52 protein-coding genes (1 of these 52 cut by a window edge) are annotated in these 56,266 nt (G+C 68.5%); 39 read left to right on the top strand and 13 right to left on the bottom strand.

What is annotated here, in order from left to right:
• Together HMPREF3113_RS00260 and cydB are read left to right on the top strand one after the other, a co-directional pair.
• Nucleotides 1-1,187: the 3' portion of a cytochrome ubiquinol oxidase subunit I gene (locus HMPREF3113_RS00260; protein WP_070470011.1), read on the top strand. It extends 211 nt beyond the left edge of the window; 1,187 of the gene's 1,398 nt are visible here — the last part of the coding sequence; its start codon lies beyond the left edge, outside the window; it ends in the stop codon at nt 1,185-1,187.
• Between the two features lies 1 nt (nt 1,188).
• Nucleotides 1,189-2,202 carry a cytochrome d ubiquinol oxidase subunit II gene (gene cydB / locus HMPREF3113_RS00255; protein WP_019185501.1) on the top strand — a complete coding sequence of 338 codons (1,014 nt, stop codon included), beginning with the start codon at nt 1,189-1,191 and terminating at the stop codon, nt 2,200-2,202.
• A 192-nt stretch (nt 2,203-2,394) separates the two neighbouring features.
• On the opposite strand, the gene HMPREF3113_RS00250 is transcribed toward cydB, so the two are convergent.
• A complete protein-coding gene (locus HMPREF3113_RS00250; protein ID WP_070470009.1) occupies nt 2,395-3,417 on the bottom strand; it encodes a chorismate transformation FkbO/Hyg5 family protein in 1,023 nt (340 codons plus the stop codon).
• Between the two features lie 126 nt (nt 3,418-3,543).
• Between HMPREF3113_RS00250 and HMPREF3113_RS00245 the strand changes: the two genes are divergently transcribed.
• The 21 genes from HMPREF3113_RS00245 to HMPREF3113_RS00145 all read left to right on the top strand — a co-directional run bounded on the left by HMPREF3113_RS00245 (nt 3,544) and on the right by HMPREF3113_RS00145 (nt 24,286).
• Nucleotides 3,544-4,278, top strand: a complete 735-nt coding sequence (locus tag HMPREF3113_RS00245) for a beta-ketoacyl synthase chain length factor (RefSeq protein WP_070426212.1) — start codon at nt 3,544-3,546, stop codon at nt 4,276-4,278.
• On the top strand, nt 4,271-5,074 hold the full coding sequence (locus tag HMPREF3113_RS00240; protein ID WP_019185498.1) for a lysophospholipid acyltransferase family protein: 804 nt from the start codon (nt 4,271-4,273) through the stop codon (nt 5,072-5,074). The genes HMPREF3113_RS00245 and HMPREF3113_RS00240 overlap by 8 nt, the downstream gene beginning before the upstream one ends.
• Nucleotides 5,061-5,321: a phosphopantetheine-binding protein gene (locus HMPREF3113_RS00235; protein WP_019185497.1), complete on the top strand. Its 261-nt coding sequence runs from the start codon at nt 5,061-5,063 to the stop codon at nt 5,319-5,321. Before HMPREF3113_RS00240 ends, HMPREF3113_RS00235 begins: the two co-directional genes overlap by 14 nt.
• Before the next feature lie 20 nt (nt 5,322-5,341).
• Complete coding sequence (locus HMPREF3113_RS00230; RefSeq protein ID WP_019185496.1) at nt 5,342-5,599, top strand: acyl carrier protein; 258 nt, start codon at nt 5,342-5,344, stop codon at nt 5,597-5,599.
• Nucleotides 5,600-5,621: 22 nt separating this feature from the next.
• Nucleotides 5,622-6,173, top strand: coding sequence for a COG4648 family protein (locus HMPREF3113_RS00225; RefSeq protein WP_019185495.1), 552 nt, complete (start codon nt 5,622-5,624; stop codon nt 6,171-6,173).
• On the top strand, nt 6,166-7,851 hold the full coding sequence (locus HMPREF3113_RS00220) for an ApeI family dehydratase (RefSeq protein ID WP_070470107.1): 1,686 nt from the start codon (nt 6,166-6,168) through the stop codon (nt 7,849-7,851). Before HMPREF3113_RS00225 ends, HMPREF3113_RS00220 begins: the two co-directional genes overlap by 8 nt.
• Nucleotides 7,844-8,629, top strand: a complete 786-nt coding sequence (locus HMPREF3113_RS00215) for a glycosyltransferase family 2 protein (protein ID WP_070470007.1) — start codon at nt 7,844-7,846, stop codon at nt 8,627-8,629. Before HMPREF3113_RS00220 ends, HMPREF3113_RS00215 begins: the two co-directional genes overlap by 8 nt.
• Nucleotides 8,626-9,573, top strand: a complete 948-nt coding sequence (locus tag HMPREF3113_RS00210) for an LpxL/LpxP family acyltransferase (RefSeq protein ID WP_019185492.1) — start codon at nt 8,626-8,628, stop codon at nt 9,571-9,573. Before HMPREF3113_RS00215 ends, HMPREF3113_RS00210 begins: the two co-directional genes overlap by 4 nt.
• Nucleotides 9,563-11,119: an HAL/PAL/TAL family ammonia-lyase gene (locus HMPREF3113_RS00205; protein ID WP_070470005.1), complete on the top strand. Its 1,557-nt coding sequence runs from the start codon at nt 9,563-9,565 to the stop codon at nt 11,117-11,119. Before HMPREF3113_RS00210 ends, HMPREF3113_RS00205 begins: the two co-directional genes overlap by 11 nt.
• Nucleotides 11,106-11,528 carry an acyl-CoA thioesterase gene (locus HMPREF3113_RS00200; RefSeq protein WP_070470003.1) on the top strand — a complete coding sequence of 141 codons (423 nt, stop codon included), beginning with the start codon at nt 11,106-11,108 and terminating at the stop codon, nt 11,526-11,528. The genes HMPREF3113_RS00205 and HMPREF3113_RS00200 overlap by 14 nt, the downstream gene beginning before the upstream one ends.
• Nucleotides 11,525-12,145, top strand: coding sequence for a LolA family protein (locus HMPREF3113_RS00195; RefSeq protein ID WP_070470001.1), 621 nt, complete (start codon nt 11,525-11,527; stop codon nt 12,143-12,145). Before HMPREF3113_RS00200 ends, HMPREF3113_RS00195 begins: the two co-directional genes overlap by 4 nt.
• Complete coding sequence (locus tag HMPREF3113_RS00190; RefSeq protein ID WP_070469999.1) at nt 12,138-14,483, top strand: MMPL family transporter; 2,346 nt, start codon at nt 12,138-12,140, stop codon at nt 14,481-14,483. The genes HMPREF3113_RS00195 and HMPREF3113_RS00190 overlap by 8 nt, the downstream gene beginning before the upstream one ends.
• 42 nt (nt 14,484-14,525) lie before the next feature.
• On the top strand, nt 14,526-15,767 hold the full coding sequence (locus HMPREF3113_RS00185) for an NAD(P)/FAD-dependent oxidoreductase (RefSeq protein WP_070469998.1): 1,242 nt from the start codon (nt 14,526-14,528) through the stop codon (nt 15,765-15,767).
• A complete protein-coding gene (locus HMPREF3113_RS00180) occupies nt 15,755-16,306 on the top strand; it encodes a DUF3261 domain-containing protein (protein WP_070469997.1) in 552 nt (183 codons plus the stop codon). Before HMPREF3113_RS00185 ends, HMPREF3113_RS00180 begins: the two co-directional genes overlap by 13 nt.
• On the top strand, nt 16,303-17,490 hold the full coding sequence (locus HMPREF3113_RS00175; RefSeq protein WP_070469995.1) for a beta-ketoacyl-[acyl-carrier-protein] synthase family protein: 1,188 nt from the start codon (nt 16,303-16,305) through the stop codon (nt 17,488-17,490). The genes HMPREF3113_RS00180 and HMPREF3113_RS00175 overlap by 4 nt, the downstream gene beginning before the upstream one ends.
• On the top strand, nt 17,487-17,948 hold the full coding sequence (locus tag HMPREF3113_RS00170) for a hotdog family protein (protein ID WP_019185484.1): 462 nt from the start codon (nt 17,487-17,489) through the stop codon (nt 17,946-17,948). Before HMPREF3113_RS00175 ends, HMPREF3113_RS00170 begins: the two co-directional genes overlap by 4 nt.
• The gene (fabG, locus tag HMPREF3113_RS00165; RefSeq protein WP_070469993.1) at nt 17,945-18,676 is read left to right on the top strand and encodes a 3-oxoacyl-ACP reductase FabG; all 732 of its coding nucleotides are present in this window, start codon (nt 17,945-17,947) and stop codon (nt 18,674-18,676) included. Before HMPREF3113_RS00170 ends, fabG begins: the two co-directional genes overlap by 4 nt.
• Nucleotides 18,676-19,917: a beta-ketoacyl-ACP synthase gene (locus HMPREF3113_RS00160; RefSeq protein ID WP_070469991.1), complete on the top strand. Its 1,242-nt coding sequence runs from the start codon at nt 18,676-18,678 to the stop codon at nt 19,915-19,917. Before fabG ends, HMPREF3113_RS00160 begins: the two co-directional genes overlap by 1 nt.
• 75 nt (nt 19,918-19,992) lie before the next feature.
• Nucleotides 19,993-20,430 carry an excinuclease ATPase subunit gene (locus tag HMPREF3113_RS00155; RefSeq protein WP_070469990.1) on the top strand — a complete coding sequence of 146 codons (438 nt, stop codon included), beginning with the start codon at nt 19,993-19,995 and terminating at the stop codon, nt 20,428-20,430.
• Between the two features lie 261 nt (nt 20,431-20,691).
• On the top strand, nt 20,692-20,958 hold the full coding sequence (locus HMPREF3113_RS18210; protein ID WP_019185480.1) for a YcgL domain-containing protein: 267 nt from the start codon (nt 20,692-20,694) through the stop codon (nt 20,956-20,958).
• A complete protein-coding gene (locus tag HMPREF3113_RS00145; RefSeq protein WP_070469989.1) occupies nt 20,951-24,286 on the top strand; it encodes an ankyrin repeat domain-containing protein in 3,336 nt (1,111 codons plus the stop codon). Before HMPREF3113_RS18210 ends, HMPREF3113_RS00145 begins: the two co-directional genes overlap by 8 nt.
• Nucleotides 24,287-24,360: 74 nt before the next feature.
• Here HMPREF3113_RS00145 and HMPREF3113_RS00140 read toward each other — a convergent pair whose 3' ends face one another.
• Complete coding sequence (locus HMPREF3113_RS00140) at nt 24,361-26,166, bottom strand: monovalent cation:proton antiporter-2 (CPA2) family protein (protein ID WP_070426201.1); 1,806 nt, start codon at nt 26,164-26,166, stop codon at nt 24,361-24,363.
• Between the two features lie 345 nt (nt 26,167-26,511).
• On the opposite strand from HMPREF3113_RS00140, the gene mgtE reads away from it, so the two are divergent.
• Genes mgtE through HMPREF3113_RS00125 form a run of 3 tightly spaced genes read left to right on the top strand, consistent with a single transcriptional unit; the run spans nt 26,512 to nt 31,407 of the window.
• Nucleotides 26,512-27,882 carry a magnesium transporter gene (mgtE, locus tag HMPREF3113_RS00135; RefSeq protein ID WP_070469987.1) on the top strand — a complete coding sequence of 457 codons (1,371 nt, stop codon included), beginning with the start codon at nt 26,512-26,514 and terminating at the stop codon, nt 27,880-27,882.
• A gap of 52 nt (nt 27,883-27,934) precedes the next feature.
• Complete coding sequence (locus HMPREF3113_RS00130) at nt 27,935-30,664, top strand: bifunctional acetate--CoA ligase family protein/GNAT family N-acetyltransferase (RefSeq protein ID WP_070469985.1); 2,730 nt, start codon at nt 27,935-27,937, stop codon at nt 30,662-30,664.
• A 47-nt stretch (nt 30,665-30,711) separates the two neighbouring features.
• Complete coding sequence (locus tag HMPREF3113_RS00125; protein ID WP_070469979.1) at nt 30,712-31,407, top strand: alpha/beta fold hydrolase; 696 nt, start codon at nt 30,712-30,714, stop codon at nt 31,405-31,407.
• Nucleotides 31,408-31,534: 127 nt separating this feature from the next.
• Here HMPREF3113_RS00125 and dkgB read toward each other — a convergent pair whose 3' ends face one another.
• Together dkgB and HMPREF3113_RS00115 are read right to left on the bottom strand one after the other, a co-directional pair.
• Nucleotides 31,535-32,338, bottom strand: a complete 804-nt coding sequence (gene dkgB, locus HMPREF3113_RS00120; protein WP_070469978.1) for a 2,5-didehydrogluconate reductase DkgB — start codon at nt 32,336-32,338, stop codon at nt 31,535-31,537.
• A 192-nt stretch (nt 32,339-32,530) separates the two neighbouring features.
• A complete protein-coding gene (locus tag HMPREF3113_RS00115) occupies nt 32,531-33,745 on the bottom strand; it encodes an MFS transporter (RefSeq protein ID WP_070469977.1) in 1,215 nt (404 codons plus the stop codon).
• Nucleotides 33,746-33,872: 127 nt separating this feature from the next.
• Here HMPREF3113_RS00115 and HMPREF3113_RS00110 point away from each other — a divergent pair, with 127 nt between their 5' ends.
• Nucleotides 33,873-34,775 carry a LysR family transcriptional regulator gene (locus HMPREF3113_RS00110; protein ID WP_019185472.1) on the top strand — a complete coding sequence of 301 codons (903 nt, stop codon included), beginning with the start codon at nt 33,873-33,875 and terminating at the stop codon, nt 34,773-34,775.
• A gap of 75 nt (nt 34,776-34,850) precedes the next feature.
• On the opposite strand, the gene HMPREF3113_RS00105 is transcribed toward HMPREF3113_RS00110, so the two are convergent.
• The gene (locus tag HMPREF3113_RS00105; RefSeq protein ID WP_070469976.1) at nt 34,851-36,983 is read right to left on the bottom strand and encodes a methyl-accepting chemotaxis protein; all 2,133 of its coding nucleotides are present in this window, start codon (nt 36,981-36,983) and stop codon (nt 34,851-34,853) included.
• A gap of 181 nt (nt 36,984-37,164) precedes the next feature.
• Here HMPREF3113_RS00105 and HMPREF3113_RS00100 point away from each other — a divergent pair, with 181 nt between their 5' ends.
• A complete protein-coding gene (locus tag HMPREF3113_RS00100) occupies nt 37,165-37,617 on the top strand; it encodes an Rrf2 family transcriptional regulator (protein WP_070469975.1) in 453 nt (150 codons plus the stop codon).
• The gene (locus HMPREF3113_RS00095) at nt 37,607-38,515 is read left to right on the top strand and encodes an NAD(P)/FAD-dependent oxidoreductase (RefSeq protein WP_070469974.1); all 909 of its coding nucleotides are present in this window, start codon (nt 37,607-37,609) and stop codon (nt 38,513-38,515) included. Before HMPREF3113_RS00100 ends, HMPREF3113_RS00095 begins: the two co-directional genes overlap by 11 nt.
• Before the next feature lie 93 nt (nt 38,516-38,608).
• Here the strand turns inward: HMPREF3113_RS00095 and HMPREF3113_RS00090 are convergent, their stop codons facing one another.
• On the bottom strand, nt 38,609-39,568 hold the full coding sequence (locus HMPREF3113_RS00090; RefSeq protein WP_070469973.1) for an aldo/keto reductase: 960 nt from the start codon (nt 39,566-39,568) through the stop codon (nt 38,609-38,611).
• 225 nt (nt 39,569-39,793) lie between these two features.
• Here HMPREF3113_RS00090 and HMPREF3113_RS00085 point away from each other — a divergent pair, with 225 nt between their 5' ends.
• The 3 genes from HMPREF3113_RS00085 to HMPREF3113_RS00075 all read left to right on the top strand — a co-directional run bounded on the left by HMPREF3113_RS00085 (nt 39,794) and on the right by HMPREF3113_RS00075 (nt 41,533).
• The gene (locus tag HMPREF3113_RS00085; protein WP_083298664.1) at nt 39,794-40,603 is read left to right on the top strand and encodes a class I SAM-dependent methyltransferase; all 810 of its coding nucleotides are present in this window, start codon (nt 39,794-39,796) and stop codon (nt 40,601-40,603) included.
• Between the two features lie 56 nt (nt 40,604-40,659).
• Nucleotides 40,660-40,920, top strand: coding sequence for a hypothetical protein (locus tag HMPREF3113_RS00080; protein ID WP_070469969.1), 261 nt, complete (start codon nt 40,660-40,662; stop codon nt 40,918-40,920).
• Nucleotides 40,921-40,990: 70 nt separating this feature from the next.
• Entirely contained in the window at nt 40,991-41,533 is a 543-nt protein-coding gene (locus HMPREF3113_RS00075; RefSeq protein WP_070469968.1) for a pseudouridine synthase, read from the top strand.
• Nucleotides 41,534-41,589: 56 nt separating this feature from the next.
• On the opposite strand, the gene HMPREF3113_RS00070 is transcribed toward HMPREF3113_RS00075, so the two are convergent.
• Together HMPREF3113_RS00070 and hrpB are read right to left on the bottom strand one after the other, a co-directional pair.
• Nucleotides 41,590-41,979 (bottom strand): hypothetical protein, encoded by a 390-nt coding sequence (locus tag HMPREF3113_RS00070; protein WP_019185464.1) that lies wholly within the window; start codon nt 41,977-41,979, stop codon nt 41,590-41,592.
• Nucleotides 41,980-42,159: 180 nt separating this feature from the next.
• Nucleotides 42,160-44,679 (bottom strand): ATP-dependent helicase HrpB, encoded by a 2,520-nt coding sequence (gene hrpB / locus HMPREF3113_RS00065; RefSeq protein ID WP_070469967.1) that lies wholly within the window; start codon nt 44,677-44,679, stop codon nt 42,160-42,162.
• A gap of 103 nt (nt 44,680-44,782) precedes the next feature.
• Between hrpB and HMPREF3113_RS00060 the strand changes: the two genes are divergently transcribed.
• The gene (locus tag HMPREF3113_RS00060) at nt 44,783-45,580 is read left to right on the top strand and encodes a TatD family hydrolase (RefSeq protein WP_070469963.1); all 798 of its coding nucleotides are present in this window, start codon (nt 44,783-44,785) and stop codon (nt 45,578-45,580) included.
• 80 nt (nt 45,581-45,660) lie between these two features.
• Here the strand turns inward: HMPREF3113_RS00060 and HMPREF3113_RS00055 are convergent, their stop codons facing one another.
• The 4 genes from HMPREF3113_RS00055 to HMPREF3113_RS00040 are packed head-to-tail and all read right to left on the bottom strand — an operon-like array spanning nt 45,661 to nt 49,257.
• Entirely contained in the window at nt 45,661-46,557 is an 897-nt protein-coding gene (locus HMPREF3113_RS00055) for a Rossmann-fold NAD(P)-binding domain-containing protein (RefSeq protein WP_070469962.1), read from the bottom strand.
• Between the two features lie 5 nt (nt 46,558-46,562).
• Nucleotides 46,563-47,501, bottom strand: a complete 939-nt coding sequence (gene panE / locus HMPREF3113_RS00050) for a 2-dehydropantoate 2-reductase (RefSeq protein WP_019185460.1) — start codon at nt 47,499-47,501, stop codon at nt 46,563-46,565.
• Entirely contained in the window at nt 47,501-48,301 is an 801-nt protein-coding gene (locus HMPREF3113_RS00045) for an ABC transporter permease (protein WP_070469961.1), read from the bottom strand. Before HMPREF3113_RS00045 ends, panE begins: the two co-directional genes overlap by 1 nt.
• Nucleotides 48,298-49,257 carry an ABC transporter ATP-binding protein gene (locus tag HMPREF3113_RS00040; protein WP_070469959.1) on the bottom strand — a complete coding sequence of 320 codons (960 nt, stop codon included), beginning with the start codon at nt 49,255-49,257 and terminating at the stop codon, nt 48,298-48,300. The genes HMPREF3113_RS00045 and HMPREF3113_RS00040 overlap by 4 nt, the downstream gene beginning before the upstream one ends.
• Nucleotides 49,258-49,361: 104 nt before the next feature.
• On the opposite strand from HMPREF3113_RS00040, the gene HMPREF3113_RS00035 reads away from it, so the two are divergent.
• The 6 genes from HMPREF3113_RS00035 (at nt 49,362) to HMPREF3113_RS00010 (ending at nt 55,887) form a co-directional block, all read left to right on the top strand.
• Nucleotides 49,362-50,111, top strand: a complete 750-nt coding sequence (locus HMPREF3113_RS00035) for a ferredoxin--NADP reductase (RefSeq protein ID WP_083298660.1) — start codon at nt 49,362-49,364, stop codon at nt 50,109-50,111.
• Nucleotides 50,112-50,240: 129 nt separating this feature from the next.
• Nucleotides 50,241-51,410: a GGDEF domain-containing protein gene (locus HMPREF3113_RS00030; RefSeq protein ID WP_070469957.1), complete on the top strand. Its 1,170-nt coding sequence runs from the start codon at nt 50,241-50,243 to the stop codon at nt 51,408-51,410.
• A 116-nt stretch (nt 51,411-51,526) separates the two neighbouring features.
• Nucleotides 51,527-53,044 carry an alpha/beta hydrolase gene (locus HMPREF3113_RS00025; RefSeq protein WP_070469956.1) on the top strand — a complete coding sequence of 506 codons (1,518 nt, stop codon included), beginning with the start codon at nt 51,527-51,529 and terminating at the stop codon, nt 53,042-53,044.
• 34 nt (nt 53,045-53,078) lie between these two features.
• On the top strand, nt 53,079-53,825 hold the full coding sequence (locus HMPREF3113_RS00020; protein WP_070469954.1) for an ABC transporter ATP-binding protein: 747 nt from the start codon (nt 53,079-53,081) through the stop codon (nt 53,823-53,825).
• Nucleotides 53,822-55,006, top strand: a complete 1,185-nt coding sequence (locus HMPREF3113_RS00015) for an ABC transporter permease (protein WP_070469953.1) — start codon at nt 53,822-53,824, stop codon at nt 55,004-55,006. Before HMPREF3113_RS00020 ends, HMPREF3113_RS00015 begins: the two co-directional genes overlap by 4 nt.
• Nucleotides 55,007-55,221: 215 nt before the next feature.
• Entirely contained in the window at nt 55,222-55,887 is a 666-nt protein-coding gene (locus HMPREF3113_RS00010) for a LysE family translocator (protein WP_070469951.1), read from the top strand.
• 82 nt (nt 55,888-55,969) lie between these two features.
• Here HMPREF3113_RS00010 and HMPREF3113_RS00005 read toward each other — a convergent pair.
• On the bottom strand, nt 55,970-56,266 hold a 297-nt coding region (locus HMPREF3113_RS00005), incomplete at its 5' end, for an energy transducer TonB (RefSeq protein WP_139146264.1).

Below are 56,266 nucleotides of genomic sequence, written 5' to 3'. Positions count from 1 at the left end.
TCATGGCCTTCCAGTTCGGGACCAACTGGCCGCGGCTGAGCGAGGTCGCCGGTACCGTGATCGGGCCGCTGCTCACCTATGAAGTGCTCACCGCGTTCTTCCTGGAGGCCAGCTTCCTGGGCGTGATGATGTTCGGCTGGGGCAAGGTCTCGCCGCGGCTGCATTTCTTCTCCACCTGCATGGTGGCGCTGGGCACGCTGGTCTCCACGTTCTGGATCCTGTCCTCCAACAGTTGGCTGCAGACGCCGGCCGGCTACGACATCATCGACGGCATCGTGCACCCGCAGAACTGGTGGCAAGTGGTGTTCAATCCGTCCTTCCCCTACCGCTTGGCGCACATGGCGCTGGGCTCGTTCATCACCACCTGCTTCGTGATCGGCGGCGTGGGGGCGTGGTACCTGCGCAAGGACGTGCACCGCGAGGCCGGTCGCAAGATGCTGCTGGCCGCGGTGGGCTTCGCCGCGCTGACGGTGCCGGTACAGATCTTCGTCGGCGACATGCATGGCCTGAACACGTTGAAGCACCAGCCGATGAAGATCGCGGCGGTGGAAGCGCACTGGCATTCCGAAGGCGAGGGCAAGGGCGTGCCGCTGGTGGTGTTCGCCGTGCCCAACGAGAAGGCCGAGCGCAATGACTACGAGATCGCGATTCCGCGCCTGGGCAGCCTGATCCTCACCCATTCGCTGGACGGCACCTTCGATCCGCTGACCTCGGTGCCTGCCAGCGATCGGCCGCCGGTGGTGCCGGTGTTCTTCGCGTTCCGGGTGATGGTCGGGCTGGGCACGTTGATGCTGCTGCTGGCCTGGGTCTCGGCGTTCCAGTGGTGGCGCGGCAAACTGTTGCAGTCGCGCTGGTTGATCCGCGGCTGGAACTGGATGCTGCCCAGCGGCTTCATCGCGCTGATCTCCGGCTGGTTCGTGACCGAGATGGGCCGGCAACCGTGGGTGGTCTATGGCGTGCTGCGCACGGCCGATGCAGTCGGCCCGCAGAGTGCGTGGATGACGGCGTTGTCGCTCGGTGTGTACATCGTGGGCTATGCGTTCGTGTTCGGCTGGGGCATCTGGTACCTGGTGAAGATCATCCGCACCGGTCCCAAGCCGCATGAGCCGGCACCGAAGCTGGATGCCGGCAGCCACACCCCGGCGCGGCCGCTGTCCGGTGCCGATGAACCGCTGGAGGAGCGCTGAGATGGAGATGACCACCTGGTTGCCCGTGGCATGGTTCGCGGTGATCGGCTTCGGCGTGCTGATGTACGTGGTGCTGGATGGCTTCGTGCTCGGCATCGGCATCCTGGCGCCGATGGCCGAGGATGAAGAACAGCTCGACATCATGATGAACACCGCCGCGCCGATCTGGGACGGCAACGAAACCTGGCTGGTGCTGGGCGGGGCCGGGTTGATGGCGGCCTTCCCGAAGGCGTACGCCGCGCTGCTGTCCGCGCTGTACCTGCCGGTGCTGCTGCTGGTGGTGGCGCTGGTGTTCCGCGGCGTGGCCTTCGAATTCCGCTTCAAGGCACACCGCTCGCGCAAGCTGTGGAGCGTGGCGTTCGGCCTGGGTTCGCTGCTGGCCGCGTTCGCGCAGGGCGTGATCCTTGGCGCGCTCGTGCAGGGCCTTCAGGTCGTGGATGGTCGTTACGTGGGCGGCGCCTTCAGCTGGTTCAGCCCGTTCTCGATGCTGACCGGCGCTGCCGTGGTGTTCGGTTACGCGCTGCTGGGCAGCACCTGGCTGATCCTCAAGACCGAGGGCCGCGAGCAGACCTTCGCGCGCACCTTGACCCGCCCGCTGGTGGTCGCCGTGATCGTGTTCATGGGCCTGGTCAGCGCGTGGCTGCCGTTCCTGGATTCGCGCCTGATGGCGCGCTGGTTCAGCGATGGCAACTTCTGGTGGCTCTCGCCGGTGCCGTTGCTGACCTTGGCGGTCGCCACGGCGCTGTGGCGCAGCGCGATGCACCCCAAGCGCGATCTGCCGCCGTTCCTGTTGACGCTGGGCCTGTTCGTGCTGGGCTTCATCGGCCTGGTACTGGGCATGTGGCCGTACCTGCTGCCCCCCAGCATGACGTTGTGGCAGGCGGCCGCGCCGGCCTCGTCGCTGAGCTTCAGCCTGGTCGGGCTGGTGATCCTGCTGCCGGTGATCCTGGGCTATACGGCGTGGTCGTACCGGGTGTTCCGCGGCAAGGTGCGGGCGGATGTGGGGTATCACTAAGCGGCTGGCGCTTCCCTGCTGCGCGTGGGCGAGGGCGGTCAGACCCTGCCCGGACGCGACGTAAACCCATCCATGGGGGCTCGACGGGTGCGAGCGATGGCGAAGAGCAGCCGACCGACGGTCGGCTCTACGGGCAGCACGCCACCCACGCCGACCCCGATCAGGCACGACCGGCACATCACGGCGTTCGGCTCAGCCGTGCAGTCCCTCGATCTCCACCAGCAGCTCCGCGCGGCATACCTCCGCATGCAGCACCACGAACGGCGGTGCCGTCGGCAGCGCCGCCATCTGCACCGCCACCGGGCCCATATCCTCCGCCCGGCGCACATACACCTTGAGCACCGAGCCCGAACCCAGTACCGGTGACAACGACGGCCGCTGGCCGCGCGCCGTATCCACCAGGCTCTGCAGATTCGTCAGCGTCTCGCGCAACTGCTCATCCACCGCCCCCGTGTGCTGCGACACATGGCCCACGATCGCCGCCGTCCCCGACTGCAGCAGCGGCAGGCCCGTCGCCAGCGGCGGCAGCAGCGCACGCGAAAAACTGGGCGACTGCGGCCCGTACTGGCGCGGATACCGGAACGCGCTCACCTGGCGCGGATTCTCCAGCGGCTGGCCCGGTTCACGCGCGGCCAGCCAATACACCTGCAGACGGCGCTCGCCATCGAAACGGCCGATGCAGGTCGCCGCCGGCAGCGCGGCCTCGTCCAGCTCGCGCAGGCCACGGACGCGTCCCACGCAGAAGCGCCGATAACGTTCCTGGTCACCGTCGCCCTCGGTCACGGCATCAAGATAGTTCCAGGTCCGCAGCAGGTGCGGATAGCCGCACCGCGACAGGAACGCGCTCATCCGCGCGTAGGCCTCGGCCGCAGCCGATTCGATATCGCTGTCGGTCTCCTCGATCTCCAGCACCCCGAACAGCAGGCTGTCGTTGTGCGACCAGCGCACCCCGTCGGTGACCCCGTGTTCGACCGGCGTGCCGCTGCGCCAGACCTCGATCTGCGCCGGGCCCTGTTCGGCCAGCGGCACCTGCAGCCAGCGCGGGTCGTCCAGCGTGGCGCGGGGAAGGCCGAAGCCGAACACGGCCAGTGTGCGCGGGTCGGCCAGTGCCGCCTCGCGCTGCGTGGCCGGGACGTACGCGACACGGAACAACGCGGGTCCGGAGGAAGGGGAAGCGACTGCCGGGGCCGTTGCGTTGTCGATCGTGTTGCTCATTTCAGAATGTGAATGCAGCCAGTGCCGAGAGTGTCATGATAGCGTGCGCTCCTTTCCCGGCGCCGCCACCGGTGCCAGGCGATGTCGACGGCCTTCTCCTGGTACCCATCCATCATGTTGGCGGGAATGATTGAGTTTTCTGTAATCGATTGGGCGGCGTGGGCGCCGGGCATCACCACCCACGCGCAGTGGCAGGCGTGGGCGAAGGCCCCCTGGCTGCCCACCGGTGAGGACACCCCCGCGTTGTCCGAAGTGCCCGCCATGCAGCGACGTCGCATCGAGCGGCTCGGACGCATGGCGATCCAGACCGCCTGCTGGTGCGAGCAGCCCGACGACGGTGGCCGGGTGCCGCTGGTGTTCGCCTCGCGGCACGGCGACGTGGCCCGTTCGATGGAGCTGCTCAACACCCTGAGTGCGGACCAGCCGATGTCGCCGACCGGCTTCGGCCTGTCGGTGCACAACGCGATCGCCGCGCTGTACTCGATCGCCCGCGGCCAGCGGGGCAACTATCTGGCCCTCGCGGCCGGCCGGGCCACGGTGGAAACGGCCTGCGTGGAGGCCTTCGGGCTGCTCGCCGATGGTGCGCCGGAGGTGCGGCTGGTGGTGTACGAATCGCCGCTGCCGCCGATCTATGCCGGCTTCGCCGACGAGCCCGACCCTTTCTTCGCGTGGTGCTGGCGGCTCGGGCCGGCCAGCGGCCCGGGCACCCGACTGTCGCTGGGCTGGGGTGCCGGCGGCGGGGATCGTCCCTCCGACGGTCTGCCGCATGGCCTTGAAGCGCTGCGCTTCCTGCTGGCGGGGTCGCCTTCGCTGGGCCTGGAGGCCGACGGCCAGCACTGGAGCTGGCAACGCCATGGCTGAGCGCTGGCCGGCCCGGATCAACCGTGCTTGGCGGGTGCTGGGCACGGGGCTGAGCTTTGCCGCCTTCGGGATCGGCGGGCTGGTCCTGGGCGGGATGCTGTTCCTGTCCCTGTTGCTGGTCCGCGACCCGGTCCGCCGGCGCGTGCTGGCGCGGCGCCTGGTCCAAGCCGGTTTCGCCACCCACGTCGGCCTGATGCGCCGGCTGGGGCTGATGACCTACGAGATCCGCGGGGGCGAGCGCCTGCAGCGCAACGGCCTGCTGATCCTGGCCAACCATCCGACCCTGATCGATGTGGTGCTGCTGATCGCCCAGCTGCCCAATGCCGACTGCGTGGTCAAGCAGGCCGTGGCCCGCAACCCGTTCATGCGCGGCCCGGTGCGTGCCGCCGGTTATGTCTCCAATGATGATGGGGCCGGGCTGGTGGACGACTGCATCGCCGCGGTCCAGGCCGGCGGCAACCTGGTGATCTTCCCGGAAGGGACCCGCACCGTGCCCGGGCAGCCGCTGCGCCTGCAGCGTGGCGCGGCCAACATCGCGGTGCGGGGCCGGCTGGACATCACCCCGGTGCGGATCACCTGCACCCCGCCGACCCTGACCAAGGGCCAGAAATGGTATCGTGTGCCATCACGGCGATTTCACGTTCAGCTGGAAGTCGGGGAGGATCTCCCGATCGCCCCGTTTCTGAACGAGACCGGCGATGCGCCCAGGGGGGATGCCTTGGCGGCCAGGCGTGTGACCGATCATCTTGCCCATTACTTCGACTTCGCTGGAGACCCGACCCGTGCAGGCACTTGAGCACGAGATCAAGGAATTGATCATTTCATCGCTTTCACTGGAAGACATCACTCCCGAAGACATCGATTCCGCCGCCCCCCTGTTTGTCGAGGGGCTGGGCCTGGATTCGATCGACGCGCTGGAACTTGGATTGGCCCTGCAGAAAAAGTACGGTGTCAGCCTGTCAGCCGATTCGGAAGAGACCCGTCGCCATTTCTCCAGCGTGCGTGCCCTGAGCGAGTTTGTCGCCGCACGCCAGCCGTCCTAACGGCGCGTCAGGATTTACCCATGACCAAGAACGAACTTTTCGAGCGCATCGTCAAGATCCTCAAGGACAGCTTTGAGATCGAGCCGAGCCGCATCACGCCTGCCGCGCGGCTGTACGACGACCTGGACATCGACAGCATCGACGCGGTCGACCTGATCGTGCAGCTCAAGCCGCTGCTCGGCCGCAATCTGCAACCGGAAGCCTTCAAGCAGGTGCGTACCGTGCAGGACATCGTGGATGTGGTGCACGGGCTGTTGCCCGGTCAAGCGGCCGCCTGACGGCCATCGCTGAAGACTGACCATGGTCCGGGTACGCGTCGCGGCGTTTGCGTTGCTGTCGCTGGCATACCCGCTGGTGGTGTACCTGTCGCTGGGCCGGTTCGAGCCGCGCTGGTTGTCGCTGCTGCTGTTCACCCTGGCCGCGCTGCGCGCGCTGACCACCCGCCAGGCGGTGTGGTGGGTGGCCGCGCTCGGTACCGGCGTGCTCGCCCTGGTCGCCACGGCCTTCAACCAGGCGCTGCCGCTGAAGCTGTACCCGGCGCTGGTGAATGCGGTGATGCTGGTGATCTTCGCGACCAGCCTGCGCTTCGGCCCCAGCGCGGTGGAGCGCCTGGCGCGGCTGAGCGAGCCGGACCTGCCGCCGTTCGCCGTGATCTATACCCGCCGGGTCACCTGGATCTGGTGCGGCTTCTTTGTTCTCAACGGAAGTCTGGCCCTGGCCACGGCGCTGTGGGCGTCCAACCAGGTCTGGGCGTTCTACAACGGATTGTTGGCGTACGTGATGATGGGTGCTCTGTTTGGTGGGGAATGGCTGGTCCGGCGACGGGTCAAGGCGGCGCATGCGCATGGCTGAGTGGATCGCACTGGACCGGTTGGCGCTGGTGCCGCGCCCGGGCCGCATCGTCGGCATGGCCGGCGACACCGTGGTGGACCATCCGCAGTTCCGCACGCAGGTGCTGCGCTGGCAGCAGGCCTTCGCACGCGCGCCCGGCACCGACTGGGCGCTGTATTTCGATGACACGCTCACCTTCGCCGCCGCCCTGCTGGGGGCGTGGCATGCCGGCAAGCGCGTGTTCCTCGGAGGCGACAACCTGCCGGCCACGCTGGAAGGATTGAGCCCGCGCGTGGCCGGTTTTGCGGGTGACGTGCCGGCGCGCTATGCGCCGCTGCAGCCGGATCCGGAGGTCGATCCCGCCGTCGTGCTGCAACCGCTGGATGAAGCCGCACTGGCACTGGTGGTGTTCACCTCCGGCAGCACCGGTGCGCCGAGCGCGATCGTCAAACGCATGCGCCAGCTGACCCGCGAGGTGGATGCGTTGCAGGCCGCCTTCGGCGAGCAGATGGACGGCGCGCAGGTGCAGGGCACGGTCTCGCACCAGGACATCTACGGCCTGCTGTTCCGCGTGCTGTGGCCGCTGGTGGCCGGCCGCGCGATCCAGCCGCGCCGGTTTTTCCATGAGGATCTGGTCAGCGCGCTGGGCGGCCAGCCGTCGGTGCTGGTGGCGACCCCGGCCCACCTCAAACGGTTGCCCGAACAGCTGGACTGGTCCTCGCTGGGCGGCCAGCTGCGTGCGGTGTTCTCCTCCGGTGGCCCGCTGCCGACCGAGGCGGCGCTGCAGGTCCGCGCCCTGATGGGCGTGGCCCCGACCGAGGTCTTCGGCAGCAGCGAGACCGGTGGCGTGGCCTGGCGGCGCTGGAGTGCCGCCCAGCCGCAGTGGCATCCGTTGCCGGGCGTTGCCTGGCGGATCGAGGAAGGTTGCCTGGCGGTGCGTTCGCCGCACCTGGACAACGACGACTGGTGGCTGACCCAGGACCGCGCCGTCGCCGATGACGGCCACAGCTTCCGGCTGCTCGGCCGCGCCGACCGCATCGTCAAGATCGAAGAGCGCCGCGTCTCGCTGGACGCCCTCGAACAGCAGCTGCGTGCGCACCCGGCGGTGCAGGACGTGCGCGTGCTGGTGCTGCCGGGCGCGCGCGAACAGCTGGCCGCCGTGGTGGTGCCGCAGGCGGCGGGCGCCGCGAACTGGGACGATGCACAGCGCCGCCGCCAGGCGCAGCAGCTCGGCGCGCATCTGGCCCAAAGCCACGATGCCGTGACCCGGCCGCGCCGCTGGCGTTTCATCGACGAACTGCCGCTCAACGCGCAGGGCAAGGTTACTGCCGCGGCACTGGCGGCCCTGTTCCGGCCGCTGATGCCGACCCCCGAGTGGCAGCAGCGCGATGCCACCAGCGCCTCGCTGCAGCTCGTGCTGGATCCGGACCTGGTCGCATTCGACGGGCACTTCCCGCAGGCCAGGATCCTGCCCGGCGTGGTCCAGCTGGACTGGGCGATCCACTACGGCCGCAGCGCATTCACGATGCCGCCGCAGTTCCTGCGCATGGACGCGGTCAAGTTCCAGCACGTGGCCCGCCCGGGCGACTGCCTGCAGCTGAGCCTGGGCTGGGATGCGGCCAGGTCGGCGATGAGCTTCCGCTACGTCTCCGTCCATGGCGTGCACGCCAGCGGCCGGGTGGTGTTTGGTGATGCGTGATGACTCCGGTGACGGCATGAGCAGGTCGGCCTTCGCCCCGCTGGTGGTGATCCCGGTGTACGACCACGCGCATGCGATCGGTGCGGTGGTGCAGGGCGTGCTGGCCAGTGGGCAGCCGTGCCTGCTGGTCGACGATGGCTCGCACCGGGAGTGCGCGCAGGTGCTTGATGCGCTGGCCCGCGAGCACGCACCGCAGGTGACGCTGCTGCGGCTGGCGGTGAACCAGGGCAAGGGTGGCGCGATGCTGGCCGGCTTTGCCGAAGCCGCGCGCCTGGGCTACAGCCACGTGCTGCAGATAGATGCCGACGGCCAGCACGAGACTGCCGATATCCCCCGTTTCGTCGCGCTGTCGCAGGCGCAGCCGGAGGCGGTGATCTGTGGTATCCCGCGCTATGACGCCAGCGTGCCCAAGGCGCGCCTGTACGGTCGCTACGCCACGCATATCTGGGTCTGGATCAACACGCTGTCGCTGCAGATCCGCGACTCGATGTGTGGCTTCCGCCTGTATCCACTGGCCCCGGTGATCCGCCTGATGGGCGAGGAAACCATCGGCCGGCGCATGGATTTCGACAGTGAAATCCTGGTGCGGCTGTTCTGGCGTGGGGTGAAGGTGATCAGTGTGCCGACCGCCGTCACCTATCCCAGCGATGGCGTCTCGCACTTCGATGTGTGGCGCGACAACGTGCGCATCAGCCGCATGCACGCGCGCCTGTTCGTCGGAATGCTGTGGCGCGCGCCGCGGCTGCTGTGGCAGCGCATCGCAGGGCCCGGCGCATGACCACGCCCGCCCCCGGCAGTGCCCCGCACTGGGCCGACATCGGCGAGTCCACCTCGGCCGCCGGCGTGCTGTTCCTGTGCTGGGTGCACCGCTGGTTCGGCCGCTGGCCGTTCCGGCTGTGCGTGTACCCGGTGGTGCTCTGCCACTGGTTGAGCAACCGGGTCGCGCGCGAATCGTCGCTGCAGTACCTGGAGCGCCTGCAGGCCCATACCGGCGTGTTCCCCTCGGCACCCGGGCGCTGGCAGAGCCTGAAGCACTTCGCGCTGTTTGCCGACACCATGCTCGACAAGCTGCTCGGCCTGGGCGGCCGCTATCCGCCCGAGCACATCCATCTGCAGCGCGACCTGGTGCTGGACAAGATCGCGCGCCGCGAAGGCGGGCTGATCCTAACTGCGCACATCGGCTGCCTGGAGCTGTGCCAGGTATTGGCCGAGCGGGTGCCGGGCTTCCACATCACCGTGCTGGTCCACACCGCGCACGCGCAGCGCTTCAACCGCCTGATGCAGCGGCTCGATCCGCTGGCCTCGGTGGAGCTGCTGCAGGTCACCGACATGGGCCCGGCCACCGCGGTCGAGCTGCAGCGCCGGGTCGAGGCGGGTGGTTTCGTGGCCATCGTCGGCGACCGCGTGCCGCTGCGTGGCGGGCGCACCGTGCCGGCCCCGTTCCTCGGCCACACCGCGCAGTTCCCGATCGGCGCCTATGTACTGGCCGCCGCGCTGGCCTGCCCGGTCTACACCATGGCCTGCCTGCATCACGGGCGTGGCTACCAGGTGCGCTTTGAACAGTTCACCGACCGCATCGTATTGCCGCGCGGTTCGCGTGACGCCGCGCTGACCGCGCAGGCGGAACATTTCGCCCGGTGGCTGGAAGTTCAGGTCACCCAGGCACCCTTGGACTGGTTCAATTTCTTCCCCTTCTGGGATCAGGCATCTCATGGCAAGTAAGGCCGATCAGGCACCCTCCGTCCGCTTCGGCGATGCGCCGCTGACCATCGAAGACGTGGTCGCGCTGTCACAGCGCCAGGCCCAGGCCGTGGTCACCGACGATGCCGCGTTCACCGCGCGCATCCAGCGCGGCGCGGACTTCCTCGATCGCCTGCTGCGCGAAGACGGCGTCATCTACGGGGTGACCACCGGCTACGGCGATTCGTGCACGGTGAACATTCCGCCGGCGCTGGTGGCCGAACTGCCGCACCACCTGTTCACCTATCACGGCTGTGGCCTGGGGCGTTTCCTGGACCCGCAGGAAACCCGTGCCGTGATCGCCGCGCGCCTGGCTTCGCTGGTGCGCGGCATGTCCGGGGTCAGCCACCCGCTGCTGCAGGGCCTGGCCACGCTGCTGCGGCATGACGTGCTGCCGCTGATCCCGGCCGAAGGCTCGGTCGGCGCCAGCGGCGACCTCACCCCGCTGTCCTACGTGGCCGCGGTGCTGTGTGGCGAGCGCGAGGTGATGTACCAGGGGTCGCGCCGCCCGGCGGCCGAGGTGCTGGCCGAGATAGGCATGGCGCCGCTGCGGCTGCGCCCCAAGGAAGGCCTGGCGATCATGAACGGCACCGCCGTGATGACGGCGCTGGCCTGCCTGGCGTACGACCGCGCCGACTACCTGACCAGGCTGGCCACGCGCCTGACCGCCTTCAACGTGCTGGCCAGCGACGGCAACGCGCACCATTTCGATGAAATGCTGTTCGCAGCCAAGCCGCACCCGGGGCAGACCCGGATCGCCGCGCGCCTGCGCCAGGACCTGCACAGCGACCGGCCGCCGCGCAACGAACAGCGCCTGCAGGACCGGTACTCGCTGCGCTGCGCCCCGCACGTGATCGGCGTGGTGCAGGACGCCCTGCCGTTCTTCCGCCAGCTGATCGAAACCGAACTCAACAGCGCCAACGACAACCCGCTGATCGATGTCGAGGGCGAGCGCATCCTGCATGGTGGCCACTTCTACGGCGGCCACATCGCCTTCGCGATGGACGCGCTGAAGAACACCATCGCCAATCTGGCCGACCTGCTCGACCGGCAGATGGCGCTGGTGGTGGATGCACGCTTCAACCATGGCTTGCCGGCCAACCTGTCGGCCGCCACCGGTGAGCGCGCGGCGATCAACCACGGTCTGAAGGCGCTGCAGATCAGTGTCTCGGCGTGGACCGCCGAAGCGCTCAAGCAGACCATGCCGGCCTCGGTGTTCTCGCGTTCCACCGAATGCCACAACCAGGACAAGGTCAGCATGGGCACCATCGCCGCGCGCGACTGCCTGCGTGTGATCGAGCTGACCGAGCAGGTCGTGGCGGCGCTGCTGATCACCGCCCGCCAAGGCGTGGCGCTGCGTGAGCGCGTCGGCATGAAGGCCACGCTGCACGGCGATCTGGCCGCGATGTACCAGGACCTGTCCGAGCGCATCGCCCTGATCGAGGAGGATCGCGCGCTGGATGGCGAGCTGCGCGCCCTGCTGGACGATATCCGCGCACGGCGCTGGGAGCTGTATGTCCACGAATGATCTGAGCGTCGAGGTCGCGCTGTCGCCGGCCTTCCATGACTGCGATGCGATGCAGGTGGTCTGGCACGGCAACTATTTCAAGTACTTCGAGATCGCGCGTTGCGCCCTGCTGCAGCGCCATGATTACGACTACCCGCAGATGCGCGATTCCGGTTACCTGTGGCCGGTGGTCGATGCGCGGGTGAAGTACATCCGCCCGCTGCTGTACGGCCAGGCACTGCGCGTGCGCGCCACGATCACCGAGTGGGAAAACCGCCTGAAGATCGCCTATGAAATCGTGGATGCGGACAGCGGTACTACGCTGACCCGCGCCCATACCATCCAGGTCGCGGTCGACGCGGCCACCAATGAAATGCTCTACCTGTGCCCGCCGGTGCTGTGGGAGCGTCTGGGAGTGCAACCGCAATGAACCGTTTCCTGAGCATGCTGTGCGTGCTGCTGATGCTGGCCATGGTCGCCCCGGCGTTCGCCGCCACCGATGTGGAGGCAGTCAAGCAGCGCGTGGCCAAGGTCGACGTGCTGCGCGGCGAGTTCACCCAGGAGAAACAGGTCGCCGGGTTCAAGAACCCGCTGCGCTCGCAGGGTCGCTTCGTGCTGGCCCAGGACCACGGGGTGGTCTGGACCACGCTCAAGCCGTTCCCCTCCGAGGTGGTGGTCACCCGCGACCGCATCCTCAGCCGGCAAAGCGATGGCAGCAGCCGGGTGGAACTGGATGGCCGCCAGCAGCCGGCGATGCGCTCGGTCAACGCGATCATGTTCGCGTTGATGAGCGGCGATGCGCAGGCGCTGTCGGCGCAGTTCACGGTCAAGGTCGAGGTGTTGCCCGGCAATGCCTGGCGCATGCAGCTGACGCCGCGCTCGGCGATGCTCGGCAAGGTGTTTGCGCAGCTCACTCTGAGCGGTGACCGCTACGTGCGCGAGGTGCAGATCAACGAGGCCAACCAGGATGTCACCCGCATCCACTTTGCCGGCATGAGCGATACGCCGGCGGCGTTGAGCGTCGACGAGGGCCGCAAGTTTGAATGACGTGCTGACGTCCAACGGCCGCCTGCAGCGCCTCTGGCGCTGGCTGGCCATTGCCTGGCTGCTGGTGCTGATCGGCCTGGGCGTGCAGCAATGGCAGTTGTGGAAGAGCGAATCGCGGATCGATACCGACATCCTCGCGCTGTTGCCGCAGGATGCGCACGACCGCCTGCTGTCCGATGTCACCCGCCGTATCGCCGATGCCAACGCGCGCCAGATCGTGGTGTTGCTGGGCAGTACCGATGCGGCGCAGACCAAGGCGGCCGAGGCCGCATTCCGCGATGCCATCAAGGTGGAGCGGGGCGCTGCCCCGCTGCTCCAGGAAAGCGACTCGATCGAAGGCTGGTTCGATCAGGCACGGGCGTTCTACACACCGTATCGCGACCGCCTGCTGACCAGTGCACAGCGCGAGCGGCTGCAGAACGAACCCACCGATGGCCTGGCCGAATCGGCACTGGCGGCGCTGTACGGCCCGATGGGCGCGCCGCGCCTGACCGAGTGGCGCCAGGATCCGCTCTCGCTGTGGCCGCAGTGGTGGCAGGAGCGCGCGCTGGGTTCGGGCCTGCAGATGGGCGATGACGGCCTGCTGGAAGCCGATGGAAAGCATTGGTCGATCGTGCAGTACGACACGGTCGGCTCGGCGTTCCAGCTCGATGGCGAGCGCCATATCGACCTGCTGCTGGACACCGCCGCCGAGGCCGCCATGAAGCAGGCGCCGGGTCTGGAAGTGCTGCGTGCCGGCGTCCCGCTGCATGCGGAAGCCGCGGCCGTGCAGGCCAACTGGGAGATCAATACGATCGGCTGGGGGTCGCTGGCCGCGGTACTGCTGCTGGTATGGCTGGCGTTCCGTTCGCTGCGCCCGATCCTGCTGGTGGCCGCCTCGCTGCTGATCGGCTGTGGCGTCGCGCTGGCGGTGACGGTGCTGGTGTTCGGCAAGGTGCATGTGCTGACGCTGGTGTTTGGTGCGTCACTGGTCGGTGTTGCCGAGGACTACGGCATCCACTGGTTCGCCTCGCGCCAGGCGGAGCCGGCTGACCGTCGCTGGAAGCTGCTGCGGCATCTGCTGCCGGGCCTGTGGCTGGCGTTGCTGACCAGCGCGCTGGCGTATCTCGCGCTGGGGCTGGCCCCGTTCCCGGGGCTGCGCCAGATGGCGCTGTTCTCGGTGGTGGGCCTGGCCGCCGCCTTCCTGACCGTGATCTTCTGGTTCCCGTGGCTGGATGGCGGCGAAATCCGTCGTACCGGCTTCGCCCGCTGGCTCGGCGCCACGCTGGAGCGCTGGCCGCGCCTGCATGGGCGCAAGGCGGCGATGTTCCTGGGCGTGGTGACGCTGCTCTCGGCGATCGGCATCGCGCGCCTGCAGACCAACGATGACCTGCGCAGCCTGCAGTCGTCGCCACCGGAGCTGATCGCCCAGCAGATCCGCATCAGCCAGATGCTGGGCATGCCCAGCCCGGCGCAGTTCTATCTGGTCCAGGGTGATACCGCCGAGCAGGTGCTCGAGCGCGAAGAAGCGCTGATCGACCGCCTGCGCGTGCTGGAAGCAGACAAGCAGATCGGCGGCTACCGTGCGATCAGCGACTGGCTGCCCTCGCAGCAGCGCCAACATGCCGATGCGGCCCTGACCGCCAAGGTCGAGCCGCAGGTGCTGGCACGGGTCGGTGCGGCGGTGGGTGAGCCACTGCTGCGCCCGGCCTATGCTGCGCAGGACCTGCAGGCCGACGCCTTCCTTGCCTCGCCGGCAGCCATGCCGTTCCGACATCTGTGGCTGGGCGCGGTCGGGCAGGGCGTGGCGTCGGTGGTGATGGTCGATGACCTCTCGCGTGCCGATGCGCTGGCGCTGCTGGAAGCACAGGCCAAGGGCATCGATGGCGTGCGGTGGGTGGACCGTACCGCCGATTTCTCGCAGCTGCTCAAGCATTACCGCAAGCTGATGAGCGGGCTGCTGCTGATCGGCATCGCGCTGGTGTTTGCGGTGCTGTTCTGGCGCTACCGCGGCCAGGCCTGGCGCGTGCTCGCCCCGACCCTGATCGCCGGCGCACTGACACTGGCGCTGCTGGGGCTGTTCGGCCAGCCACTGCAACTGTTCAACGTCCTCGCGCTGATGCTGCTGCTCGGCATGGGCATCGACTACGGCATCTTCCTGATCGAACACCGCGGTGATGCCAGTGCCTGGCTCGCGGTCTGCGTGGGCGCGGCCAGCACCTGGTTGTCGTTCGGCCTGCTCGGGCTGTCGGCCACGCCGGCGCTGCGCGCCTTCGGCTTGACCCTGTTGTTCGGCATCGGCCTGGTCTGGCTGATCTCGCCGCTGTTCCGCCCGCCACCGCACGACGCACCGCACTGAGCGACCGCGTTTCCCTCTCATGATCTGATCAAGGATGTATCGATGAACCCGCAGGTGGAACGTACTGAAATCCTCGTCATCGGCGCCGGCCCGGCCGGCTCCGTGGCGGCGGCGATGCTGCGCCGGCAGGGGCGCCAGGTGCTGATCCTGGAGCGCCAGGCGTTCCCGCGGTTCTCGATCGGCGAGAGCCTGCTGCCGCAGAGCATGGAATACATCGAGGCGGCCGGGCTGCTGCAGGATGTGGTGCAGGCCGGGTTCCAGTACAAGAACGGTGCGGCGTTCGTGCGCGGCGAGGCGACCACCGAGTTTGATTTCCGCGACAAGTTCTCGCCGGGATGGGGCACCACCTACCAGGTGCAGCGCGCCGACTTCGATGACGTGCTGGCGCGCGGTGCCGAGCGCATGGGCGCTACGCTGCGCTTCGGTGATGAGGTGCTGTCCGTGCAGCCCGGGCGTCCGGCGCAGGTGCAGGTGCGCCGGCCCGATGGCAGCGAGTACACCATCGAGGCCGGTTTCATTCTCGACGCCAGCGGCTTCGCCCGGTTGCTGCCGCGCCTGCTGGACCTGGAGTCGCCGTCGAATTTCCCGGTGCGCGGTGCGATCTTTTGCCATGTGCGCGACCACATTCCGGCCGGCGCGGGCTTTGATCGCAACAAGATCCTGATCACCACCCATCCCGAGCACGTGGACGTGTGGTACTGGACGATTCCGTTCTCCAACGGCTGCTGTTCGCTGGGCGTGGTGGCCGAGCCGAGCTTCTTCGCGCGCTACCCGGGCACCGATCTGGAGAAGCTGCAGGCCATCGTCGGTGAGGATCCGAACCTGGCCCGCCTGCTCGGGAACGCCGAATGGGCGGTGCTGCCGGTGCGCACCATCACCGGGTACTCGGCCAATGTCTCCTCGTTGTGGGGCGAAGGCTATGCCCTGCTCGGCAACGCCGGCGAGTTCCTCGATCCGGTGTTTTCCTCGGGGGTGACTATCGCGTTCAAATCGGCCCAGCTGGCCAGCGATTGCCTGGCCCGCGAGCACGCCGGTGAAACGGTGGACTGGGAACAGGACTTCTCGGTGCCGCTGCGCGCCGGGGTGAAAACCTTCCGGCGCTTCGTCGAGGCCTGGTACGCCGGTGGCTTCCAGAAGATCATCTACCATCCCGATCCGCAGCCGGGGGTGCGCCGAATGATCTCCTCGATCCTGGCCGGCTATGCCTGGGATACCAACAATCCGTACGTTGCCGACGCCAGCGGTCGGCGCCTGCGCGTGCTGGAGGAACTGTGCAGCGCCTGATCCTGACCCTGTTGTTGAGCCTGCTGCTGGCCGCATGCGCCAGCACCCGCATGCCCACGCCGCTGGTACAGCTGCCCGTGCTGCAGCTGGCGCCCTCGGCATTGCCGCAGGCGGTGCAGCTGCAGCAGCGCCTGCAGTTCCGCTTCGGCAGCCACGAGCGTGAGCTGGATGCCCTGCTGGAGGTGGATGCCGAACAGGTGCGGCTGGCGGTGCAGGCGATGGGCCAGACCGGCGTGCGCATGGTCTGGGACGGGCAGCATCTGGAACAGACCCGGGCCCCGTGGCTGCCGCCGCAGGTGCGCGGCGAGCGCGTGCTCGACGACCTGCAGTTCGCGTTGTGGCCCGCCGCGGCGATCCGTGCCGCGCTGCCGGACGGCTGGAGCCTGCAGGAAACCGACGGCGTGCGCAGCCTGGTCCAGGGCGGCACACCCTGGCTGGTGCGCGAGACATTGCCCGATGGTCGCGTGCGGCTGCGCAACCTGGCCGAGGGCTACGAACTGGTGATCGAATCAATGGACATGGGGCAGGGCCGAGAGTGAGCAGCAGCGCGGTCTATCTGAACGAGCTGGGCGTGATCTGCGCACTGGGGGCCGACCGCGCCCAGGTGCGCGAGGGCCTGTTCGCGGCGCAGCCCGGCGGGCTGCACGACAACGACACCATCCTGCCCGGCCGCACGCTGGCGCTGGGCGAAGTGCAGGCGCCGCTGCCGGACCTGGCCGACCTGCCGGTCGCCCTGCGCGGCCGCAACAACGGCCTGCTGGACGCTGCGCTCGGCCAGATCCGCGAGGCCGTCGATGCCGCCGTCGCCCGTTTTGGTGCCGAGCGCGTGGCGGTGATCATCGGTACCAGCACCTCGGGCATCGGCGAGTCGGAGCACGCACTGCGCACCTATCACCGCGATGGCGTGTGGCCGGCGGATTTCCATTACGCCCAGCAGGAAATGGGCACCGCCGCGCGCTTCGTGCGTGAGCGGATCGGCAGCACCGGCCCGGCCTGGACGATCTCCACCGCGTGCTCGTCCAGCGCCAAGGCGCTGATGTCGGCCGCACGCCTGCTGCGCGCCGGCGTGGTCGATGCGGTGGTCGCCGGCGGGGCGGACTCGATGTGCCGCTTCACCGTGGCCGGGTTCAGCGCGCTGGAGTCGGTCTCGGCGGTGCGCTGCAATCCCTTCTCGGTAAACCGCAGCGGCATCAACATCGGCGAAGGCGCCGCGCTGTTCCTGATGACCCGCGAGCCGGGCCCGGTGCGCCTGTCCGGCTGGGGCGAATCGTCCGATGCCCACCATATGTCCGCGCCGGATCCGCAGGGACGTGGCGCGATCGATGCCATGCAGCAGGCGCTGGACCGGGCCGGGCTGGCGCCGGCGCAGATCGACTACGTGAACCTGCATGGCACCGCCACCGGTCACAACGATGCGATGGAAAGCCAGGCGGTCGCCGCGGTGCTGGGCACGCAGGTGCCGGCCAGCTCGACCAAGCCGCTGACCGGGCACACGCTCGGCGCCTCGGGCGCGATCGAAGCGGCGCTGTGCTGGATGACCCTGGCCGACAACCCGGACCAGCAGCTGCCCACCCACTGGTGGGACGGGCAGCCCGATGACGCCTTGCCGGCGCTGGCCCTGGTGGCACCGGGCACGCGCGCTGCGCAACCGCTGCAGCACGTGCTCAGCCATTCGTTCGCCTTCGGCGGCAGCAACGCCGTGCTGGCCCTGGCGCGAGGATGAGCATGCCGCTGCCCGATGACATCGATGCGGTGCTGCCGCACCGCGACAGCATGCGCCTGATCCACCGCGTGGTGGCCTGGCAGGACGAGTCCATCGCCGTTGAGGTGGACGTGCCTGCGCAGGGGCTGTTCTGCACGCCTGATGGCGTGCCCGCCTGGGTCGGGGTGGAGTACATGGCGCAGGCGATCGCCGCCTGGGCCGGGTGCCGCGCACGCCACGCCGGCCGCGCGCCGTCGATCGGCTTCCTGCTTGGCACCCGCCGGTACACCGCCCACCAGCCGTTCTTTGCCGCCGGCAGCTGCCTGCGGGTGGAGGCGAACTGCGAGTTGTTGGGCGAGAATGGCCTGGGCATGTTCGCCTGCCGGATCCTGGCGGGCGATATCGAAATGGCGGTTGCCAACGTCTCCGTGTTTGAACCCACGGACGCGATGGCCTATCTGGAGAGTGGAGAGGCATGACAGGGAATCTGACCGTGCTGGTGACCGGCGCCAGCCGGGGCATCGGCCGTGCCGTGGCGCTGCGTTGCGCGCGCGACGGCTTCGATGTGGTGGTGCATTGCCGCAGCCGCATCGAGGAAGCACAGGCCGTGGTGGCCGAGATCCAGGCGCTGGGCCGACAGGCCCGGATGCTCATGTTTGACGTCAGCGACCGCGATGCCGCGCGTACCGCGCTGGAAGCGGACATCGACGCGCACGGCACGTATTACGGGGTGGTCTGCAATGCCGGCATCGCCCGCGATGGCGCCTTCCCGGCGATGCCGGCCGAGGATTGGGATGCGGTCATCCACACCAACCTGGACAGCTTCTACAACGTGCTGCACCCGCTGGTGATGCCGCTGGTGCGCCGGCGCAAGCCCGGCCGCATCGTCACCTTGTCGTCGGTCTCCGGCCTGGTCGGCAACCGCGGCCAGACCAACTACAGCGCGGCCAAGGCCGGCATCATCGGCGCCACCAAGGCGCTGGCGCTGGAGCTGGCCAGCCGCGCGATCACGGTCAACTGCGTGGCCCCCGGGCTGATCGAGACCGAGATGGTCAATGAAGAAGTGGTCGAGCACGCGCTCAAGCTGATCCCGGCCAACCGCCTGGGCCAGCCGGAGGAGGTCGCTGCCGCGGTCTCGTTCCTGCTCTCCGAATCGGCCGGCTACATCACCCGCCAGGTGATCTCGGTGAACGGAGGGATGGTCTGATGGCCCGCCCCGATCGTCGCGTGGTGGTCACCGGCGCGGCTGCCATCAGCCCGCTCGGGCAGGACTGGGCGAGCATCCGTGCGCGCCTGCAGGCCAGGACCAATGCCGTGCGCTACATCCCCGAATGGGAGGTCTTCGATGGCCTCAACACCCGCCTGGCCGCACCGGCCGAAGATTTCGAGCTGCCGTCCAACTACAACCGCAAGACCACCCGCAGCATGGGCAAGGTGGCGGTGATGTCGGTGCGTGCCACCGAGCTGGCGCTGGAGGCGGCCGGCCTGCTCGGCCATCCGGTGCTTCGCAGTGGCATGGCCGGCGTGGCCTACGGCTCGTCCTCGGGCAGCCACGAGGCCACCGCCGAGTTCGGCCGGATGCTGCATGAGCACACCACCGAAGGCATCAGCGCCACCACCTACCTGAAGATGATGAGCCACACCTCGCCGGTGAACATCGGCGTGTTCTTCGGCTTGTCCGGGCGGGTCTACACCACCTCCAGCGCCTGCACCTCGGGCAGCCAGGGCGTGGGCTCGGGCTATGAAGCGATCCGCAGCGGCAAGCAGACCGTGATGGTCACCGGCGGTGCCGAGCAGCTCGACGCCACCGCCGCCGCCGTGTTCGACACCCTGTTCGCCACCAGCGTGCGCAACGATGCGCCGCAGACCACGCCCAGTCCGTTCGATGCCCACCGCGACGGCCTGGTGCTGGGCGAGGGCGCCTGCACGCTGATCCTGGAAGAGCTGGAGCATGCCCAGGCCCGCGGCGCCACGATCCTGGCCGAAGTGGTCGGCTACGGCACCAACAGCGACGGCCAGCACGTCACCCAGCCCAGCGCCGGGACCATGGCGCAGGCCATGCGGCTGGCGCTGGAGGATGCCGACCTGGCTGCCGACCGGATCGGTTACGTCAACGCGCACGGCACCGCCACCGAGCATGGCGACATCGCCGAAACCCAGGCCACCCACCAGGTGTTCGGCCCCGGCGTGCCGATCAGCTCGCTCAAGAGTTATGTGGGTCACATGCTCGGTGCCTGCGGCGCGTTCGAGGCCTGGCTGAGCATCGAGATGATGCGCGAGGGCTGGTTCGCCCCCACCCTGAACCTGCACGAGGTCGATCCCCGCTGCGGTGCGCTGGATTACATCCATGGCGACGGCCGTGCCTTGCAGACCGACTACGTCATGAGCAACAACTTCGCCTTCGGCGGCATCAACACCTCGTTGATCTTCCGCCGCTGGCAGGATTGACCGCAGTTTCCGGCCCGCGTCGCGGGCCGGCCGTTCCGTAGACCCCTCGCATCCCCCCAACAAGGAGAAAGTTGAATGCGTCGTTTTGCCCTGATCGCCGCCACCGCGCTGCTCGCCCTGGCCAGTACCGCCCAAGCCCGCGAAACCCGTGTCGAGCAGTCGCTGCATGAGCTGGTCAATTCCGCTGAAGCCCGCAACGTGGGCATCGACGGCAGCGTGAAGTTCTATCTGGCCGGTGAAAAGGTCAGCGTAGTGGAACGCCTGGGCGAGGACGTGACCAACAAGAAGACCAACGCCGCCAACAAGAGCGATGCCGAAGCCTGCCGCTGGGTGGCGCTGTCGGCGCTGCGCGCGCTGCAGGATGGGGCAAAGTCGCGCGGTGCCAATGCCGTGGTCGACATCGTCAGCTACTACAAGAAGAACGAGTTCAAGAGCACCGCCAACTACGAATGCTACGCGGGCGCGATCCTGGCCGGCGTGGCGCTGAAGGGCACCTACGCCAAGGTGAAGTGAGCCCCCGGACCACCGTCCCTGCCGGGGCGGTGGTCCATGCAGCGGCCAACGCAGGTACCGGCGGCATCGCCGCAGCGACGCATTCATCACAGCGGCATCGGCAGACTGCAGCGGCGCCCAGCTGAACGACATCACGACATTGATGAACCTGATGCTGTCGCGTGACGGAAAACCGACGGTAGACAGTGCACGTGGCTTTCACCTGTGCCGGCTTTCCTCCACAATCATTGTCATTCACTACCCTGGGCAACGCCCTGCGGCATGCAAGCCTACGTCTATAAAAGCCAACGCAAGCAGGACAGCTTCGTCTATCTCGCCGTTCGTGATGACTTCTCGGTCATCCCTGACGCGGTAAAGGCCTCGCTGGCGCCGTTCCAGTTCGTTCTCGAAGTGGCCCTGACTCCCGACCGTCGCCTCGCCCAGGTCGATGCCGCACAAGTGCGCCAGAACCTGACCGAGCGTGGATTCCATCTGCAGTTGCCGCCGCCTCCCTTGGCGCCGGTCAGGTTCCCGCGACGCAATGATTGAATCCCAACGCCCCCGCGCCGTCGCATCTGCTGCCGCCCTCGGTGCGCTGCTGGCCCTGGCTGCGGCCATCGGCGGCGTGTCCGGTGCCGTGTGCGCCGCATTGGCCCAGCCCGCGTTCGCGCTGGCGGTCTCGTGGTGGCGCCGCACCCGCTCGCTGCAGCCGCTGCCGCAGGTGGTCCGTCAGGATGCGCCTGCGCTGCTGGCGCTGTGGGGGCTGGGCCCGCTGCTGCTGACCCTGCTGGTGGCCTGGCCGCTGAGTGCCCTGCACGACAGCGGCAGCCTGGCCGCCGTGCTCGGCGTGAGCGTGGCGGTCAGCGCCGCGCTGCTCGGGGTCTGGCGGACCTGGCCGCTGTGGAATGACGTGGAACGCAGCGAAGGCAGCCTGGCCCGTCACTGGCAGACCCTGGCCGGACGCGACCTGACCGCCTGGCGCGGGCTGGCCGTTGCTGCGCTGGTGGTGCTGGTGTGCGCGCTGGTGGTGCTGCCGGCGTGGCCGGGCCTGGTTTCGGCGGCGCTGCACTGGCCGATCGCCGCTGCAGTGGTACTGCTGTCCCCGCTGGCGCACGTGCTGCTGCAGGCGATTGCCCCCGCATCGACCCTGAGCGCACCGGTACCGGCCGAGACCCGCGGTGACCGCGATGATCTGTTCGCCGACGCGTACGCCGAGCCCAAACCGCTGGAATCGATCAGCCTGCACGAACAGCAGCCGGCGCTGTATGACGCGGCGCGCAGCGGCCGGGTCGACCGTGCCCTGCAGTTGCTGCAGGCCGGCGCCGACCCGCACGGGCTGCCCGATCCAGCCTGGCGCGACCAGCGCAGCCTGGCCGTGCTGGCCGCGGTGCTGCCCGACCTGCGCCTGCTGCGCGAACTGATCGCGCGCGGCGTGGGCGTCAATGCCCCGCACCGTGGCATGACCCCGCTGCTGGCTGCTACCCGCGACAGTTGGCACGGTCGCCCCGAGGCGGTGATGACCCTGCTCGCCAATGGCGCCGACCCGCGCGCGGTGGACAGCGAGGGCAACACGCCGCTGCATCACGCGGCGCGCAGTTCCGATCCCGGTGTCGCCGCGCTGCTGCGCGATGCCGCCGCGGAAGTGGACGCGCTCAATGACGACGGCTGGTCGCCGCTGGCCGTGGCCTGCCAGGTCGGCAACTGGCGGCTGGCCAAGTTCCTGCTCGAACGCGGGGCCAAGACCGAGCCGGCCGAGGGCACGCCCGTGCTGCTGGCCGCGGCCGGCACTGAAGAAGACGACCCGGCCGGTGTGCAGCTGCTGCTCAAGCACAAGGCCCGCGCCGATGCGCGCGACCGCCAGCGCCGCAGTGCGCTGCACGAAGCCGCGCTGGCCGGCCATGTCGACATCATCGACGTGCTGCTGGCCGCCGGCGCCAACCTGGAAGCACGCGATGCACTGGCGCGCACGCCGTGGCTGGAGGCCGCGCGTGGTGGCCGGGCCGGCGTGGTCGAACACCTGCTGCCGCACCATCCCGACCTCAATGCGGTGGATGGCGAAGGCCGCAACGCGGTGCTGCTGGCCTGCATGGCCGACGACGTCTCGCCGCTGCTGGTGCGCCGCCTGCGCGACCTGGGCATCGCCGCCGACGTGGCCGATCCGCAGGGCCGACGCGCGGTGGACATCGCCGCCGGTGCCGGGCGCTGGGCCATCGTGTCGCTGCTGGATCCGTCCTATCCGCTGCCCTCGGCGGTCAGCGATGGGCTGGTGATGTCCGGTGACAGCGATGCGGCTCCTGCGTCGCTGCCGGACCGCCCGCCACTGGAACTGCTGCGCGAAGCACTGAGCTTCGGCAACGTCGAGGGCATGGCGGCCCTGGCCCGCCTGTGCGCGCCCGAAGAACTCGGTGCGCTGCTGCACGATGCCGAACTGGCCCTGGACCCGCAGGCGCTGGACTGGCTGCTGGCGCATGGCGCGGCCCCGGAAGTGCTCGATGCCTGCGGGGATACCCCGATGTTCGCGCTGCTGGCGCGCGGCATCGATGCGGTGCCGGCCCTGCAGGTGCTGCTGCGCCGCGGCCTCTCCCCGGCCGGTCGCGGTGGCCTGGCGCGCCTGCTGAGCGCCTGCGCCCAGCATGACCACGCCTCGCGTGGCCTGGAGCAGCTTGCACTCGAACTGCTGGAACGCGGCGCCGACCCGTTCGCGCCGTCGCCGGCGGGCGACCCGCCGCTCTCGCTGGCCGTCCGCCTGGGCTGGCTGCGCCTGCAGCAGGCCCTGCTGACGCTGGGCGTGGACCGCGAAGCGCGCGACAGCCATGGCATGACCGCCCTGCATCTGGCCACGGCGCTCGCGCGCGAAGGCTCGATCAAACTGCTGGTGCAGCAGGGCGCCTCACCCGAAGCCCGCGCCGCCGACGGCCAGACCCCGCTGGGCGTGGCATTGTCGATCGGCCGCCGCGACCTCGCCGACTGGCTGGACTGGCGGGTGTGGCCGTTGCCGCGCCGCGCGCTGCGCGACGGTGACCTGCCGGCCGCTGCGATGGCCGGCGATGCCGATGCCGTGCGTCGCCTGATCGACCTGGGGTTCGGGGTCGATGCCGTCGACGCCCAGGGCTGCACCGCGCTGCTGCGCGCCGCTGGTGGCGGTCACCTGGCCGTGGTGGATCTGCTGCTGACCCGCGGTGCCAACCCGCAGCATGCCGCCGCCAGTGGCGCCACGCCGCTTTCGGCGGCAGTCAGCATGCGCCAGGTGGATATCGTCTCGGCGCTGCTCGATGCCGGTGCCGAACTCGAATACCGCCTGCCGGGCGGCGTCACCGTGCTGATGCTGGCCTCCGCGCTGGGCCTGCCGGACATCGTCTCGCGCCTGCTCACCGCCGGTGCCAACGTGCACGCCGGCGATGCCCAGCAACTGGGTCCGCTGCACTGCGCGGCGCTGTACGGCTTCAGCGCGCGGGACCGTGCGCGTCTGCTCGCCCTGCTCGACACCCTGCTGCTGGCCGGTGCCGAACCGGACCAGGCCGCCGCCGGCTCGGTCACGCCGTTGCTGCTGCTGCTCGGCGCACGCGCCGAGCCGGGCACCGCCTGCGACGAGCAGATCGTGCTCGCTGCGGTGGAGCGTCTGCTGGACGAAGAGGTCTCGCTGGACGTGCGTGATCCGCGCGGCTTCGGTCCACTGCATCTGGCGGCGCTGCACGGCCTGCCGCTGCTGGTGCAGCGCCTGCTGCGTGCCGGTGCCGATCCGGATGTACGCGACGCGCTCAACCGCAGCCCGCGCGAGATCGCGGTGATGCGCGGCTTCATCGACGTCGCTGGCGAATTCGAACCGCTGGTGCCGGGCGTCTCCTCGATGGCCCGGTTCCTGCGCGATAACGGCTGACTCCGCGGCGGGTAGTGCCGGCCGCTGGCCGGCAGCGGATCAATGATGCACGCGACGGTGCATCCGCAGGTTCATCAATGCTGCGGACGGTCGTCCGCGCCCTTCCCATCACTCTCCGCATCCGCCTCGAACAGATGCATCAGGTCCGCACGCGCATCGCGCGAGGTCTGGATCACCGCCGCTTCGTCGTCGTAGACCAGGTACTGATCGCGCAGGAGTTTTTCGTCGTGCTCGCGGAAGCGCTGCACATGGCTGCGTGCGGTCTCCACCGACATGCCCAGCGCGATCAGCATCCGTTCGCTCAGTTCCAGGCTGGTGCCGAACACCTCGCGGAACGGCTCGGCGGACATGTCCATCAGCCGCCACGCATGCTGGCGGTTGCGTGCGCGCACCAGCACCACCGCATCCGGATACATGCGCCGGATCAGCCGCGTGGCCCGCATGTTGGCGTCCGGATCATCCAGCGTGACCACGTACACGCGGATGTGTTCGCCACCTGCGGCGCGCAGCATCTCCGGTCGGGTCGGGTCGCCGTAATAGAGTTTGTTGCCGAACCGGCGCAGGTCCGAGACCGTGTCCGGGTTCGACTCCAGCGCCACGAAGGGAATCTTCTGCGCGGTCAGCAGGCGCGCCACCACCTGGCCGAAGCGGCCCATGCCGGCGATCATCACTTGCGGCTGTACATCGTTGATGTCGACCTTGTCAGCAGGCTGGACGGGGGCCTTGGGTCCCTCGTCGCGACCCAGCAGGCGGATCAGGACGATCATCAGCAGCGGTGTGATCGCCATCGACAGACCCACGATCGCCACCAGCCGATCATGGTTGGCGCTGCCCAGCAGATGCGCGCGCTGCGCCTCGTTGAACACCACGAAGGCGAACTCGCCGCCCAACCACAGCACGCTGCCCAGCAGTACCGCATGGCGGGTACGCAGCTTGGCCAGCTTGCCGATCCCGAACAGCAGGCCGAACTTCACCACCAGCAGGATCGCCACGCCGGCGGCGATCATCATCGGCTCGGCGATGATGCGGTCCAGGTCGATGCCCATGCCCACCGCGATGAAGAACAGGCCGAGCAGCAGGCCCTTGAACGGCTCGATCTGCGATTCCAGTTCGTGCCGGAATTCCGAATCGGACAACAGCACGCCGGCCAGGAACGCGCCGAGGCTGGGGCTCAGGCCGGCCTCCTGCATGAACCACGCGGTGCCCAGCACCACCAGCAGCGCAGTGGCGGTGAATACTTCGGGGCTGCGTGTACGCGCGATGATGTTGAACAACCGGCGCAGCACCGGCCGGCCGCACAGGATCACCACGGCCAGCGCGCCGATCGCGATCGCCACGTCGTTCCACTGCAGGGTGTCGTTGCGCGCACCGCCGAGCAGCGGAATCGCGGCCAGCAACGGGATCGCGATCAGATCCTGGAACAGCAGGATCGCAAACCCGAGCCGCCCGTAATCGCTGTTGATCGCCTTGTGCTCGGACAGCAGCTGCAGGCCGACCGCCGTGGAGGACAGCGCCAGCGCGATGCCGACGATCAACGCACTCTTCCACTGGAAATGATCGAGCATCAGCAGGCTGCCGAGCACGAGGGCGCTGAGCGCCACCTGCAGCGCGCCGGCCCCGAACACCGAGCGGCGCATCACCTTCAGGCGGGCGGGGGACAACTCCAGGCCGATCACGAACAGCAGCATCACCACGCCGATCTCGGCGGCGCTGAGGATGCGGTCGGCGTCCTGCACGAAGCCCAGCCCATCGGGGCCGAGCACCACGCCGGCGGCGAGGTAGCCGAGCACCGCGCCCAGGCCGAGCTTCTTGAACACCGGCACAGCGATCACCGCGGCCAGCAGCAGCACCAGGGCCAGCTCGAGCGCGCCGCTATGCATGGGAGAACCTGCTCATGGGATCGTGTGCCGTGCGGGTGGAAAGCCTCCCCGGGGCAGCCGGGGCCCGTGGCCGGGGCCACGCGCCATTATGCGGCCGCGATGCCGGCCGAAGGCCACTGTTACCCGAACGGCGCGCTCCCCAAGGGTTGACCTGCGTCACACCGGGGTCCAGACTGCCCGCCGCTGCTGGCGTCCGCCGTCGGCAGTAAACCCATCCGGAGTCCCCAACCCATGTCCAGCGACAGTAGAAGTCGACCTTGCTCGACGCCAGCGATGGCGACCGCCTGACACGGGTCGGTTCGCCAGCGTTGGCGTCGCGCAATGCGATACCCACAGGCGAATACGATGAACCAGAAAGACCTGCTGCGCCCGGTGGCCGATGCCGCCTCCTTGAGCGCACCCCTCGATAATTTCAACACCGCCGATGCGGTGGAATTCCTCAACACGCTGAGCCTGTCGCGCGCCGCCGACACGCTGGCCGCGTTGCCGTTGCCGCGCGCGGTGAAGATGCTCGAGCAGCCCGAGCTCAACCGCGGTGGCGATCTGGTGGCGGCCATGCCGGTGGCCCGCGCCGCCGCCCTGCTCGGGCTGATGGCCGATGACCGCGCCACCGATATCGTCCACGAGCTGGACGAGGACGAGCGCGCGCGCCTGATCCCGCTGCTCAGCCCGGAGGCGCGCAAGGCGATCCAGCAGTTGCTGAGCTACCCGGCGCACACCGCCGGCGCGCTGATGACCACCGAGTTCGTCAGCGTGCCCTCGGACTGGACGGTCGGCCGCACCCTGCAGCACATCCGCGAGGTCGAGCGCACCCGCGAGACCGTCTACGCGATCTATGTGCTGGACCCGCACACCCGCGCGCTGGTGCAGGTGGTGACCATGCGCCGGCTGATCACCGGGCTGCCCGAGGAGCCCATCCTCGACGTTGCCCAGGTCAACCCGCCGGTAACGGTGGAGGTGCAGCTGGATCAGGAAGAGGTGGCGCAGCTGATCCGCCGCCACGACCTGCTCGCGATTCCGGTGGTCGACGCGCAGCACCATGTGCTTGGCATCGTTACGGTGGATGACATCCTCGATGCCCTGATCGAAGAATCCACCGAGGACGTGCACAAGTTCGGCGGTATGGAGGCGCTGGAAAAGCCGTACATGCAGATCGGCTTCTTCGAGATGCTGCGCAAGCGTGCCGGCTGGCTGAGCGTGCTGTTCCTGGGCGAGATGCTGACCGCCAGCGCGATGCAGCACTACGAGGACGAGCTGGCACGCGCGGTGGTGCTGACGCTGTTCATCCCGCTGATCATGAGCTCGGGCGGCAACTCCGGCTCGCAGGCCACTTCGCTGCTGATCCGCAGCCTGGCCCTGCGCGAGCTGCGCCTGCGTGACTGGTGGAAGGTGGCGCTGCGCGAGGTGCCGACCGGCATCACCCTGGGCGCGATCCTGGGCGTGCTGGCGATCATCCGCATCGTGTCCTGGCAGCTGCTGGGCCTGCACGACTACGGCGAGCACTGGCAGCTGCTGGCACTGACCATCGGCGCGGCCCTGGTCGGCATCGTCACCTTCGGCTCGCTGTCCGGCTCGATGCTGCCCTTCATCCTCAAGCGCCTGGGCTTCGACCCGGCCAGCGCCTCGGCCCCGTTCGTGGCCACGCTGGTGGACGTCACCGGCCTGGTCATCTACTTCAGCATCGCCGCGATGATCCTGCGCGGCACCCTGCTTTAACAGGGACGGGGGTGGTTAATAACCACCCCCGTCCCTGTTACTGTCTGGTCGCATGAGCACCTACCACCTGCAAGCCGTCTTCCGCCCGCAGTCGGTCGCCGTGATCGGCGGCAGCCCGCGTGAACGTTCCGCCGGCCGGGCGGTGATGCGCAACCTGCGCGGCACCGGCTTCCCCGGCAAGGTCGCCTGGATCAACCCACGGTACAGCGAGATCGACGGCATCCGCACCGTGAAGCGGCTCAAGGACCTGGATTGGGTGCCCGAGCTGGTGGTGATCACCGCCCCGGCCAGCATCGTGCCGCAGGTGGTGGCCACCGCCGCCGAGCGCGGCGTCAGCGCGGCGATTATCCTCACTGCCAACCTGGGCGAGGGCCCGGGCTCGCTGGCCGCACAGGTGGAAGCGGCGGCACGGCCCAAGGGCCTGCGCATACTCGGTCCGCACTGCCTGGGCGTGATCGCCCCGCACGCGCGCTTGAACGCCAGCATCGCCGCGCATTTCCCGCAGGCCGGCGATCTGGCCCTGATCTCCGAATCCAGCGCGATCGCCGCGGCCCTGGTGGAGTGGGGCGTGGCACGCTCGGTCGGTTTTTCCGCCGTGGTCTCGCTGGGTGACACCCTGGATGTCGACTTCGGCGATCTGCTCGACTACTTCGCCACCGATTACCGCACCCGCGCGATCCTGCTCTACGTCGAGCACATCCGTGACGCGCGCAAGTTCATGTCGGCCGCGCGCGCCGCGGCGCGTGCCAAGCCGGTGGTGGTGGTCAAGTCCGGCCGTCATATCCGCATCAATCCCGATGCCGATACCCACGTACAGGCGCTGGCCAGTGCCGATGCGGTGTATGGCGCGGCGTTCAACCGCGCCGGCCTGCTGCGCGTCAGCGCGCTGGACGAACTGTTCACCGCGGCCGAAACGCTGGGCCGGCTCGGCACCTTCCCCGGGCGCCGGCTGGCGATCCTGAGCAACGGCGGTGGGGTAGGGCGGCTGGCGGTGGATCAGCTGCTGGCCCTGCGCGGCAGCCTGGCCGAGCTGTCGCCGGCCACCGTCGCCCAGCTCGATGCGGTGCTGCCGCAGGGCTGGTCGCGCAGCAATCCGGTCGACATCGTGGTCGATGCCGACGGCGACCGCTACGCTGCGGCGATCGAAGCGCTGATGTCCGATACCGAGAACGACGCGGTCCTGGTGGTCAACGTGCCGACCGCGTTCACCTCCTCGGCCGATGCCGCGCAGGCGCTGACCCGTACGCTGGGCCTGCGCCCGCGCCATCACCGCGACAAGCCGGTGTTCGCGGTGTGGCTGGGCAACGACGACCGCGCCACCGCCACGCTCAATGCCGCACGTGTGCCGACCTACCCGACCGAAGCCGAGGCCGTGCGCGGCTTCCAGCACCTGGTGCGCTACCGTGACGCGCAGGCCGCGTTGATGGAAACTCCGCCCAGCCTGCCCGAGGATTTCGTGGTCGATACCGCCGGCGCCCGCGCGCTGGTGGAGGCGGCGCTCGCCGCCGGCCAACAGTGGTTGGACCCGATCGCTACCCACCAGCTGCTGAGCGCCTATGGCATTCCGTCCGCACCGGTGATGCAGGCACGGGATGCGCACGAGGCGATGGACCTGGCCCAGCCGCTGCTGGAGCAGGGCGCCACGGTCGCGATCAAGGTGTTCTCGGCCGACATTCCGCACAAGTCCGATGTGGACGGGGTGCGCTTGAACCTCAGCACCCTGCAGTCGGTGCATGCGGCGGCCACCTCGATCATCGCGCGCGCGCACGAGAAGCGACCCGATGCGCGCATCGATGGCGTGCTGGTGCAGCCGACCATCGTGCGGCCCAAGGCGCGCGAGCTGATTGCCGGCATCGCCGATGACCCGACGTTCGGCCCGGTGATCGTGTTCGGTCGCGGCGGCACCGCGGTCGAAGTGATCGACGACAAGGCGATCGCCCTGCCGCCGCTGGACTTGCGCCTGTCGCATGAACTGATCGGCCGCACGCGGGTCTCACGCATCCTCAAGGCGTACCGCGATGTCCCGGCCGCCGACGAACGTGCAGTCGCGCTGATCCTGGTCAAGCTTGCCCAGCTTGCCGCCGACATTCCCGAGATCCGCACGCTCGACATCAATCCGCTGCTGGCTGACCGCGACGGCGTGATCGCACTCGATGCGCGCGTGGCGATCGAACCCTCGCGCAAACTGCACAAGGGCCGCGGCCATCCGCGCTTCGCGGTATTTCCGTACCCGAAGGAGTGGGAGCGCACCATTACCCTGTCCGACGGCGCGCCGGCGTTCGTACGTCCGGTCCGCCCCGAGGACGACGCGCTGTTCCGCGCGTTCTTCGCCCGCGTGACCGACGACGACCTGCGCCTGCGCTTCTTCCAGTCGGTGAAGCATTTCAGCCACGAGTTCATCGCACGCCTGACCCAGCTCGACTACGCGCGCTCCATCGCGCTGGTGGCGATCGACCCGCGCAGCGGCGACATGCTCGGCGCGGTGCGGCTGCACGCCGATGCGGACTACGACCGCGGCGAGTACGGCATCCTGATCCGCTCCGACCTCAAGGGCCACGGCATCGGCTGGCGGCTGATGGCGATCATGATCGAGTACGCCCAGTGGCTCGGCCTGAACATCATTGAAGGCCAGGTGCTGCGCGAAAACAGCACCATGCTGGCGATGTGCCAGAGCCTGGGCTTCAAGACGCGACTGGACCCGGACGATTCCACGGTGATGGTGGTGACCCTGCCTGTGCAGGACGTGCAGGTGCCGCAGGCGCCCGATCCTGCAACGCACTGAGCCGATCGCGGTACGACGTGTGCACGTTGGCGGAGCGACAATACGGCATGACCGATCGCCTCCCCCTGCTGCTGCTCCCCGGCCTGCTCAATGACGCTGAACTCTGGCGTGCGCAGATTGCCGACCTGTCCGATATCGCCGACTGCATCGTCGGCGACCAGACCCGTGGCGAGACGATGCAGGCGGTGGTCGATGACGTGCTGGCCCAGGCACCGGCGCGTTTCGCCCTGGCCGGTTTCTCGCTGGGTGGGTTCGTGGCGCAGGCGATCCTGCGCACCGCGCCGGAACGCGTTCTGCGGCTGGCCCTGATCGATACCTCGATCCATGCCGACTCGCCCGAGCGTGCCAGGCGACGCCAGACCCAGCAGGCCAGCGTGCGCCTGCCCGGAAAATTCCACGGCTTCGGCGATGCGTTGATGCGCAGCTACATCGACGCCTCGCGGCTGGATGACGATGTGCTGGTGCAGCGCATACGCGACATGACCGCGCGGCTGGGTGCGGAGGTGTTCCTGCGCCAGAGCGCCCTGGATCGGGTGGATGGCCACGACGTGCTGGCCGGGTACCGCGATCCACTGTTGATCGTGTGTGGTGCGAACGACCGCATCACCCCGCTGGCGATCAGCGAGGAGATGCATGCGCTGGTGCCGCACTCGCACCTGGTGGTGCTGCCCGACTGCGGGCATCTGGCCCCGATGGAGAAGCCGGACGAGGTCAGCGCCGCAATGCGGGACTGGTTGCGGTGATACCGGCCAGCGGCCGGCGCTTCCCGATGATGCCCACGTCGTTGATCAGGCGCTGGCTCTTCCGGTAGGTGCCGACCGTTGGTCGGCACGCACCACCCACGCCCGACCAACCCTCGGACCCTGCCGATCAATCCCAGGCTGGCGCGATCGCTTCCGGATTGGCCAGGCGATGCCCGCGATCCAGCGTGGCGATCTGCGCCATGTCCTCATTGCTCAAACGCAGGTCGGCCGCGAGCAGATTGCCGGCCAGGTTGTCGCGCTTGGTCGAGGACGGAATCACCGCAAAGCCCTGCTGCAACGCCCACGCCAGCGCGACCTGGGCCGGGGTGGCCTGGTGACGCTCGGCGATGGCCTGGATGACCGGGTCCTTGAGTACTTCGCCGTAGGCCAGGCTCATGTATGCGGTGACATGGATGCCCTGGTCCTTCAGGAACGCGATCATCGCGCGGTTCTGCAGGTACGGGTGGACTTCGATCTGGTTGGTGGCAATCGCCCCGGCCCCCAGGATCTCGATGGCCTGGCGGGTCTGGGCGATGGTGAAGTTGGAGATGCCGATCTGCCGGGTCAGGCCCTGCGACTTCGCCTCGGCCAATGCACCCAGATACTCGGCCATCGGCACGGCATCCTTCGGCGACGGCCAGTGGATCAGGGTCAGCTCGACATGGTCGGTGCGCAGCTTGCGCAGGCTCTCGCGCAGGCTGTCCAGCAGCGCGTCGTGGTGGAAGTTGGCGATCCAGATCTTGGTGGTGATGAACAGCTCATCGCGGGCCACGCCGGATTCGGCGATGGCCTGGCCGACCTCGGCCTCGTTCTCGTAGATCTGCGCGGTATCGATGGCGCGGTAGCCGACGTCCAGCGCGTTGCGCACCGAATCGATGACGGTCTGGCCTTTCAGGCGGAACGTGCCGAGACCGAATGCGGGAATGCTCATGGAAACTCCTTCATGGGGTGAGGTGCAGGCTACGCCGTGCACCGTAAAGCGACGGTAGAGCCGACCGTGGGTCGGCTGTGGTTGCATGGAACGAATCGTTGCTCGTCTGTCACGTAGAGCCGACCGTTGGTCGGCTGTCAGGTAGAGCCGACCGTTGGTCGGCTGCGGTCACGGGTCCGCGACCGGAATCCCTCAATGCGCACTCACGGCGATGCCTTCGGCACGGTCGGCCACCCCATCGCGGCGGTCCAGGCGGCCGCTCAACGCGGTCAGGCCGAAGGCGCCCATCACCACCAGCGCGCCCAGCCACGGGGTGTGCATCAGGCCGAAGTGATCGACCACCAGGCCACCCAGCGAAGCACCGAGCGCGATGCCGATGTTGAAGGCGGCGATGTTCAGGCCCGAGGCCACGTCGGCGGCCTGCGGGGCGAAACGCTGTGCCTGCTTGACCACGTACACCTGCAGCCCCGGCACGTTGCCGAACGCCACCGCGCCCAGCGCCAGGACGGTCAGCAGCACCAGCCAGGTGTTGTAGGCGGTGAAGGTGAGCACGAACAGCACGGCCGCGAGCAGGGCGAAGATCAGCTTCAGTGCCGGGATCGGACCGCGGCGGTCGGCCAGGCGGCCGCCCCACAGGTTGCCGATCGCCACCGACACGCCATAGACCAGCAGCACGCCGCTGACCGCATTGGCCGAGAAACCGGTGACGTCCTGCAGGATCGACGCCAGGTAGGTGAACGACAGGAAGGTGCCGCCGTAGCCGAGCGCGGTGATCGCATACACCAGCAGCAGGCGCGGCTGCGCCAGCACCGACAGCTGCTGGCCGAAGGTCGCCGGCGCGCTGCGCTGCAGGTTGCGTGGCACGAACAGCAGGCTGCCGACTAGCGCGATCACGCCCAGCGCGGCCACCGCCAGGAAGGTCGCACGCCAGCCCAGGTGCTGGCCGATGAAGGTGCCCAGCGGCACGCCGGTGACCAGGGCCACGGTGAGGCCGGTGAACATGATCGCGATCGCGCTGGCCGCTTTCTCCTTGGGCACGACCGAGGTGGCGATGATCGAGCCGATCGAGAAGAACACGCCGTGCGCCAGGCCGGTGAGCACGCGCGCGACGATCAGCGAGCCATAGCCCGGCGCCATCCAGGCGATCACGTTGCCGAGCGTGAACAGCAGCATCAGCGCGACCAGCAGGGTCTTGCGCGGCACCCGGCCGGTCAGCGCGGTGAGCACCGGGGCACCGACCGCCACGCCCAGTGCGTACAGCGACACCAGCAGGCCGGCCGAGGGCAGGGTGACGCCGAGGTCGGCGGCGATCGTCGGAATCAGGCCGACGATGACGAATTCAGTCGTGCCGATGGCGTACGCACCCAGCGTCAGCGCCAACAAGGCCAAAGGGATACCACGGGACATGGACGGATACCGGTGGGGAGTGAGGCTGCGCAGTCTGCGCGCCGCACTCTTGCGGAAAAAGCGGCCTTCACGCCAATCACTGTTGCTTCATGGTCAATAATGGGCGGTCTCCCGCCGTGTCACCGCCATGAAAACCACCCTTGATGAAATGCAGGCCTTCATCGCCGTGATCGACAGCGGGTCGATCACCGCTGCCGCCGAACAGCTGGGCCAGACCACCTCCGGTGTGAGCCGGGCGCTTGGCCGGCTGGAGGAGAAACTCGGTACCACGTTGTTGACCCGCACTACCCGTCGTCTGCAGCTGACCGAGGAGGGCGACGCTTTCCTGGCCCAGGCACGCGCGATCGTGGCCTCGGTGGAGGCGGCCGAAGAGCAGATCGCCGCACGCCGTGAGCGACCGGCCGGGCGCCTGCGCGTGGATGCGGCGATGCCGTTCGTCCTGCACGTGATCGCCCCACTGGTGGCCAGCTACCGCGCGCGCTATCCCGAGGTGGCGCTGGAGCTCAACAGCAGCGAGCGCTACATCGATCTGCTGGAGCGGCGCACCGATGTGGCGATCCGGATCGGGCCGCTGGCCGATTCCACCCTGCACGCGCGGCCGCTGGCCCACAGCCGGCTGCGCGTGATGGCCAGCCCGGCATATCTGGCGCAGCACGGTACCCCGCGCGACGTGGCGGCGCTGGCGGGGCACACCCTGCTCGGCTTCAACGAGCCTGACTCGCTCAATCACTGGCCGCTGCCCGGGGCGACCGACGCGCTGCTGCACGTGCGCCCGGCGGTGGCGGTCTCCAGCGGCGAAACGCTGCGCCGGCTGGCGCTGGAAGGGGTCGGGATCGTCAGCCTGTCTGATTTCATGACCCACCGCGACCGCGAGGCCGGCGCCCTGGTGCAGGTGCTGCCGGATATCACCGTGGAGGTCCGCCAGCCGATCCACGCCGTGTACTACCGCAACACGGCGGTCTCGGCGCGGATCAGCTCCTTCCTCGATCACCTGGCGCAGGCCATGGTCGGCACGCCCTACGTCCGGTAGTGCCGGCCGCTGGCCGGCTCCCCCGCGATGCCCACTGCGTGCGGTTGCCGGCCAGCGGCCGGCACGACGGCTGCATTACGCCGCCCGCGCCAATCCGCCCATCGCACCGCGCCCGGCATCCAGCACGAACACATCCACCGCCGCGTTCAGGGCCAGCGCCTGGTCTTCCATGCTGCGCGCCGCCGCCGAAGCTTCTTCCACCAGCGCTGCGTTCTGCTGCGTGGTCTCGTCCATCTGCACCACGGTCTGGTTGACCTGCTCGATCCCGGCGGACTGTTCCTGCGAGGCGGCTGCGATGTCGGCCATGATGTCGGTGACGCGCTGCACACTGCCGACGATCTCGCCCATGGTCTGCCCGGCCTGCTGCACCAGTGCGGCGCCGCTGTCGACATCGGTGACGGATTGATCGATCAGCCCCTTGATCTCCTTGGCCGCGCTGGCCGAGCGCTGCGCCAGCGTGCGCACTTCGCTGGCGACCACCGCAAAGCCGCGGCCCTGCTCGCCGGCGCGCGCCGCTTCCACCGCAGCGTTGAGCGCAAGGATGTTCGTCTGGAACGCGATGCCGTCGATGACGCTGATGATCTCGGCGATCTGCCGCGACGAGGCCTGGATCGCCCCCATCGTGGTGACCACCTGGCCGACCACCTCACCGCCTTGCGAAGCGACCGAGGCGGCGTTGATCGAGAGCTGGTTGGCCTGGCGCGCATGCTCGGCGTTCTGGCGCACGGTGGAGGTGAGTTCCTCCATCGAGGCGGCGGTTTCTTCCAGGTTGGCGGCCTGCTGTTCGGTGCGGCGCGACAGGTCGCTGTTGCCCGCGGCGATCTCGCCGGCGGCGGTCTGGATCGACTGCGCGGCGTGCTTGATGTCGCCAACGATGGTGGTCAGCTGACCGGTGGTACGCGCCATGTCATCGCGCATGCGCGCGAACACCCCGTGGAAGTCGCCGTGCATGCGCGCGCTCAGATCACCCCCGGCGATCGCCTGCAGCACGCGCGACACTTCGCCCAGATCCTGCTCGGTGGTCTGCATCAGGCGGTTGAGGCCGCCGACCATCTCGCCGAAGTCGTGCTGGTAGCGTGCCTCATCGCCGCGCTGGCTGAAATCGCCCACGGCCGCTGCCGCCGCCAATCGTTTGATCTCGGCATTGATCGCACCGAGGTTGGCCTTGGCGGTATCCAGCGCCTGGGTGATCACCGCCTTCTCGCCGGGCAGGCGTTCCATGTCCACCGATAGATCACCGACCGCGTAGTGGCCCATGATCTCGATCGCCCGCAGCTTCACCTGGATGTGGTTGGCGACCAGGGTGTTGGTGTCGCGGACCATCTGCCCATAGCCGCCCGGGAATGCCGTGGCGTCCATGCGGTAGCTGATCTCACCGGCGTCGTGGCGCTGGGCCATCGTCGCCTGCGCGGCCAGCACGCCCTTCAGGGTCTGGGTAACCTCGCGCATCGCGGTGCCAAGGCGACCGATCTCATCGCCGCTGCGCACCACCACCACATGCTCCAGATCGCCGCGCGCCACCGCGCGGGCCGCGGCTTCGACCGCGACCACCGGGGCGATCACCGCGCGCCGCAGCCACAGGGTGAGCACGGCCAGCAGCACCAGCGCCGCCAGCGCCGTGACCATGGCCGAGGCGACCAGCGCGGCGCGTGCCCGCTCGGAGGTTGCACTGGTCTCGTACTCGGCCCGTTCGCTGGCGCGCGCCGCCAGGGCATCCAGCGTGGCGCCCACGGCGCGGTCGGCGCCGCGCACCAGCGCGTCGCCGGCCTGGGTGTCATAGCCACTGGCCGCGAACGCCTCCAGCGCTCCGCGGTAGCGGGCCTCCAATGCGCGGTGCTCGGCCAGGAACCGGTTGGCCAGCGTGCGTGTCTGTTCATCGCGGCTGGTCGCCAGCGTGCCGGCGAGGGCTTCAATGCGGCGTCCTTCCGCATCGAACGCCGCCAGGTGGCGCTCGCGCAGCGCTTCATCGGCGCCGCGGATCAACACGTTCTTCCACTCCTGCACCTGCAGCCGGAACTCACGCTGCAGCAGCTCGGCCTGCGCTTTGCGGGCGACCTCGACCGGTACCTCGGCCGACAGGTTCCGCCAGGCCGACCCCAGCCCGGCCAGGGCCGCCAGCACGATGATGACCAGGCCGAGCGACAGCGCGCCCAGCAGTTTGAATTGAAGACTCAGGGCGCGTGGACGCGCCGGTGCGGAGGACGTCATGAGAGATCAAAAGTAAGGAAGGGCGATGCGGTATCGGTCTGCCGGAGAAGGCCTGAAGTGCGACGCCAATCACGGTTACCGTTCCATTAAACGTTGTGACGATGGCGTGTAGATTAATTTTGGTCGCATATGGAACGAAACAGGACTGGACACGCAACCAATATGTAACTAATGTAGTTACATGAAATCCAGCAACCAGTTCTCAGACGCCTTGCATGTGATGGCCCATCTGGTCGACCAGGACGGCCCGCGCACCTCCGAGCAGCTCGCGACCTGCCTGCCCACCCACCCCGTGGTCATCCGTCGCCTGCTGTCCGCCCTGCACAAGGGCGGTCTGGTGACCACGGTGCGGGGCCACGGCGGCGGCAGCCAACTGGCGCGGGCACCGGCGCAGATCACCCTGCACGACGTGTATGTCGCCATCGGTGCGCCCCCCCTGCTGCACACCGGTGCGCGCGAGACCGGGCGCGGCTGCCCGGTGCAGCGCGTGGTCAACGAGGCGCTGGACGACAGTTACCGCCAGGCCCAGGCGCTGCTCGAGGCCCGCCTGCGTGACACCACCCTGGCCACGCTGGGCGAAGAATTCGCCCGCCACCTGGCCCACCACGCTGCAGGAGTTCCCCATGAGGTTTGATGCGATTGTCGTCGGCGGCAGTTTCGCCGGCCTGTCCGCGGCCCTGATCCTGGCGCGTGCGCGCCGCGAGATCCTGGTGATCGACAGCGGCCTGCCCCGCAACCGCTTCGCCGCCCATTCCCAGGGCGTGCTGGGCCAGGATGGCATCGCCGGTGCCGAGCTGCTGCGCAACGCCAAGGCGCAGCTGTTGGACTACCCGACGGTGCGCTGGGTCAACGATACGGTCAGCACGACCGAGCCGACCGTGGATGGTTTCGTGGTCGGCACCGCGAACGGTGACACCTGGGCCACGCGCAAGCTGCTGCTGGCCACCGGCATCGCCGATGAACTGCCCGAACTGCCCGGCCTGGCCGAGCGCTGGGGCCACAGCGTGGTGCACTGCCCGTACTGCCATGGCTATGAAATCGGCGGCGGCGCGATCGGCCTGCTGGGCGGGCATGAGAAATCCGCGACGATGGCCGCGTTGCTCGCGGACTGGGGCAACGTCACCCTGTTCGCGCACGGCATGACACTGGCACCGGAAGAACGCGCTGCCCTGCAGCACCGCGGGGTCAGCATCGAGCACGAGGCCGTGATCGGTCTCGAAGGCGAGGCACCGGCGCTGAGCGCTGCCGTGCTCGCCGATGGCCGCCGGGTTGAACTGCGCGCGCTGTTCGTCACCGCGCGCCAGCACATGGCGACACCCCTGGTGGAACAGCTGGGCTGCGTGCTGGAGAACAGCCCGATCGGCGTGCTGGTCCAGGTCGACCCGGGCAAGCAGACCAGCGTGCCCGGCATCTACGCCGCAGGCGATGCAACGCTGGTCGGCAACATCAGCCTGGCCAGTGCCGAAGGCGTGCGCGCCGGCGTCAGCCTGCACCACGCGCTGGTCGCCGAAGACAGCCGGGCCAGCCGATAAGGCGAGGGCGCTCGGCCGGGCCGGAAACCGAGCGCCCACCCCACACGGAAACAGCCGCCCTGCGGCGGCTGTCCGTCATACATGGCGGTGGGCTCAGGCCTGTTCGGCGCTCGCCGCATCCAGCTGCTGCACATCCTGCGCCGACAGCGCGACCTTCGCGGCGGCCAGCACATCGTGCAACTGCTCGACACTGGTGGCGCTGACGATCGGCGCGGTGATGCCTGGACGGGCGATCAACCACGCGATCGCGATCTGCGACGGGCTCACGCCATGCGTGCTGGCGATGTCGTCCAGTGCGCCCAGGATGCGCAGGCCACGCGGATTGACGTACTTGTCCACCACGCTCTGGCCGCGCGCGCTGCTCTTGCCCGCATCGGCGGCACTGCGGTACTTGCCGCTGAGGAAGCCGCTGGCCAGTGAGTAGTAGCTGATCACGCCGAGCTGCGCTTCGCGCACTACCGCTTCCAGCCCGGCTTCGTAACCGGCGCGGTCGTACAGGTTGTACTCCGGCTGCAGCGTCTCGTAGCGGGGCAGCTTGTAATCGGCCGAGACCTTCAAGGCATCGCGCAGGCGCTCGGCGCTGTAGTTGGACGCACCGATCGCGCGTACCTTGCCCTGTTCGATCAGGCGACCGAAAGCAGCCAGCGTGGATTCGAGCGGGGTGGATTCATCATCTTCGTGGGCCTGGTACAGATCGATCACGTCGGTCTGCAGGCGGCGCAGCGAATCCTCCACGGCGGCGGTGATGTTGTCGGCCGACAGGCCCGGGTGTTCGGACCACTTGGCCACCTTGGTCGCCAGCACCACCTTGTCGCGCTTGCCGCTGTGCTTGAACCAGCGGCCCAGGATGGTTTCCGACTCGCCGCCCTGGTTACCGAGCACCCACGCCGAATAGACATCGGCGGTATCGACCAGGTTGAAGCCGGCCTCGACGAAGGCATCGAGCAGGGCGAAGGAGGTCTTCTCGTCCGCACTCCAGCCGAAGACATTGCCGCCGAAGGCGATGGGGGCGACATGGAGGCCGGAACGACCGAGTTCGCGCGTAGCAGTCATGGGTGATGTTCTCCCTGGGAATCGTTTCCACAGGATACGGCCGGGGGGGTGACAGCGTTGCGGCAGCAGGCACAAAACAGTGTTCTGGATTGCTGCGTCGCACTAACGCTTTGTGAACACCTGTGCACGCTTGGCTGCTAGTCTCGCCGCATCCCGTTACCGGAAGCCCCGCCGATGAAAGCCCGTTCGTTGACCTGTGCCTGCCTGTTCACTGTCTCCACCCTGATGCTTGCCGCGCCCGCGATGGCCATCAAGCCCGCCGGCCCGAACGCGCAGGTCGCGATCACCCCGGCCGTGCAGAAGGCCGTGCAGGACAGCCGCCGCGATCCGGCCAACGTCAAGCGCGATGCCTACCGCCATCCAGCGCAGACCCTGTCGTTCTTCGGTGTCGCGCCGGGCCAGACCGTCATCGAGATCACCCCGGGCAACGGCTGGTACTCGGAAATCCTCGCGCCGCTGCTGCACGACAAGGGCCAGTACGTGGCCGCCGTGGTCGACCCGATGGCCGTGGCGGAGGGACGTGGCCGCGACTACCAGCAGCGCAGCCGCGATGGGCTGGACAAGAAATTTGCCGGCAACGCTGCCGTGTTCGGCAAAAGCCGTGTGGTGGCTTACGACCCGAAGGCTCCGGTGTTCGGCCCGGCCAACTCGGCGGACGTGGTGCTGACCTTCCGCAACGTGCATAACTGGCGCAGCAGTGGCCAGGCCGAAGGCATGTTCAAGGGCTTCTTCTCGGTGCTCAAGCCGGGCGGCGTGCTCGGCGTGGTGGAACACCGTGCCAAGGCCGATGTGCCGGCAGACGACAAGACCGGTTACGTGGGCCAGCAGCAGGTGATCGCGATGGCCAAGGCCGCCGGTTTCGAACTGGCCGGCAGCAGCGAGATCAACACCAACCCGCGCGACACCAAGGATTATCCGAACGGCGTGTGGACGCTGCCGCCGACCAACCAGCATGACGCGGCCGATGAGGCCAAGTACCAGGCGATCGGCGAAAGCGACCGCATGACGCTGCGCTTCGTGAAGCCGGGCAAGTAAGACACCGCGCGCGGGCTATGGCCCGCGCGTTCCAGGGAAGGTAGAGGAAAGCACGTTTGAAGAAGCTGCTGTTGATCGCGTTGGCGGTGGTCACGCTTATCAAGATCGTTGATTTCGTGTTCTACGGCCGCAACGGCTATGACCTGATGGGGGCCGCCGGTTTCGGGCTCCTGCTCGCCGGTGCAGCCCTGGACGGGCGTCGCGCGTTAAATGCGCCCGCCACCGGGCCCCGGGCACGGCAAGCCCGCATCGCCACTGTCTGCGGCGTGGTGCTGGTGCTGGTCTACTTCCTGCTCAAAATGAAGATCATCGGATAACGTTCGCCGCGGATCGCGGCGTCGGCGTGGGGATGGGACAATGGACCACCCCACCGCCGCTGTCGCCCCGATGCTGATCGCCTTCAACAAACCGTTCAATGTGCTGTGCCAGTTCACCGACCGCAGCCAGCCGCCGCGCGCGACGCTGGCCGGCTTCGGTCTGCCACCGGCGGTGTATGCCGCCGGGCGGTTGGATTACGACAGCGAAGGCCTGCTGCTGCTCACCGACGATGGCGGCCTGGCCCACCAGTTGACCGATCCGCGGCACAAGGCCGACAAGACCTACTGGGTGCAGGTGGAAGGTACGGTGACCGATGAGCAGGTCCAGGCGTTGCGCCGAGGCGTGCTGCTCAACGATGGCCCCACATTGCCGGCCGGTGTCGAGCGCTTGGAGCCCGCACCCGAACTGTGGCCACGCACGCCGCCGGTGCGCTTCCGCAAGACGGTGCCCGACGCGTGGCTGGCGATCACGCTGCGCGAGGGCCGCAACCGGCAGGTGCGACGCATGACCGCGGCGGTCGGCCTGCCCACGTTGCGCCTGGTGCGTATCTCGATGGGCGCGCATGCGATCGGCGATCTGCAACCTGGGCAATGGCGGGAGATCGGACAATAAAAAACCGCCGGCTGAGGCCGGCGGTTTCCGTGCGGATCCGGTGAAGCGTCAGCCGATCAGGCGTCGCTGCCGATATCGCTGGTTTCATCCACCACGGTGTCGTTGCGGCGGTTGCGGGCGCTGATGCGCTGCGCCTGGCCGTTCACCACGCCGCCGTTGGCGAGCTTCTTCTTCTGCTGCTTGCGGTACAGCGCGTAGCCCAGCAGGCCGACGCCGACAGCGGCGGCGGCGATGGTCACGGCCGGATTGCGGCGCACTACCTTGGCGGCGACCTTGCTGCCGGTCTTGACTGCGCCCAGCGCCGCGCCGGTCTTGATCCAGTCGGTGGCCTGCGGGCCGAAGTGGCGCAGGTTGCTGCCGGCATGCTTGAGGCCGTCACCAGCGGTGCTGGCGATGTCCAGGGCGCGCTCGAGGGCGCGGTCGGTAATCACGGTCAATCTGCTCATGGGGGGTCCTTTGCCTCGGTTCTGATCCAGTGTCGCGCGATGGCCGTGTACGCGGTGTTATCCGCCGGAGACGGCCAGGTCATGACTGTAGCGTCTCGGTGCAGCCCGGTCAGCGGGGCGTGTGGTGCCGGTCAGGTAGCAGCCATGAATGGGGGCAACGCGATGGCGGCGGAGGCGCGCTCACGTCCCGCGTGGCTTGGCTCGGTGTGTGGCCGTGGCCGTCCACGGATCATCCGGCCACGGATGCTTGGGATAGCGGCCCTTCATTTCCTTCTTCACTTCGGCATAGGTGTTCGCCCAGAAATTGCGCAGGTCCTGGGTGACCTGCAGCGGCCGGCCGCCTGGGGAAAGCAGATGCAGCGTCAGCGGGATGCGGCCATCTGCGATGCGCGGGGTGTCGCTCAGGCCGAACAGTTCCTGCAGCTTGACCGCCAGCACCGGTGCCTGCGGCGTGACGCCATCGGCATCGAGCGCATAATGGATCGGGCGCTCCATCCCGGAAGGCACGGTGATGCGCACCGGGGCATGGCGATCGATCAGCTGGCGTTGCGCCCACGGCAGCGGTGATTTCAGCGCTTCACCCAAGGTGGATTCGTCGAGCGCGTCCAGGCGGGTCCTGCCGTTGAATGCGGGGGTCAGCCAGGTCGGCAGCGTCGCCAACAGCGCTGCGTCGGAGACATCCGGCAGTTCCAGCTCCGGCATCCATGCCCGCACCGCCAGTACACGTGCCTGCCACTGGCGCAGCCCCTCGGTCCACGGCAACGCATCCAGCCCAAGTTCGGCAACCGCTTCAGTCAGTGCCTGCGCGGCGTGTGCAGGATCCACGCGGCCGGCCGAGCGGCTGTCCAGCACGATGCGGTCGAAGCGGGTTTCCCGTCGCGCGACCAAGGCACGCTTTTCACCATCCCAGCGCACCACGTCTTCCTGTTTGAAGCGATCGGGAAAATCACGGCGCAGGCGGTTCTCGTCCACCGGCGCGGCGCGCAGCAGCAACGCGTCGCGTGCCTCGTAACGCAGCTCCACCGCGACCAGCCACGGTTCGCCACGTAGATCGCTGGGATCGAACAGGCGCGCGCTGCGGCCATTGGCCAGCAGATAGCGTAGCGGATCGGTCGGATGGCGGGCAGCGATCCGGTCCGGAAATGCATGGGCGAGCAGGTCACCGAGTTGATGCGCTTCGACTGAGGAAGGAGGCGCGGCATCACAGCGCAGGCGTCGCCGCCATTGTTTGCTGGCGGCATCGATGGTCGCCAGCCCGCCGCGGTTGGCATCGGGTGGCACGCGCCCCTGGCGGAACGCCGCCAGCGCACGCCACCGCGCGGCGAGTGCATCACCCCCTTGCCGCAGCGGATCGCGCGCTTCCACCAGCGCGGCCAGATCGCAGGCCAGGGCCTGTTCCACACCGGCACCTGCCGCCATCAGCATCGCCGCCAGCCGTGGATGCGTACCGAGGGTCAGCATGCGCCGGCCCAGCGGGGTCAGCGTGCCACTGTCGCTGAGCGCGCCCAGGCGCTGCAGCAGTTCACGGGCGGCGGCCAGGGCACCGGCCGGCGGTGTATCCACGAAGCGCAGGTCGTCGCTGCCCCAGGCGGCCAGTTCCAGTGCCAGCGAGGCCAGTTCCACCTGCGCGATCTCGGGCCGGCGCTGTGCCTCCAACCGCTGCGACTGCGGCCACAACCGCCACGCCCAGCCCTCGGCCACACGGCCTGCGCGGCCGGCACGCTGGTCCGCCGAGGCCTGCGCGATGTTCACCACATCCAGGCGCGCAAAGCCGCTGTTGGGGTCGTAGCGCGGCTCGCGTGCGAGACCGGCATCAATCACCACGCGCACGCCGGGCAGGGTCACCGAGGATTCGGCCACGTTGGTCGCCAGTACGACCCGGCGGCGACCGCCCGGGTCAGGCTGCAGGACCTGCGATTGCTGGTCCACCGGCAGCTCGCCGTGCAGCGGCAGCACCTGCACGGCCGGATCCAGCACGGCCGGATCCAGCACGGATTGCAGCGCTGTCTGCACGCGTGCGATTTCGCGCTGCCCGGGCAGGAACACCAGCACATCACCCGGATGCTCGGCCAGGGCCTGCTCCACCGCGCGCCGTGCCTGCGGCTCCAGCGCCTCGTCGCGACGTGCGGGAAAATGCGCGACCGTCACCGGGAAGCTGCGGCCTTCGCTGCTCAGGCGCGGCGCATCGAGGAACTGCGCCAGCCGCTCGCCATCCAGCGTGGCCGACATCACCACGATGCGCAGGTCCTCGCGCAGCTGCGACTGCACATCCAGTGCCAGTGCCAGGCCGAGATCGGCGGCCAGATGCCGCTCGTGGAATTCATCGAACAGCAGCGCCCCCACGCCCTCCAGCAGCGGGTCGTCCTGCAGCATCCGGGTCAGGATGCCTTCGGTCACCACCTCGATCCGGGTCCGCGCGGAGATCCTGTTTTCGAAACGGATGCGATAGCCGACGGTGTCCCCGACGTCTTCGCCGCGTTGCCGCGCCATGAACTGCGCGGCGCTGCGCGCGGCCACGCGACGCGGCTCCAGCATGATGATCTTCCGGCCTTCCAGCCACGGTGCATCCAGCAGCGCCAGCGGCACCTGGGTGGTCTTGCCGGCGCCGGGCGGTGCTTCCAGCACCAGCCGGGTGCCGTGCTCCAGCGTGGTCAGGATCTGCGGTAGCAGTGTGGAAATCGGGAACATCGGGGTGGTCATGCGGCAAGGATACGGGGCCCAGGCGGGGGCGGCGAGACGCGCGCGCCGGGGCATCGCGGGGAGCACGGTAGAATGCCCGGGTTCACCCGTCCTGTAGCCCCACATGCAACTGATCGATATCGGCGCCAACCTCACCCATGACTCTTTCGATCGCGACCGCGACGCCGTGCTGGCGCGTGCGCGCGAGGCCGGGGTGGTGCAGATGGTGATCACCGGGGCCAGCCGCGAGCATTCGCCGATGGCGCTGGCGCTGGCCCGCCAGCACCCGGGGTTCCTGTATGCGACCGCTGGCGTGCATCCGCACCATGCGGTGGAATACACCGACGAGTGCGACGCGGAAATGCGCGCGCTGCACGCGCATGCCGAGGTGGTGGCGGTAGGTGAGTGCGGGCTGGATTACTTCCGCGATTTCTCGCCGCGCCCGGCGCAGCACCGCGCCTTCGAGCGCCAGCTGCAGCTCGCCGCCGAAAACGGCAAGCCGCTGTTCCTGCACCAGCGCGACGCGCATGCCGATTTCATGGCGCAGATGAAGAATTTCGAGGGCAAGCTCGGCCCGGCAGTGGTGCACTGCTTCACCGGCGAGCGCCAGGAACTGTTCGATTACCTGGACCAGGACTGGTACATCGGCATCACCGGCTGGTTGTGCGATGAACGCCGTGGCGCCCACCTGCGCGAGCTGGTCAAGCACATCCCGGCCGACCGCCTGATGATCGAGACCGACGCGCCCTACCTGCTGCCGCGCACGCTCAAGCCCCTGCCGAAAGACCGTCGCAACGAGCCGATGTACCTGTCGCACATCATCGAGGAGCTGGCGCGCGACCGCGGGGAGGACGTGGAGATCACGGCCGCCCACGCGACGGCGGCTACGCGCACGTTCTTCCGGCTCCCTGACGCGGCTTGAGAAGGTAGGTACCGACCGTTGGTCGGTACGCGTGTCGGACCCCGCATGGGTACGCCGCACCCACGACCGACGGTCGTGGGCTAGCGCAGGGCAGGGCGTCCGTCGCCGTGCGCCCACGCATCGTCCAGTCCTTCGCGGTACGTGGTGAAGCGTGGCTGCCACTGCAATGCCGCGCGCGTGGCGCGGCCGTCGATGCGCTTGTTGCTGGCGTAGAAGCGGCGCAGTGAGGCGGCCACCTCGGGTGCGTCCCACGCCTGCACGACGGGCAGCGGCATTCCACTCAGCGCCGCGGCGTAGGCCACCACGTCCTGTGGCGGCGCCGGTTCGTCATCGCTCAGCAGATGCAGCGCATCGCGTGCAGGCCGCTGCATCGCAGCCTGCACGCCGCTGGCCAGGTCCGCCACGTGCAGCCGGTTGAATACCAGCCCCGGCCGCACCACCTGCCTCGCCTTGCCCTGCGCCAACTGCACCAGCGCATTGCGCCCGCGCCCATACAGGCCCGGCAGCCGGAACACTGCCGAGGCAATGCCACGCGCCTGCGCGAATGCCTGCCACTGCTGTTCCGCGCGCAGGCGCTTCAGGGCGGTCTCATCGGTCGCATCGGCGGCAGACGTTTCGTTGACCCAACCGCCATCGCGGTCGGCGTAGACCGCGGTGGAGGAGAGATAGCCGACCCAGCGCAGCGCAGGGCTGTCGCCCAGCGCATCGATGAGCAGGCGCAAGGCCGGGTCGCCGTCTGCATCCGGTGGCACGGAGCAGACGATGGCCTCGGCCGTGCGGATCGCCTCGCGCAGGCCCGCGCTGATCGGTTCGCCTGCAACCAGACGGTGGCGGAGCAGCCCATCCGCCGGCGCACTGGCGGGATCGCGTACGGTGCCGCTGCAGGCCACCCCGTTCGAGTGCAGCAGCGCGGTCAGATGCCGCCCGCCATAGCCCAGGCCCAGCACCAGCACGTGGGACGGCAGCGCGGCAGGCATGGCGCTCAGGCGCTGCGCTGCTGCTGGTAGGCCTGCAGGTGCGCATAGGCCACGGCCAGCAGCGGTGCGGCCTGGCCGGCCGCCCGTGCCCGTACCAGCATGTCGCCGACGATATGCTCGGCCTCGACCTGTTGGCCGGCCTCCAGATCGCGCAGCATCGACGCCTTCAACGCCGAGCCGGACTGGGTGGTCGCGGCCAGTGCGATCTCCCGCGCCTTGGCCGGGATCGGCTCGCCGGCCGCCTCGGCCACCGCCAGGCATTCCTCGTACAGGCCCCGCACGATCGCCGCACCGTCATCGGTGGCCACGATCGTGCCGACATCGGCGCGCATCAGGCAGGTCGCCGCCGCCAGCGTGGTCAGGAAGGTGTACTTGATCCACTGCTCCTGCCCGATCGCATCGGTGGCGACGTGGTCCACGCCCGCCTGCACGCAGGCCGCCGCCAGCGCCAGCACGCGCGCGCTGCTGCCGGTGCCGTCGCGCTCGCCGAAGGTCAGCTTGGCCGCCGGCGCCAGATGCACCACCGCGCCGTCGCTGGCCTTGGTCGCGCTGATGAAGCACAGTCCGCCCAGCACGGCGTCGCGGCCGAAGCGTGCGTCGAGATCGGCGTAATGCCGCAGCCCGTTGAGGATCGGCAGCACCGTGGTACGCGGGCCCATCGCCGGGGCGATCGCCTCGATCGAGCTGGCCAGGTCGTAGGCCTTGCAGCTCAGGATCACCAGGTCGAAGGGCTCAGCGCTCGCCAGCGCAGGCAGCGCCTCGGCGGTGACGTGCTTGACCGGGAAGGTCGCATCGCCCAGCGGGCTGCGGATCACCAGCCCTTCGCCCGCCAGCTGGGCCGCACGCGCCGGGCGGACGAGGAAGGTGACGTCCACGCCGGCCTGGGCCAGGCGACCACCGAAGTACCCGCCGGTCCCGCCGGCGCCGAGGATCAGGATGCGCATCAGCTGCGCATCCCCACGCCCCGCTTCAGCAGCCACAGCGCCAGCGCTGTCAGCGCCACCACGAAGCCGATCATCAGCGCATAGGCCACCCACAGCGGCACATCGCTGGTGCCCAGCAGGCCGTAGCGGAACGCGTTGACCATGTAGAAAATCGGATTCGCGTGCGTCGCCGCCTCCGCCCACGTCGGCAGCAGCTTCACCGAATAGAACACGCCGCCCAGGTAGGTCAGCGGGGTCAGGATGAAGGTCGGCACGATCGCCACATCGTCGAACTTCTTCGCGTACACCGCATTGATGAAGCCGGCCAGCGAGAAGATCGTCGCGCCCAGCAGCACCGTGGTCAGCGTCACCAGCGGATGCGGGATGCGCACGGGGGTGAAGAACATGGCGATGATCAGCACGATCACGCCGACCATCAGCCCGCGCAGCACCGCACCGGACACATAGCCCCACAGGATCACCCAGTTCGGCATCGGGCTGACCAGCAGCTCTTCCACGTGGCGGCCGAACTTGGCGCCGAAGAAGGACGAGCTGATGTTGCCGTAGCTGTTCTGGATCACGCTCATCATCACCAGGCCCGGCACGATGAACTGCATGTAGCTGTAGCCGCCCATCTCGCCCACGCGCGAGCCGATCAGGCCGCCGAAGATCAGGAAGTACAGGGTCATGGTGATCGCCGGCGGCACCAGGGTCTGGCCCCAGATGCGCAGGATGCGCGCCACTTCGCGGCGCACGATGGTCATCAGTGCGATGCGGTTGCGCTGGCCGTCGGTCGGGACCGGGGTCGGGGTGCTGCTCATGCCACGTTCTCCTGGTTGCCGGTGAGGCGCACGAACAGCTCCTCCAGGCGGTTGCTCTTGGTGCGCATCGAACGCACGCGGATACCGGCGGCGTTCAAGGCGTCAAATACCCGGTTGAGGTCCATCGCGCGCGGCATGTCCACGTCCAGCGTGTGGCTGTCGGTGGCGATCAGGATCGCGCCTTCGATCTCCGGCAGCTGGGCCGGCAGGCTGCCGTCGATGTCGAACAGGAAGCCCTCCACGTCCAGCTTGGCCAGCAGTTCGCGCATCGGGCCCTGGGTGACGATCTGGCCGTGGTTGATGATGGCCAGGTTCCGGCACAGGTGCTCGGCTTCTTCCAGGTAATGCGTGGTGAGGATGATCGTGGTGCCGGCGGCGTTGATCTCCTTGAGCACGCGCCACATGTCGCGGCGGATCTCGATGTCCACGCCGGCGGTCGGCTCGTCCAGGATCAGCAGGCGCGGGCGGGTCATCATCGCGCGGGCGATCATCAGCCGGCGCTTCATGCCACCGGACAGGGTGCGGCTCATCACCTGGGCCTTTTCCCACAGGTGGGCGCGCTTGAGCTCTTCTTCGGCCATCTTCTCGGCCTCGGCACGCGCCACGCCATAGAAGCCGGCGTAGTTGACCAGGATGTCGAAGGGCTTTTCGAACAGGTTGAAGTTGATTTCCTGGGGGACCAGGCCGATCAGGCGCATGGTGGCGCTGCGGTGGCGCACCAGGTCGCTGCCGAAGACCTCGACCTGGCCTTCGCTGAGGTTCACCAGCGAGCTGATGATGCCGATCAGGGTCGACTTGCCGGCGCCGTTGGGGCCCAGCAGGGCGAAGAAGTCGCCCGGGGCCACGTCCAGCGAGACGCCCTTCAGCGCCTGGGTGCCGTTGTCATAGGTTTTGCGGAGGTCACGCACCCGCAGGGCGGGCACGGCGGTGGGCGCGGGAGTGTTCTGGGAAGCCAAGCTCTTGCCTTCGCGCCTATGGGCTGGCGCTGGATAGGGGCGGGGAGCGGCTATTATAGAAGACCCCGAGGGCTTGCCCCGGCTACACACTGTCCCGAAAAGTCGTGCCTGCTCAATTCCCCCTCAAACTGGTCGACCGGCGCATGCTGGCCCCGACCGTCGGCCATTACCAGTTCCTGCGTGATGACGGCCAGCCGCTGGATTTCCAGCCCGGTCAGTTCATCCAGGTCCATTTCGAGTACGCCGACGGCACCGCTACCAAGCGCAGCTATTCGCTGGCGACCATTCATGATCACGCCCTCGGCGCGGGCGATGCGGTCGATATCGCGGTCAGCTTCGTCCCCGGCGGTGCCGCCACCTCCCTCTTCGAGGGCCTGGACATCGGCGGCCACGTCAGCGCCAGCGGTCCGTTCGGCCGGTTCTGCCTGCAGCCGGGCGACCACAACGCCCGCTACCTGCTGATCGCCACCGGCACCGGGGTCACCCCGTACCGGTCGATGCTGCCGCTGCTGGCCACCGCCATGGCCGAGCGCGGCGTGGAGGTGGTCCTGCTGCAGGGCGCGCGCACGCCGGCCGAGCTGCTCTACAGCGACGACTTCTATGCCTTCGCGGCCGCCCACCCGGGTTTCCGCTACGTGCCGTGCCTGTCCCGCGAGCTGCCGGAGAACCCGCATCCGGACGTGCGCCACGGCTACGTGCAGCAGCACCTGGCCGAGTTCGCCCCGAGCGCGGCCACCGACATCGCCTACCTGTGCGGCAACCCGGACATGGTCGATGCCACCTTCGAGGCGCTGAAAGAGGCCGGCCTGCCGACCCCGCAGGTGCGGCGCGAGAAGTACGTCAGCAGCAAGTAACCCCGCTTTCCGGCGCGCCGCTGGCCGGTGCGCGGCAGGCAGGCGCCGCTGCCCGGTCCCGGACCGGGCAGCGCTGCACCGTGGCGGGCGGTAAGATGCGCCGCGCGCCGCTTCCGCCTGGCTGACTCGATGCCCCTGGATTTCCCCACCATTGCCGTGCTCGGCTTCCTGCTGTGCCTGGGCATCGCCATGGGTTTTTCATTGCTGCTGCTGGTGCTGCGCCGGCAGCCGGCGCTGCGGTTGTGGACGGCCAGCCTGTGGATGCTCTCGGTCAGCCTGACCCTGGTCGCGCTGCGGCCGTACCTGCCCCATGTAGCCGGAATCCTGTCCGGCAACGTCGCGGTCGCGCTGTCCGGCGTGCTGATGCTGTACGGCGTGGCGCGTCATCTTGGCTGTCGGCTGCCGGCGTGGCAGCCGGTGGCATTGGCGGCCACCTATCTTGGCGCGATTGCATTCTTCCTGGTGGTCCATCCCAGCCTGGTCATCCGGCTGCACGTGTTCAGCGTGTTCGCGGTCCTGCTCAACGGCTGGATGACCTGGCTGCTGCTGCGCCACGCACCGCCGGCGCAGCGCACCAGCTGCCGGCTGGCGGCGGTGGTCTTTGCCGCGCAGACCCTGCTGTACCTGGTCCGCCTGTTCCTGCCGGTGGCCCCGGATGCGGGTGACGACCTCCTGCGCGCGGGTGCGCCGGTCTTTGCCACCTACCTGGTCGGGCTGATCCTGGAGCTGGCGCGGTGCTTCGCGCTGGTGCTGCTGTTGGTGGAACGGATGCTGGTGGACCTGCAGCGACTGGCACGCACCGACGTGCTGACCGGCCTGCTCAACCGCGGGGCGGTGCTTGCCGACGGTGCCAGCCTGCTGGAGCTCAACCGCCGCCCCGGGCGACCCCTGGCGTTGCTGCTGCTGGACGTGGATCACTTCAAGCAGATCAACGACCGCTGGGGACACCTGGCCGGCGATGCGGTTCTGCGGCATGTCGCCGACGTACTGAGCACCTGCGTCGCCGATCGCGAGCACCTGCTGGGCCGCTATGGCGGGGAAGAGTTCGTCCTGCTGCTGCCGGGGGCCGATCAGGCCCAGGCGCGGCAGTGCGCCGATCGCCTGCGCCAGGCGCTGCGTGAGTCGCCCGCGCGGCTCGACGGCGTGCCGGTGCCGGTGACGGCGAGCATCGGCCTGGCGATCGATCAGGGCACAGGCGACATGGCGCGCCTGCTCGGTGAAGCCGATGCCGCGCTGTACCGGGCCAAGGCCGACGGCCGGGACCGCACCATGAGCGCGGTGGCCTTGACGGTGCAGTGAGGGGTACGGCGACGCCGCCGCCTTCCCCGGCACGGGGCCAGCCGTGTAAGTTGGGTCACATCGGCCACGCCCACGCGTCGTGGTGGCATGATCTTCAACAAGGGGAAGTACGGAAGATGTCTACACACCACCTGAGGCTGGCCGGTGCGCTGGTCGCCGCTCTGTGTGCCGGCTGCGCGCCGGTACCGGACGATGCATCCGGCGCGGCTGCCGCTCAACGCCTGTACGGCACGCTCGCGTTCCAGCCCTGCACCCTGACCAGCGCGCAGGCCAGCGCGAACGTGGAGGCACAGTGCGCCACGCTGCAGGTGCCGGAAAATCCGGCCGAACCCGACGGTCGCAGAATCGGCTTGAACATCGCCTGGCTGGAGGCCGGCAATGACGGCGCCGGCAAGGCCGACCCGGTGTTCTTCCTCGCCGGTGGCCCCGGCCAGGCCGCGACCGAGGTCGCCGCACCGGTGAACATGGCGCTGCGCGATGTGCGCAAGCAGCGCGACATCTTCCTGATCGATCAGCGCGGCACCGGCAAATCCAATCCGCTCACCTGCCTGGATGCGCAGGGCAAGGAGCTGCCGCTGGACGAGAACGCCGCGCCGAGCGCGGGCCTGATCGGAGACTATGCCCGTCGCTGCGCGCAGTCGTTGACCGGCCGCGCCGACACCCGGTTCTACACCACCACCGAGGCCATCGGCGACCTGGATACGGTGCGCAAGGCGCTGGGCGTGGACAAGGTCAACGTGATCGGCGGCTCCTACGGCACGCGCGTGGCGCAGCAGTACGCCGCGCATTATCCGCAGCACACCCGCACCGTCGTGATCGATGGCGTGGTGCCGAACGACCTGGTGGTCGGCGGCGATTTCGCCAACACCTTCGAAGATGCGATCACCCTGCAGTCGGCACAGTGCCGCCAGGATCCGATCTGCGCCCAGCGCTTCCCGGTCGATACCCGCACCCAGCTGCGCAACGTCATGGCCACGCTGGCCAGGGCACCGGTCGAGGTCGAGTACCGCAATCCGGGCACCGGCCAGGCCGAACGCGATGTATTGACCGCCGATTCGGTGACCGGACTGGCCTTCATGTTCTCGTACATGCCGGAACTGTCCTCGCTGCTGCCGGTGATGCTCGATGAGGCCGCGCAGGGTCGCTATGCGCCGCTGATGTCGTTGAGCAAGATGGCCAGCCGCACGCTGGGCGTGCAGATGAACCGTGGCATGCAATGGTCGGTGCTGTGCGCCGAGGATGCCGACCGCTATCAGGAAAGTGCGCAGGGTGACCGCGTGCTGGGCCCGGAAGTGGCGCGCATGTTCTTCGCGGCGTGCCCGGCGTGGAACGCCGGTTCGCGGCCGAAGGATTTCACCACGCCGTTCGCTTCGTCGCTGCCGGTGCTGCTGCTGTCGGGCCAGTTCGATCCGGTCACGCCGCCGCGCTATGCCGAGCAGGTCGTCAAGCAGCTGCCGAACGGGCGACACCTGCTGGCCAAGGGTCAGGGCCACGGCACGATCAACGCCGGCTGCATGCCGCGCATCCTCGGTCAGTTCATCGACACCGCCGATGCCAAGTCGCTCGATGCCACCTGCCTGGACACCCTCAGCCCGGTGCCGGCGTTCACCTCGTTCAACGGATGGGCCCCATGAACCGTTCCTCCCACCGCACCGGGGAGGTGCGCGCATGATCGTCGCCGAGAACCTGCATAAAGCGTTCAAGACCAAGACCGGCCTGATCCACGCCGTCCAGAACGTCGGCTTCCAGGCCGAAGACGGCCGCATCACCGGCCTGCTCGGGCCGAACGGTGCCGGCAAGACCACCACCATGCGCATGCTGTACACGCTGATGAAGCCCGACCAGGGCCGCGTGCTGGTGGATGGCATCGACTCGGCGGTGGACCCGATCGCCGTGCGCCGCCAGTTGGCGGTGCTGCCCGATGCCCGTGGGGTCTACAAGCGCCTGACCGCGCGCGAGAACATCGCCTACTTCGGCCAGCTGCACGGCCTGAGTGCCGCGCGGATCCGCGAGCGCACCAAGGTGTTGTCCACGGCGCTGGAGATGGAGGACATCCTCGACCGCCAGACTGAAGGGTTCTCGCAGGGCCAGCGCACCAAGACCGCGATCGCCCGCGCCCTGGTGCACGACCCGCGCAACGTGATCCTGGATGAGCCCACCAACGGGCTGGACGTGATGACCACGCGCGCGCTGCGCGGCTTCCTGCGCGGGCTGCGCGACGAGGGGCGCTGCGTGATCTTCTCCAGCCACATCATGCAGGAGGTGGCCGCACTGTGTGACCACGTGGTGATCATCGCGCAGGGCACGGTGATGGCCGCCGGCAGCGCCGATGAGCTGCGCGCACAGACCGGGGAAAGCAACCTGGAAGATGCCTTCGTCAAGGCGATCGGTACCGAAGAAGGATTGCACGCATGAGTTCGTTCGCCACGCTGTTGACCGTGATGCGCAAGGAACTGCGCGATCTCTCCCGCGACCGCCGCACCCTCGCGCTGACCCTGCTGCTGGGACCGCTGCTGTATCCCGTGCTGATTCTCGGCATGAGCAAGCTGGCCGAAAGCCGGGTCAAGACGCAGATCGAGCAGCCGCTGGAAATACCGATGATCGGCGGCGAGCATGCCCCCAATCTGGTGCGTTTCCTGGCATCGCAGGGTCTCAATGCGACCGAGGCACCGAAGGACCTCACCGAAGCGATCCGAAGCCAGCGCATTGATGTGGCGCTGCGCATCAGCCCGGAATTCGGCAAGGACTGGGCCGACGGCCGCCCGGCACTGGTGGAGATCATCAAGGACAGCACCCGCCGCGCTGCCGATATTCCCAGCAGCCGTCTGGAAGCGGCCTTGGGCGGCTACAGCCAGCAGGTCGGTGCCCTGCGCCTGCTGGCGCGCGGGATCGATGCACAGGTGGCGCGCCCGCTGGACGTCGCCGCACAGGACCTGGCGACCGCCGAAGCCAAGCGCGGGATGATGCTCTCGGTGCTGTTGCCGATCCTGCTCACCATCACCTCGTTCCTGGGCGGTGCCTACCTGGTGATGGATACAACGGCCGGCGAACGTGAGCGGCAATCGCTGGAGCCGCTGCTCGCCACCCCCGCACCGCGCAGCGCGATCGTCAGCGGCAAGATCGCTGCGGCCTGCGCCGTGGGTGTCGCATCGCTGCTGCTGACCCTGGCGGCCTTCAAGATCAGCGCGCAGCTGTCCTCCGGCGGGGTAGGCCGGCAGCTCAACATGGGCTTCCTGCCGATGCTGCAGATGCTGCTGATCATGCTGCCGATGCTGTTCATCGGCACCTCGCTGCTGACCTTCCTGTCGGCGGCGGCCAAGAGCATGAAAGAAGCCCAGAGCCACATGACCTGGCTGATGCTGCTGCCGATGCTGCCGGGTTACGCGCTGATGGTGTACCCGATCAAGAGTGAGCTCTGGCAGTTCGCGGTGCCGTTCCTGGCGCAGAACCAGATGCTGCTCAAGATCATCCGCCACGAAGCGATCAGCCCGCAGATGTGGGCGGTCTACCTCGGCGCGGGCTTCGGTCTGGCGGCGCTGTTCTGGTATGCCGCGGTGCGTCGCTACCATCAGGAACGGTTGGCGATTTCGGGTTGATCCACGAAGGGCTCCGAAAGGGGCCCTTCTTCAGGGGTGGATTCGCATGACGACAGCGCGCCTCAGCGCTTGACCGGTGAGGCGCGGTCCGTGTTGGATACGACACATGGGATCACTGGTAGAGGCTGCACTCGCAGGCGATCTGCGCTTACCGCGATGCTGTCCGGCTAGATTGATGGGTGACGAGCTTTCGGAGACGGAGAGCGAGCCCGCCCATGCATATCGATGCCAATCTTGTCGTGTTGTACGTTTTCAGCGTGGTCGTGATGATCGCCATGCCAGGCCCTGTTGCGGTGTTCGTGGCAGGCACCGGCATCGTCGGTGGACCGAAGCTGGCGCTTCGGGCGATTGCCGGCACCAACGCTGGCTCCCTCGTACTGATCGTGCTGTCGATGCTGGTCGTCCAAGGGCTGCTGTCCATCAATGAGACGGTGTTTACCTTGCTCAAAGGCGGCGGCGCCCTCTACATCGGCTATCTCGGCTACCAGATGCTGCACGATGCCGGAAGGGCGGCGGCGGCCACGCCGGTGGCGACGCACGGGAGTTTCACAAAGGGCTTCGTGATGTCGATCTCGAACCCTAAAGACATCATCTTCTTCGCATCGTTCTTTCCGCAGTTCCTCGAGATCACGCCTCAGCCAACGGTGAGCCTGGGGCTGCTGACCGGACTGTGGATCGTGCTGGACTTCGCCACCCTGATGACGGTCTGCCTGTTGGTCCGGCGGTTGGTGAAACCAAACGTGCACCGGGGGATGCTGCGCGTCTCAGGCGTCTTGCTGATGCTGATTGCCCTGCTCGGCGTGGGGATGGCAGGGCGTGATCTCGTCAGCGCTGGGTTGCCCGCCACCATGGCGTTGCAAGAACCTTCGACTGCCCTATAGCGGCAGTGCTGCATGCGCCACTGAAATCAGAAAAAAGGCCCGGATCACTCCGGGCCTTTCGTCCTCCCACCTTACGCTGCGATCAACCGCCTTCCGGCGCGAAGGCAAGCGTGCGGCGGGTCGTGACCGGGGCGCCGACCGGCTCGAACTTCCAACGCTTGACGGCGTTGAGCGCTTCGCGGTCGAACACGCGCGCCGGGGTGGCGCGCAGCACGCGGGCGGCGGTCACCGAACCGTCGGTGCCGACGGTGAGCTCGACCAGCACTTCGCCGGAGGTGCCCGAACGCAGCGCGTCGGCCGGGTAACGCGGGGCCGGGGTGCTGACGGGGCGCAGGCTGGGCGCCGCGGCGGCCTGGCGGGTGGCCGCGGCCTGCTGGGC

Origin of the sequence: Stenotrophomonas sp. HMSC10F06 (assembly GCF_001807865.1) — a bacterium.
Lineage (GTDB): Bacteria > Pseudomonadota > Gammaproteobacteria > Xanthomonadales > Xanthomonadaceae > Stenotrophomonas > Stenotrophomonas bentonitica_A.
Note: the sequence above shows the minus strand (reverse complement) of the source record. Positions and strands in the feature narration are given on the sequence as shown.

Coding starts and splice junctions, on each gene's coding strand:
- HMPREF3113_RS00145 (WP_070469989.1), top strand. CDS start 20,951: ATGATTGAATCCCAACGCCCCCGCGCCGTCGCATCTGCTGCCGCCCTC.
- HMPREF3113_RS00140 (WP_070426201.1), bottom strand. CDS start 26,166: ATGCATAGCGGCGCGCTCGAGCTGGCCCTGGTGCTGCTGCTGGCCGCG.
- HMPREF3113_RS00110 (WP_019185472.1), top strand. CDS start 33,873: ATGAAAACCACCCTTGATGAAATGCAGGCCTTCATCGCCGTGATCGAC.
- HMPREF3113_RS00130 (WP_070469985.1), top strand. CDS start 27,935: ATGAGCACCTACCACCTGCAAGCCGTCTTCCGCCCGCAGTCGGTCGCC.
- HMPREF3113_RS00090 (WP_070469973.1), bottom strand. CDS start 39,568: ATGACTGCTACGCGCGAACTCGGTCGTTCCGGCCTCCATGTCGCCCCC.
- HMPREF3113_RS00095 (WP_070469974.1), top strand. CDS start 37,607: ATGAGGTTTGATGCGATTGTCGTCGGCGGCAGTTTCGCCGGCCTGTCC.
- cydB (WP_019185501.1), top strand. CDS start 1,189: ATGGAGATGACCACCTGGTTGCCCGTGGCATGGTTCGCGGTGATCGGC.
- HMPREF3113_RS00195 (WP_070470001.1), top strand. CDS start 11,525: ATGAACCGTTTCCTGAGCATGCTGTGCGTGCTGCTGATGCTGGCCATG.
- fabG (WP_070469993.1), top strand. CDS start 17,945: ATGACAGGGAATCTGACCGTGCTGGTGACCGGCGCCAGCCGGGGCATC.
- HMPREF3113_RS00185 (WP_070469998.1), top strand. CDS start 14,526: ATGAACCCGCAGGTGGAACGTACTGAAATCCTCGTCATCGGCGCCGGC.
- HMPREF3113_RS00020 (WP_070469954.1), top strand. CDS start 53,079: ATGATCGTCGCCGAGAACCTGCATAAAGCGTTCAAGACCAAGACCGGC.
- HMPREF3113_RS00220 (WP_070470107.1), top strand. CDS start 6,166: ATGGCTGAGTGGATCGCACTGGACCGGTTGGCGCTGGTGCCGCGCCCG.
- dkgB (WP_070469978.1), bottom strand. CDS start 32,338: ATGAGCATTCCCGCATTCGGTCTCGGCACGTTCCGCCTGAAAGGCCAG.
- HMPREF3113_RS00160 (WP_070469991.1), top strand. CDS start 18,676: ATGGCCCGCCCCGATCGTCGCGTGGTGGTCACCGGCGCGGCTGCCATC.
- HMPREF3113_RS18210 (WP_019185480.1), top strand. CDS start 20,692: ATGCAAGCCTACGTCTATAAAAGCCAACGCAAGCAGGACAGCTTCGTC.
- HMPREF3113_RS00200 (WP_070470003.1), top strand. CDS start 11,106: ATGTCCACGAATGATCTGAGCGTCGAGGTCGCGCTGTCGCCGGCCTTC.
- HMPREF3113_RS00085 (WP_083298664.1), top strand. CDS start 39,794: ATGCTTGCCGCGCCCGCGATGGCCATCAAGCCCGCCGGCCCGAACGCG.
- HMPREF3113_RS00225 (WP_019185495.1), top strand. CDS start 5,622: ATGGTCCGGGTACGCGTCGCGGCGTTTGCGTTGCTGTCGCTGGCATAC.
- HMPREF3113_RS00115 (WP_070469977.1), bottom strand. CDS start 33,745: ATGTCCCGTGGTATCCCTTTGGCCTTGTTGGCGCTGACGCTGGGTGCG.
- hrpB (WP_070469967.1), bottom strand. CDS start 44,679: ATGACCACCCCGATGTTCCCGATTTCCACACTGCTACCGCAGATCCTG.
- HMPREF3113_RS00105 (WP_070469976.1), bottom strand. CDS start 36,983: ATGACGTCCTCCGCACCGGCGCGTCCACGCGCCCTGAGTCTTCAATTC.
- HMPREF3113_RS00250 (WP_070470009.1), bottom strand. CDS start 3,417: ATGAGCAACACGATCGACAACGCAACGGCCCCGGCAGTCGCTTCCCCT.
- HMPREF3113_RS00070 (WP_019185464.1), bottom strand. CDS start 41,979: ATGAGCAGATTGACCGTGATTACCGACCGCGCCCTCGAGCGCGCCCTG.
- HMPREF3113_RS00010 (WP_070469951.1), top strand. CDS start 55,222: ATGCATATCGATGCCAATCTTGTCGTGTTGTACGTTTTCAGCGTGGTC.
- HMPREF3113_RS00045 (WP_070469961.1), bottom strand. CDS start 48,301: ATGAGCAGCACCCCGACCCCGGTCCCGACCGACGGCCAGCGCAACCGC.
- HMPREF3113_RS00210 (WP_019185492.1), top strand. CDS start 8,626: ATGACCACGCCCGCCCCCGGCAGTGCCCCGCACTGGGCCGACATCGGC.
- HMPREF3113_RS00100 (WP_070469975.1), top strand. CDS start 37,165: ATGAAATCCAGCAACCAGTTCTCAGACGCCTTGCATGTGATGGCCCAT.
- HMPREF3113_RS00055 (WP_070469962.1), bottom strand. CDS start 46,557: ATGCCTGCCGCGCTGCCGTCCCACGTGCTGGTGCTGGGCCTGGGCTAT.
- HMPREF3113_RS00125 (WP_070469979.1), top strand. CDS start 30,712: ATGACCGATCGCCTCCCCCTGCTGCTGCTCCCCGGCCTGCTCAATGAC.
- HMPREF3113_RS00155 (WP_070469990.1), top strand. CDS start 19,993: ATGCGTCGTTTTGCCCTGATCGCCGCCACCGCGCTGCTCGCCCTGGCC.
- HMPREF3113_RS00025 (WP_070469956.1), top strand. CDS start 51,527: ATGTCTACACACCACCTGAGGCTGGCCGGTGCGCTGGTCGCCGCTCTG.
- panE (WP_019185460.1), bottom strand. CDS start 47,501: ATGCGCATCCTGATCCTCGGCGCCGGCGGGACCGGCGGGTACTTCGGT.
- HMPREF3113_RS00075 (WP_070469968.1), top strand. CDS start 40,991: ATGCTGATCGCCTTCAACAAACCGTTCAATGTGCTGTGCCAGTTCACC.
- HMPREF3113_RS00030 (WP_070469957.1), top strand. CDS start 50,241: ATGCCCCTGGATTTCCCCACCATTGCCGTGCTCGGCTTCCTGCTGTGC.
- HMPREF3113_RS00170 (WP_019185484.1), top strand. CDS start 17,487: ATGAGCATGCCGCTGCCCGATGACATCGATGCGGTGCTGCCGCACCGC.
- mgtE (WP_070469987.1), top strand. CDS start 26,512: ATGAACCAGAAAGACCTGCTGCGCCCGGTGGCCGATGCCGCCTCCTTG.
- HMPREF3113_RS00230 (WP_019185496.1), top strand. CDS start 5,342: ATGACCAAGAACGAACTTTTCGAGCGCATCGTCAAGATCCTCAAGGAC.
- HMPREF3113_RS00240 (WP_019185498.1), top strand. CDS start 4,271: ATGGCTGAGCGCTGGCCGGCCCGGATCAACCGTGCTTGGCGGGTGCTG.
- HMPREF3113_RS00215 (WP_070470007.1), top strand. CDS start 7,844: ATGCGTGATGACTCCGGTGACGGCATGAGCAGGTCGGCCTTCGCCCCG.
- HMPREF3113_RS00245 (WP_070426212.1), top strand. CDS start 3,544: ATGATTGAGTTTTCTGTAATCGATTGGGCGGCGTGGGCGCCGGGCATC.
- HMPREF3113_RS00060 (WP_070469963.1), top strand. CDS start 44,783: ATGCAACTGATCGATATCGGCGCCAACCTCACCCATGACTCTTTCGAT.
- HMPREF3113_RS00015 (WP_070469953.1), top strand. CDS start 53,822: ATGAGTTCGTTCGCCACGCTGTTGACCGTGATGCGCAAGGAACTGCGC.
- HMPREF3113_RS00205 (WP_070470005.1), top strand. CDS start 9,563: ATGGCAAGTAAGGCCGATCAGGCACCCTCCGTCCGCTTCGGCGATGCG.